The following is a 56,424-nucleotide window of genomic DNA, read 5'->3' as shown; positions in this document are numbered from 1 at the left end:
GGCCCGCGGGCGGGGCGCCGGGACGAGCGGACCCGCGACCGGGAGGCGACCGAGGAGTCGCTGCGGGCGGCGGCGATCGCGCTGCTGCGCCGCGGCGGCGTCCTCGCGGGCCTCAACCTGCGGCAGGTCGCCGACGAGGCCGGCGTCAACCGCGGGCTGGTCTACCAGTACTTCGGGTCGCGGCGGGCGCTGCTGCGCTCGGCGCTGTTCCACCGGTCCCGGCCCAACGCCGAGGACGCGGCGGGCGCCGCCGGGCTGCCGCTGCGCAAGCGGCTGTCGCGGCTGTTCTGGACGAGCCTGCGCCACCCGGAGCCGGTGCTGCTGGCGACGCTGCTGGTGCTCGACGGCGACGACCGGCCCCGGGTGCTGCTCAACCGCGGCGAGGGCCGCAAGGACCTCGCCGCGGAGGCCGCCCGGGGCGAGCTGCCGATCGACGACGTGGAGGCCGTGCAGGCGGCGATCGCGTCCACGATCTACGGGTACACGCTGCTGCGCGAGCACCTGGCGCGGGAGATCGACGTCCCGGCAGAGGAGCTGGACGGGCGGATGGCGCGCTGCGTGGAGGCGATGTTCACCCGGCGCCCGCCCGGCGGCGAGGAGCCCTCCCCGTAGGTCCGGTCTGTGGGTCCGGTCTGTGGGGCCGGTCAGTAGGTCCGGGCCGCTGCGAGCCGCTCCCGCAGCTCGGCGGGCGCCCGCACCAGCGACGGGCCGTACCAGGTGAGGTGCCGCCCGCCGACCAAGGCGACCTCGATGCCGGGGAACGACTCGGGGCCGTCGTCCTCGGTGAAGCGGTACGGCTCGTCCGGCAGGACGACCAGGTCGGCGCCGGACGCGTTCAGCTCGTCCAGCGGGATCTTCGGGTACCGCTCGGGGTGGCCGGCGTAGACGTTGGCCACCCCGAGGCGGGACAGGACGTCGCCGGTGAAGGTGTCGCGGCCGACGACCATCCACGGGCGCCGCCAGACCGGGACGACGGCGGCGCGCGGTTCGCCGGGCGTCACGGCGGCCCAGACGCGGGCCGCCTCGTCCAGCCAGCCCGGGACGGGGACACGGCACGCCGTCGTGAGCATCCGCCGCAGCGACGCCAGCGCCTCGTCCACGGTGCGGATCTCAGTCATCCACACCGCGACGCCGGCGGCGCGCAGCGCCTCGACGTCGGCGGGGCGGTTCTCCTCGGTGTTGCCGAGGACGACGTCGGGCCGCAGCTCCCTGATGCGCTCCAGGTCCGGGTTCTTGGTACCGCGCACCCGCGGGACGTCGAGGCCCTCGGGATGCGTGCACCAGTCGGTGGCGCCGGCGAGGAGTCCGGGGGCGGTCACCGCGACCGTCTCGGTCAGCGACGGCACGATCGACACGACGCGGCGCACCCGCTCCGGAACGGGAACGGGCGCGCCGGTGTCGTCGCGGGCGGCCATGCGTCGCGGCGCTCAGACGTTGCGGCGGTACTGGCCGCCGACCTCGAAGAACGCGTCGGTGATCTGCTGGAGGCTGCACACCCGCGCCGCGTCCATCAGCACCGCGAACACGTTCCCGCCCGACCGCGCGGCCTCCTTGAGCTCGGCGAGGGCCGTCTCCGCGTCGCCGCGGTGCGCGGCCTGGTAGGACCGGACCCGCTCCAGCTGCGAGCGCTTCTCGTCCTCGGTGGCGCGGGCCAGCTCGATGGTGTCCGGCGTCCCGTCGCCCGCGTCGGGGAGGCGGAAGGTGTTGACGCCGACGATCGGCAGCGACCCGTCGTGCTTGCGCTGCTCGTACAGCATCGACTCGTCCTGGATGCGGCCGCGCTGGTAGCCGGTCTCCATCGCGCCGAGGACGCCGCCGCGCTCGCTGATCCGGTCGAACTCGGCGAGGACGGCCTCCTCGACCAGGTCGGTCAGCTCGTCGATGATGAACGACCCCTGCAGCGGGTTCTCGTTCATCGCCAGGCCCCACTCGCGGTTGATGATGAGCTGGATCGCGAGCGCGCGCCGGACCGACTCGGCCGTGGGCGTGGTGACGGCCTCGTCGTAGGCGTTGGTGTGCAGGCTGTTGCAGTTGTCGTAGATGGCGATGAGCGCCTGGAGCGTCGTGCGGATGTCGTTGAAGTGCATCTCCTGCGCGTGCAGGGAGCGCCCCGAGGTCTGCACGTGGTACTTCAGCTTCTGGCTGCGCTCGTTGGCGCCGTAGCGGTCCCGCATGGCGACGGCCCAGATGCGGCGGGCGACGCGGCCGAGCACGTTGTACTCGGGGTCCATGCCGTTGGAGAAGAAGAACGACAGGTTCGGCGCGAAGTCGTCGATGTCCATGCCGCGCGCCAGGTACGACTCGACGTAGGTGAACCCGTTGGCGAGCGTGAACGCGAGCTGGCTGATGGGGTTCGCGCCGGCCTCGGCGATGTGGTAGCCGGAGATGGACACCGAGTAGAAGTTGCGGACCTTGTTGGCGATGAACCACTCCTGGATGTCGCCCATCATCCGCAGCGAGAACTCGGTGGAGAAGATGCAGGTGTTCTGGCCCTGGTCCTCCTTGAGGATGTCGGCCTGGACGGTGCCGCGCACGGTGGACAGCACCCGGGCGCGGACCCGCGCGGCCTCCTCGGCGGACGGCTCGCGCCCGTGCTCCGCGCGGAACGCGTCGATGCCCTGGTCGATCGCGGTGTTGAGAAAGAACGCGAGGATCGTCGGCGCGGGCCCGTTGATGGTCATCGACACCGACGTGGTCGGCGACGACAGGTCGAACCCGTCGTAGAGCGCCTTCATGTCGTCGAGCGTCGCGATCGAGACGCCGGACGTGCCGACCTTGCCGTACACGTCGGGACGCTCGTCGGGGTCGCGGCCGTACAGGGTGACCGAGTCGAACGCGGTGGACAGCCGGGTGGCGGGCTGGCCCTCCGACAGCAGCTTGAAGCGGCGGTTGGTGCGGAACGGGTCGCCCTCGCCCGCGAACATCCGCGCCGGGTCCTCGTTGTCGCGCTTGAACGGGAACACCCCGGCGGTGAACGGGAACCTCCCGGGCAGGTTCTCCGAGCGCAGGAACCGCAGCAGCTCGCCGTGGTCGGTGTAGCGGGGCAGCGCGACGCGCGGGATCCGGCTGCCCGACAGCGACTCGCGGGTCAGCCTGGTGTGCAGCTCCTTGTCGCGGATCCTCACGACCTGCTCGTCGCCGGAGTAGGACTCGACCACGGCCGGCCAGCCCTCGATCAGCGCCGCGTTCTCCGGGGCGACGTCGCGGCGGGCCTTCTCCAGCAGCCCCTCGACCTCGGACGCGTCGGTCAGCTCGGCGCGGACCTCGTCGAGGCGCTGCACCCGCCGGACCGCCTCGGCCTGCGCGGCCGTGTCGGCGTGGTAGCCGCGGACGGTCTCGGCGATGTCGGACAGGTACCGGACGCGGCCCGGCGGGATGATCGTCGCCGCGCCGGTCGACACCCTGGTGTCGACGTGCGGCAGGGCGCCGTCCCGCAGGGTCAGGCCGTGCTCGGCGAGCATGCCGCCGAGGTGCTGGTAGAGCGCGGTGACGCCGTCGTCGTTGAAGGTGGCGGCGCTGGTGCCGAACACCGGCATGTCCTCGGGCCGCTGCCCGAACGCCTCCCGGTTGCGGACGAGCTGCCGGGACACGTCGCGGCGGGCGTCCTCGGCGCCGCGCCGCTCGAACTTGTTGATCGCCACGACGTCGGCGAAGTCGAGCATGTCGATCTTCTCGAGCTGGGACGCGGCGCCGAACTCCGGCGTCATCACGTACAGTGAGACGTCCACCAGCGGGACGATCGCGGCGTCGCCCTGCCCGATCCCCGGCGTCTCCAGGATGATCAGGTCGTATCCCGCGGCCTTCACCGCGGTGAGGACGTCCTCGATGCCCTCGGGCAGCTCGCGGGCGCCGCGGGTGGCCAGCGACCGGAAGAAGACCTTGTCGCCGTCCAGGGAGTTCATCCGGATGCGGTCGCCGAGCAGGGCGCCGCCGCCGCGCCGCCGGGTCGGGTCGACGGCCAGCACCGCGACGCGCAGCCGGTCGCCCTGGTCGACGCGCAGCCGGCGGACCAGCTCGTCGGTGAGCGACGACTTGCCGGAGCCGCCCGTGCCGGTGATGCCGAGCACCGGGACGCGCCGGCCGGACGCCGCGTCGGCGAGGGCGGCGCGGTCGGCGTCCGCCAGCTTCCCGGCCTGCAGGCAGGTGATGGTGCGGGCGAGGGCGCGCCGGTCGCCCGCCACGACCGCTTCGGCCGGGACGGGCTCGTCCGCCAGGTCGACGTCGCAGTCCCGGACCAGCTCGTTGATCATGCCGGGCAGGCCGAGCCGCTGCCCGTCCTCCGGGGAGAAGATCCGCACGCCCGCGTCCGCCAGCCGGGCGATCTCCTCGTGCACGATCACGCCGCCACCGCCGCCGAACACCCGCACCTGCTCGGCGCCCGCCTCCTTGAGGCTGCGCGACAGGTACTCGAAGTACTCGACGTGGCCGCCCTGGTAGGAGCTGATGGCGACGCCCTGCGCGTCCTCCTCCAGCACGGCGTCGACGACCTCGCGGACGGACCGGTCGTGGCCCAGGTGCACCACCTCGGCGCCCTGCGACTGCAGGATCCGCCGCATGATGTTGATCGCCGCGTCGTGCCCGTCGAACAGCGCGGCGGCCGTCACGAAGCGCACCGGGTGCACCGGCTTGTGGAGCGGTCCGGTCACGTCCCCCACCTCAACCTTTGGACATCCAATATTTGGAAGTTAAAATAGTTTCCGTGCGCGACGAGGTCAAGACGCCTTACGGTGGGGCGGTGCCCGACACCCCCGACCCCATCTCCGAGGCCCACCGGCAGTGGAGCGCCCGCTGGCCCGAGCACGCCGACCACATGGCGGCCGTGACCTCGGTGATGCGGGCGCAGCAGCTGCTGCTCAGCCGGATCGAGGCGGTGCTGAAGCCGCACGGGCTCACCTTCGCCGCCTACGAGGCGCTCCGGCTCCTCGCCTTCACCCGCAGGGGCACCCTTCCCATGGGAAAGATGGGCACTCGCCTCATGGTGCATCCGGCGTCGGTCACCAACGTGATCGGGCGGCTGGAGCGGCGCGGTCTCGTCGGCCGCGCCCCCTCCCCCGACGACCGCCGCGTCGTGCTCGCCACGATCACCCCGGCGGGCCGCGACCTCGCCGAGGAGGCCACCGCCGCGCTCAACGAGGCCGGCTTCGGCATCGCCGCGCTGCCCGCCGAGCGCGCCGCCGAGATCACCGCGGCGCTGCGCGCCGTCCGCGTCTCGGTGGGCGAGCTGCCCGACGAATAACCGGTCCGCGCCGGGGCGCCCCGGCCCCGCCTTGCCCGGCCCGTCCGGGCGGTGACACGGTGGGAACGATCAGCGGTACCGGCATCGAGGGGGCGGGCATGGCGCACGAGACGGTCTTCACCTACGGCGCGCCGCAGCTGAAGTTCGGCACGGGCGCGTCCGACGAGATCGGCCACGACCTCGCGCAGTACGGCGCGCGGCGGGTCCTCGTGGTGACCGACCCGGGCGTCGCCGCGACCGGCGGGCCGCAGCGGGTCGCCGACGCGATGAAGGCGTACGGGATCGATGCGGCGGTGTTCGACCGCGTCCGCGTCGAGCCGACGGACGCGAGCATGCGCGAGGCGGTCGAGCACGCGCGGGAGACGGGGCCGTACGACGCGTACGTCGCGGTGGGCGGCGGGTCGAGCATCGACACCGCCAAGGCGGTCAACCTGCTCACCACGAACGACGGCGACCTCGCCGAGTACCTGAACCCGCCGGTCGGCGCGGGACGGGCGCCGGAGCGGCCGCTGCTGCCGCTCGTCGCCGTCCCCACCACGACCGGAACCGGAGCAGAGAGCACGACCGTCTGCGTCCTGGACGTCCTGGACCTGCGGGTCAAGACGGGCATCAGCCATCCGCGCATGCGCCCGACGCTCGCCGTCGTCGACCCCGACCTGATGGTGACGCAGCCGTCGGGGGTGACCGCGTCGTCCGGGATGGACATCGTGTGCCACGCGCTGGAGAGCTATACCGCCAAGCCGTACGACGCGTACGAGCGCAAGCGGCCCGAGCAGCGCGTCCCGTACTGCGGCGCGAACCCGGTGTCGGACATGTGGTCCGAGCGGGCGCTCGGCCTGATCGCGCATTCGTTCCGCGCGGCCGTCCGGGACGGCGAGGACCGCCGGGCCCGCGCCGACATGGCGCTGGCGGCCACGTTCGCGGGGCTCGGGTTCGGGAACGCGGGCGTGCACATCCCGCACGCCAACGCCTATCCGATCGCCGGGCAGGTCAGGGACTTCCGTCCGGACGGGTACCCGGACGGCGAGCCGATGGTCCCGCACGGGATGTCGGTGTCGCTCACCGCGCCCGAGGCGTTCCGGTTCACCTTCCAGGCGCGTCCGGAGCGCCACGTCCGCGCGGCCGAGCTGCTCGCCCCGGAGATGGACCGCCCGGACGACCCGGCCGAGTACCTGCCGCGCGCGCTGCTCGGCCTGATGCGCGACATCGGCATCCCGGACGGGATCGCGGGCGTGGGCTACGGGGAGGCGGACATCCCCGACCTGGTCGAGGGGACGATGCGGCAGCAGCGGCTGCTGGTGGCGTCGCCCCGCCCGGTCACCGAGGACGACATCGCGGGCATCTTCCGGCGGTCGATCCGCTCCTGGTGAGCCACGCCGGAGGCGCCGCCCGGCCACCCGTGGGCGGATTGCCGGATATGTACGTCGCGTGCGCACCCAGCGGTCGAATGGGCGGAACGATCCAATATGCTGCGGGTCACATCCGTTGTGTCGCAAGGAGGCGGTGATGGCGGATTCGCCGACGATGACGTACGGCGGTTACCTGCGGCTGGATCGGCTCCTGTCCTGCCAGGAGCCCGAGACCGACGCGCACGACGAGCTGCTGTTCGTGATCATCCATCAGGTCTACGAGCTGTGGTTCAAGCAGATCCTGCACGAGTCCGCGCTGCTGCAGCGCCGGCTGGAGGCGGGCGGCAGCGCGGGCGCGCTGCACACCGCGCGCCGGATCGCCAAGATCCTCAAGACGGTGGTCGGGCAGCTGGACGTGCTGGAGACGATGACGCCCCGGCAGTTCGCCGCGTTCCGGGACGCGCTCGGCACCTCCAGCGGGTTCCAGAGCGACCAGTTCCGCGAGATCGAGGCCGTCCTCGGCCGGCGCGAGTTCCCGGCGTCGGTGCTGCGCGGCGACGAGCGGCTGCGCGACGCGGTGTCCCGGCCGTCCATGTTCGACTCGCTGCTGCGCTACCTCGCCGTGCAGGGCCACCCCGTCCCCCGCGAGGCGCTGGAGCGCGACACGTCCCTGCCGTGGGAGCCGGACGAGGCCGTCCAGCAGGTGCTGCTGGCGGTCTACGCCGACGAGAACGGGCCCGCCGCCGAGGTGTGCGAGGCGCTCGTGGACGTCGACGAGGGCGTCCAGGAGTGGCGGTACCGGCACCTGAAGATGGTCGAGCGGACCATCGGCGCCAAGATCGGCACGGGCGGCTCCGCCGGGGCCGACTACCTGCGCTCGACGCTGTTCGCGCCCGCGTTCCCCGACCTGTGGGAGGTCCGCTCGCAGACCGAGCAGCCCACCGCCGGAGAGGAGCCCGCCCATGGCGGCTGAGCGGCGCGGTGAGCGGGTCGCGATCGTCGGCGCGGGGCTCGCGGGCTGCCTGCTCGCGGTGCTGCTCGGCCGCCGCGGCATCGAGGTGACGGTCTACGAGCGGCGGCCCGACCCGCGGATCGCGGGCGCCGAGCGGGGCCGGTCGATCAACCTGGCGATCTCCGCGCGCGGGCTCGCCGCCCTTGAGCAGGTGGGGCTGCGGGACCGGTCGCTGAAGCAGGCGCTGCCGATGCACGGGCGGATGGTGCACCCGCTGGGCCGGGAGCAGAACTTCCAGCCCTACAGCGCCGACGGCCGGCGCGCGATCAACTCCATCAGCCGCGCCCAGCTCAACGAATCGCTGCTGGACACCGCGGAGGCCACGCCCGGCGTGACGCTGCGCTTCTCCCAGCGCGTCACCGGCGTGGACGTCCAGGCCGGGGCGCTGCTGTTCGAGGACGGCGGCACCGAGGCGGCGGACGTCGTCCTCGCCGGGGACGGCGCGTACAGCGCGGTGCGCCGGTCCCTCGGGCTGAACGAGGACGCCGACTTCCTGGAGCACGGGTACAAGGAGCTGACCGTCCCGCCGCGCGACGGCGACTTCGCGCTCGATCCGGACGCGCTGCACGTCTGGCCGCGCGGCACCTCGATGATGATCGCGCTGCCGAACCTGGACCGCTCGTTCACCTGCACGCTGTTCTGGCCCAAGTCCGACCTCGCGGCGCTCGACTCCCCCGAGAAGGTCACGGCGTACTTCGCCGAGCACTACCCGGACGTCGCGGACCTGATCCCCGACCTGGTGGACGACTACGAGCGCAACCCGGTCGGGTCGCTGGTGACCGTCCGGTGCCGGCCGTGGACGCGGCGGGGCGACGGCGCGATCGTCGCGCTGCTCGGCGACGCCGCGCACGCGATCGTCCCGTTCTTCGGGCAGGGCGCCAACTGCGCGTTCGAGGACTGCATCGAGATCGACCGGTGCCTGACGGAGACCGGCGGTGACTGGGCGCGCGCGCTGGCGCTCTACGAGGAGCGCCGCAAGCCCAACACCGACGCGATCGCCGAGATGGCGCTGGACAACTTCATCGAGATGCGCGACCGCGTGTCGTCCCCCGTCTACCGGGCGAAGCAGGCGGCGACGCACGCCCTGGAGCGGCGGCTCGCGGGCCGGTACGTCTCGCGGTACGAGCTGGTGTCGTTCTCGACGATGCCGTACGCGCGGATCCCGGCCCGCATCCGGCGGCAGAACCTGGCGCTGGCGGGCGCGGCGTCAGCAGCCCTCGCGGGCCTGGCCGTGCTCCTGCGCCTCGCGCTGCGCGACCGCCGCTGACCGGGCGCGGCGGCCGGCCGCCAGGTCGGCGACGGCCGCCGCCAGCGCCAGCACGACGAACACCAGGATGACGATGAGGCCGCGGCGGAACGCCCCGGGCCAGTCGCCGTGCGTGCTCGCGAGGGCCGAGAAGAACACCGACCCGACCGCCGCGATCCCCATCGCGGTGCCGACCCGCTGCCCGGTCTGCAGCACGCCGGCGGCGCTGCCGCCCTGCGTGTAGTGCACCTCCGACAGCGTGATGGTCTGGTTCGGGGCGATGACGAGGCCGCTGCCGCAGCCGGCGAACAGCAGCGGCAGCGCGGTCGCGATCCCCACGCCCCGTCCCGGCTCCAGCTCGACCGCGACCCACGCGGCGGCCAGCCCCACCGCCACCACCGCGAGGCCGGCGGCGACGAGCGGGCGCCCGTACTTCGCCACGATGCGCCCGCCGACGGCCGCCGCCACACCCGACCCGACCGCGAACGGGGTGATGGCCAGGCCCGCTTCCAGCGCGCTGTAGGACAGGCCGTTCTGCAGGTACAGCGTGAAGATGAAGAAGATCGCGGTGAACCCCGCGAAGTACAGCAGCGCGATCGCCGACCCCAGCGCGTACGAGCGGAGCCGGAACAGCCCGAGGTCCACCATCGGCGCGCCTGCCCGCCGCTCCCACCAGACAAACGCCGCGATCAGCAGCACGCCCGCCAGGACGAGCAGCCATTTGAGGTTCCCGTGCCACTGCTGCTCCTGGACGAGCGGGAGCAGCACGCACACCACGCCCGCGCCGAGCAGCAGCACGCCGGGCGGATCGAGGCCCTGCTTCTCGCCGCGCACCGGCGGCGGCAGCAGCCGCCACGCCAGGAACAGCGCCGCCACGCCGACCGGGATGTTGACGTAGAACACCCACCGCCAGCCCTCCGCGTGACCGGCGAGCGCGATGATGCCGCCGCCCAGCAGCGGCCCGGCGGCCGTCGCGATCCCGATGACCGCGCCGAGCGCGCCGAACGCCCGGCCCCGGTCGCCGCCCTGGAACAGCTGCTGGATGAGGCCGGCGACCTGCGGGTTGAGGATGCCGCCCGCGACGCCCTGGAGGAGGCGGGCCAGCACGAGCCACGTCATGGTCGGCGCGATGCCGGCCAGCGCGCTGGCCGCGGTGAACAGCGCCAGGCCCGTCATGAACACCGCGCGGCGGCTGCGCGCGTCGCCGAGCCGCCCGGCCGGGACGAGCACCAGCCCGAAGGTCAGCGCGTACCCCGACAGGATCCACTGCAGGCCCGCCTCCGAGGCGTGCAGCCCCTGCTTGATCGACGGGAGCGCGACGTTGACGATGCTGACGTCCAGCAGCGTCATGAACGCGGCGACGAGGCAGACCGACAGCGCCCGCCAGGGACGCTGCACCCCGCCCTCCTGGTCGGCCCCCGCCGTGGCCTCCGTCCGCACGAGCGATCTCCTTTCCGAAGATCACCGCACCAAACCCGGCGCACCGGGCGCACCGGCCGCTGTGCCACAGTTGCGTAGTGACCGCATCCCCACCGGGCCCCGGCCCCGACGAACTGCAGTGCTCCGCCAAGGGCTGCCGCGCCGCGGCGGTCTGGGCGCTGCGCTGGAACAACCCGAAGATCCACACCCCGGACCGGCGGAAGATCTGGCTCGCCTGCGACGAGCACCGCGAGAGCCTGTCGGCGTTCCTCGACCGCCGCGACTTCCTCAAGGACGTGGTGCCGGTCGAGGACCGCGACGCCTGAGGCCCGGAGCGGGCGGCCGGCGAGGCTCCTAGGCCTCGTCGAGGACGCGTTCGCCGGCCTGCTCGGGCACGTCGCCCTGCCCCGCCGGCGCCCCGGCGTCCGCGGAGGGCTCGGCGGGTTCGGCGGGTTCGGCGGGTTCGGCGCCCCAGGCCTCGGCCAGCTCCGTCAGCCGGGCGGCGGCGTCCCGGGCGGGGGCGCCGCGGCCGACCGCGAGGCCGAGGAGGTAGGCGGTGAGCGGCGCGCCCGGGCGCGCCACCCCGTGCGCGACGTCGCGGGCCAGGTCGAGCACGAGATCGCGGTCGATGTCGCCCCGTTCCAGGCCGAGTTCATCGCAGACCGCGGTCATCCAGTCCTCCAGTACGGACATGGGCGTCCCCCTTCAACGCGTCGACGTACGATGCCCACTCTCGCACGGTCAAAGCACGTCCGGCCGGGCGAGGCCGTCGGCGCGGGCGAGGTCCTCGGGCGTGTCGCAGTCGTACCACGGGGGCCGCTCCCCGGCGGGGAGCGCGACCTCCGCCGGGCCGAGCGGGCCGAGGACGCCGCGCAGCGAGGCACCGGTGTAGGCGGCGAGCGCGTCGCGCAGGCGGGCGGTGCGCCAGCATCCGGCGAGCCACTGCTCGCGGCCCTCGCCGTCCACCAGCACGGCCCCGTCGCGCTCCCCCGCCGCGTGGAGAAGCGCGGCGATGTGGACGGGACGCAGGAACGGCAGGTCGGCGGCGAGCAGCGCGACCCAGGGCGCGCGCACCTCGGCCAGGCCCGCCCTCAGCGCGGGCACCGGCCCGGCGGCGGGCGGGTCCTCGCGGACCCGGACGGCGCCCGGCAGCACGTCCCGCGGCGGCCCGACGACGATCGTCCGGGACGCGCCGGACGCCGCGGCGGCGACCCACTCGATCAGGGCGCGGCCGCCGACCTTCGCGGCGGGCTTGTCGGCGCCGCCGAGCCGCCGGGCGCGGCCGCCCGCGAGCAGCACCGCGTCGAAGGACGCCGGATCGGAGGGCACCGGATCGGAGGGCACCCCGCCGACGGGCACCGCGCCGGAGGGCACGGGGGTCAGCCGCCGATGGCGGACATCGGCCGGGCCGGCTGCAGGAACGCCGGGTCGTCGATGCCGTGCCCGGCCCGCTTGGCCCGAACCGCCTTCCGCCAGCGGTCGGCGATCTCCTCGTCGGCCGCGCCGGCCCGCATCGCGTCGCGCAGGTTGGACTCCTCTGTCGCGAACAGGCAGTTGCGGACCTGGCCGTCCGCGGTCAGCCGGACGCGGTCGCACGCGCCGCAGAACGGCCGGGTCACCGACCCGATGACGCCGACCGTCTCGGGGCCGCCGCCGATCGCGAACGTCTCGGCGGGCGCGCTGCCGCGGTCGTGGCCGGCGTCCGGCGCCAGGTCGAACTCCGCGGACAGCCGCTCGAGGATCTCGTCCGCGGTGATCATGTCCTGCCGGGTCCAGCCGTGCTGGGCGTCCAGCGGCATCTGCTCGATGAACCGCAGCCGGTAGCCGTTCTCCAGGCAGAAGCGCAGCAGCGCGGGGGCCTCGTGGTCGTTGATCCCCCGCATCAGCACCGCGTTGATCTTGACGGGTTCGAGGCCCGCGGCGCGCGCCGCCTCCAGCCCGGCGAGGACGTCCGCGAACCGGTCGCGGTGCGCGAGCCGCTTGAAGGTCGCCGGGTCGAGGGTGTCCAGCGACACGTTCACCCGGTCGAGGCCGGCGGCGGCGAGCGGCCCCGCCAGCCGCGCGAGCCCGATCCCGTTGGTGGTCAGGGAGATCTCCGGGCGCGGCTCCAGCGCGGCCGTGCGCCGCACGATGTCCGGCAGCCCGCGCCGCAGCAGCGGCTCGCCGCCGGTGTAGCGGACCTCGGTGACGCCCAGCTCGCCGACCGCGAGGCCGACGAGCCGCACCACCTCGTCGTCGGTGAGCAGCTCCGGCTTGGGCAGCCAGTCCAGGCCCTCGGGCGGCATGCAGTACGAGCACCGGAGGTTGCACCGGTCGGTGAGCGAGACCCGCAGGTCCGTCGCGGTACGACCGAAGGTGTCGACCAGCACGGGCGCCCCTTCCTGCCGGGCGGACGGCCCGGTGGGCGGGCCGTCCGGGTTACGGTCGATCGGTCCAGCCTATTGCGGCGATCGCCGATCCGTCGCATCACGGGCTGCGGGCATGGCCGGTTCGGACGAGGAGGTACGGGTGACGGCGGCACGGGAGTGGGAGTTCGCGGGCACGCGGGGCGCGATCACGGCACGGATCTGGTCGGACGGCGAGCCCCGTTACGTCGCGGTCCTGGCGCACGGCTACGGCGAGCACCTCGGACGCTACGAGCACGTCGCGGACGCGCTGGTCCGGCACGGCGCGACCGTGTGCGGGCCCGACCACATGGGGCACGGCCGGTCGGCGGGCGACCGGGTGCTCATCGAGGACTTCGAGGACGTCGTCGCCGACCTGCACACCGTCGTCGAGGCGGCCCGCGGCGACCACCCCGGCCTGCCCGTCGTGCTGATCGGGCACTCCATGGGCGGGCTCATCGCCGCCCGCTACGCGCAGGTCCACGGCGACGCGCTGGCCACGTTGGTGCTGTCGGGTCCCGTCCTGGGCCGCTGGTTCGTCGTGGACGACCTGCTCCCCCTCGACGAGATGCCCGACGAGCCGATCGACACCGCGACGCTGTCGCGGGACCCGGCCGTCGGGAAGGCCTACACCGAGGACCCGCTGGTGTGGCACGGCCCGTTCAAGAAGCCGACCGTCCGGGCCCTGGACGCCTGCCTCCGCGCCATCAACGAGCACGGCTCGCTCGGCGCGCTCCCCACCCTGCATGTGCACGGCGGCGACGACCGGCTCGTCCCGCTGGACGGCACCCTCGCCGGGATCGAGGCGATCCGGGGCGCCGACCTGACCCAGCGGATCTATCCCGGCGCCCGCCACGAGGTGTTCAACGAGACGAACCGCGACGAGGTGCTCGCCGACGTCACCGCGTTCATCGACCGCGTGCTGGGCTGATCAGCGACGCCCCGGCGGGCGGCGGCGGCCCGCCCGCCGGCGGCGCGCCGCCTCGTCCTCCGCCCACGTGATCTCGCCGTGCCGGTCCCAGACGAGCGGCCGCAGCTCCGCCGGGTCGGCGGGGACGTCCGGGCGCGCGAGCACGTCGGCGCGGGCGCGGCGGGCGACGCTCACCCGCCGCCGGAAGTCGCGGAAGACCTGGATCTCGCCGGCGGCGGAGCGGCACTGCCCGCCGAGGTGGTCGTAGTCCATCCCGTGGGGATTCCGGACGTCGAGCCATCCCGCCTGCACCGCCCACTCCCGCGCCTCGGCAGGACGGGCCGGAAGGAGCGCGACGAGCCCGTGCGTCCGCTTCACCCGTCCGCGCTCGGGTCCGGGCGGCGGGTGCTCGCGGAACCAGCCGCGCGGGTCGGCGAGAGCGGCGTCGAGGCCGTGCGTCCGCCACCGGACGGTGCCGTCCGGCGGGCGCCGCAGCGGAAGGCGCCGCGCCAGCTCGCGGGCGGTCGCGGCGGTGAAGGGAGTGTGCCAGGCCGGGACCAGGACGATCGGGTCCGCAGGGTCCGCGTCGAACGGCGTCGGCGTGAGGAACGGCCGGTCGATCACGAGCAGCGTGCCGGGCCGCGACTGGTAGGCCAGCCCCCACAGCAGCCGCGCGAGGACGCGGGCGCCGTGCTGGTCGGACAGCACGTGCCAGGTCTCATGGAACAGGTTGGTGCTGAAGCCCGCCTTCGTGGCCGGCCGCAGCCCGATGACCGTGTGCTCCCGCCCGCCGAGCCGGAGCGTCCGGCGGTGCAGCTTCATGCCGTCGCGCGCGCCGCGCGCGTTCGCCGGCCGCTGCACCGCCGTCACGCCCTCAGCCCTTCACGCAGACGAGCTGCCGCAGGTGCGCGACGACCTCGACGAGGTCGGACTGCGACTCCATCACCGTCTCCAGGTCCTTGTAGGCGCCCGGGATCTCGTCGATGACGCCGCTGTCCTTGCGGCACTCGACGCCCCTGGTCTGCTCGACCAGGTCCTCGACGGTGAAGTTCTTGCGCGCCTTGTTCCGGCTCATCCGGCGGCCCGCGCCGTGCGACGCCGAGTTGAACGCCGTCTCGTTGCCGAGGCCGCGGACGATGTAGGTGCCGGTCGCCATCGACCCCGGGATGATGCCGAGGTCGCCGGCGCCAGCGCGGATCGCGCCCTTGCGGGTGACGAGCAACTCCTCGCCGCCGTACTCCTCCTCCGCCACGTAGTTGTGGTGGCAGGAGATGACCTGGTTCCACCGGCAGCGCTTCTCGCCGAACTGCCTGGTCACGACGTTCTGCGCGAGCGCCATCATGACCGCGCGGTTGCGGCGCGCGTACTCCTGCGCCCAGAACAGGTCGTGCCGGTAGGCGTCCATCTTCGCGGTTCCGCTGAGGAACACGGCGAGGTCGGTGTCCGGAAGGTCCTGGTTGTGCGGGAGCTTGCGGGCCGCCTCGATGTGGTGCTCGGCGAGCACGTTCCCGATGTTGCGCGACCCCGAGTGCAGGACGAGCCAGATCCCGCCTTCGTCGTCCGCGCACAGCTCCAGGAAGTGGTTGCCGCCGCCGAGCGTGCCCATCTGCGAGCGCGCGCGGCCGAGGCCGGAGCGGACCGCCGGGTGCAGGTCCTCGAACTCCTTCCAGAACTCGTACCAGCCGCGCTCCTTCAGGTTCGGCAGCGCGGACGGGTCGACGGCGCTCTTGTGCGAACCGCGCCCGACGGGGATCGCCTTCTCCAGCCGGTGCCGGATACCCGACAGGTCGTCCGGCATGTCCTCCACGGTGAGCGTGGACTTGGCGGCGGTCATCCCGCAGCCGATGTCGACGCCGACCGCCGCCGGGGACACCGCGTTCTTCATCGCGATGACCGAGCCGACGGTCGCGCCCTTGCCGTAGTGGACGTCCGGCATGACCGCGAGCCCCTCCACCCAGGGCAGCGCGGACACGTTGCGGAGCTGGTCGAGCGCCTGGTCCTCGACGGTGTCGGGGTCGGTCCACATCCGGATGGGAACGCGGCCGCCCTTCAGGGTCTGGTACGGCATGCCTTCTCCTTCTCGACGGGATCCGAACCGTGATCTATGACGCCAGAGCCGCACGCCGCGGTTCAACCGGTTTTCCCGCCATGGCCGGGGTCATCCCGGCGGGCGTCAGCGGCGCCGCTCCGTGAGGCCCAGGCCGTCGAGGTGCTCCAGCAGCGCGACGGCGACGCGGCGGCTGGTGGACAGCGCGTCGCCCGCCTGCCGCGGCGTGAACGGCTGCGGCAGCGCGGACAGGATGCGCAGCGCCTCGCGGTCGGCGCCGGGCAGCAGGACGATGCCGTCGCGCAGCCGCAGCACCGCCCCCGCCCGTTCGGCGGCGGCGAGGGCGCCGCCGGTGAGGCCGAGTTCGGCGAGACGCTCCTCGGCGGGCGCGTCGAACGGGGCGCGGGCGAGGTCGGCGCGGAGCCGCTCCACGGCGGCGGCCAGCCCGGGCGGCATCGCCGCCTCCCCCGAGGGACGCGCCGCGGCCCCGTCCGCCCCCGTACTCTGCGCCGAACCAGCTTCCCGCCCCGGATCCGCCACCGTAGCCGGAGACTCGGCCGCGCTCTGGGACGGCGCCGCGCTGGAAGGCGGCCCCGCGTCGGGAGACGGAACCGCACTAGAAGCCGGAGCCGCACTGGATGCCGGGGACGCGCTCGAGGGCGGGGCCGCACTAGAAGCCGGGGACACGCTTGAATCCGGAGCCGGACTCGCCGCCGGAGCCGCGCTCGAGGGCGGAGCTGCATTCGAAGCCGGGACCGCGCGCGAAGGCGGGACCGCGCTCGAAGGCGGGGCCGCACTGGACGCCGGGGACTCGCTCGAAGGCGGGGACACGCTCGGGGCCGGAGCCGGGCTGGCCGCCGGAGCCGCGTTGGAGGGGCGGACTGCGCTCGGTGGCGTCGCCGCGCTCGGTGGCTTGGCGGCAGGCGCGGGGATGGCCGAGGTCGGGGGCGCGGTCGCGGCTGCGGGTGGGGCCGGGTCCGTGGACGGGGGGACGGGCGCAACCGGTGGCGTGTCGGCGTCCGGGGGCACGGCCGGTCGGGGTGGGGCCGCGTTAGGAGGTGCGGGAGGGGCGGGCTCGGGGGTCGGGGGGTGGACTCGGCCGCCGTCCAGCCGGAGCGGCGGGCGGACGAGCGCGGCGACGAGGCTCCGCGCGGGCAGCCCGAGCCGCAGCCGGGCGGTCTCCAGCGGGAGGCCGGGCGCGTGCGGGGTCTCGGCGGCGTGCCGCGCCGCCACCTCGGCGAGGCGCTCGCGCAGCGCCTCCCAGTGCGCCGGGTCGGCGAGCCAGCCGCCGTCCAGGGCGACGGCGGCGTCCGGCGGCACGCAGCCCATCAGCTCCAGCTCGGACGCGCGGAGCACGCCGTGCCGGCGCAGCACCAGCGCGCCGTCCGGCCGGTCGGGCCAGCCGGCCAGCTCGCGGGCGCGGGCCGCGCCGGCGTCGCGCCGCACCAGGGTCGGCGGCCGGACGTCCAGGACGCTGACCCCGGCGACGGCGCGCCGCTCGGGGTCGCGCAGCAGGGCGGTGTCGCCGATGTGCAGGGCCAGCCGGGCGTTCAGGGTGAGGCGGGCGGTGTCGGGGCCGAGCGGGCGCAGCCGCACCGGGACGGCGGCGGCGCCGATGTGCAGGGTCATCCGCCGCGCCAGCCGCCCGGACGCCTCGCCGAACCGGGTCCGCACGTCCACGCAGGTGGTGAGCGACCAGCGGTCCGGGGTGACGAGGGCCATGCCCGCGCCGACCCGTCCGGCGTCGCGCAGCGTGAGGACGACGCGGGAGACGCCGGTGGCGCTCTCCCGGGGCGCGCCGGTGCTGCCGATCGTGCGGACGCGGACGCGGCGGCCCGCGGGCATGAGGAGCAGCTCGTCGCCGACGGCGATCGTCCCGGCGGCGAGGGTGCCGGCGACGACGCTCTGCCGCCCGGCGGTGAAGGCGTGCTCCAGCCACAGCCGCACCGGCGCCTCGGGGTCGGGCACGGGCAGCCGTCCGGCGAGCCGGTCCAGCGCGGCGGCCAGCTCGTCCATCCCCGCGCCGGTGACGGTGCTGACGGCGACGGCCTCGACGCCGCGCAGCGCGGTCCCGGCGAGCCGGTCGCGCGCCTGGCGCAGCGCGAGCTTGGGGTCGGCGACGTCCGCGCGGGTCACCGCGAGGACGCCGGCCTGGACGCCGAGCGCGGCGAGCACGTCGAGGTGCTCCTGCGACTGGGGCATCCAGCCCTCGTCGGCGGCGACGGCGAACAGCACGGCGGGGACCGCCCCCACGCCCGCGAGCATCGCCGGGACGGACCGCTCGTCGCCGGGGACGTCGACGAACGCCAGCCTGGCGCCGGAGGGCAGCTCCGTCCAGGCGCCGGGCTCCTCGGGCTCCATACCGGTGAGGGCGCGCACCAGGGCGGACTTGCCGTGCCCGTGGTGGCCGGCGGTGGCGACGACCTGCATCAGCGCCCTTCCCGGGTCGCGGCGCGCGGGGCCGCGGGGAAGGGTGCGGGCACGGCGCGGGCGCCGGCGGGGACGGCATAGCGGGGGTTTTGCAGACGTAGGTCCACGGAAGGCAACCCTAAGGACGCCGGGCCCGGAAGCGAAACCCGATCCGGCCCACACCGCGCGATCATAAATCTCACTAACTTCGCGTAAACCTCAACTGGCGATGAATCGTCACGCCGAGGGCGCGGCTAATCGGCGGATCGGCCCTCGCAGCGCGCGAGACGCTCGGAATGCGCGAGGAAGTCGTCGACCATCCGGTGCACCAGCCCGGCCAGCTGCGCCCGCTCGCCCGGCGACCAGCCGGCGAGGGCGTCGGCCATCCACTGCCGGCCGGCGGCGCGGACCCGCTCGACGGCCTCCAGCCCGGCGTCGGTGATCCGCACGCGCTGGGCGCGGCCGTCGTCGGGGTCGGGGACGCGCTCGACGTAGCCGGCCCGCTCCAGCCGCTGCACCTGGCGGGTGACGTGCGGCGCCTCCACCGCGAGCCGGACGGCCAGCTCCCCCGGCCGCAGCGGGTCGGGGGCGTCGGCGAGGGCGCCGAGCAGCGGCACGGCGGCCCGGTCGACCGCCACGCCCGCCACCGCCACCGTCCGGTCGTGCTGCTTGGCGCGGGTGAGCATGTGCGACACGCGGCTGATCGCGCGCTCGATCTCCACGATGTCGCGCGGCGCCGCGGCGCCGGTGTCGGGGTGGGCGGCGGACCGCGGCGGGGTGGACATGTGATCCATTGTACGATGCATTTACTTAACTTAAGTAAGTAGAGTGTCCGAGCACGCCCCCGCTCCCACCGACCGGGACCGTCCCCCCAGGAGGCTTCATGACCGGCGCCCAGACGGCGGCCGCCGCCACGACCGGGCGGCGCGCCGCCGGCCCCCCGCGCACCGGCCTCACCCTGTTCGCGCTGGCGATCGCCGGCATGGTGGTGTCCGTCCAGCAGACCCTCGTGATCCCGCTGCTGCCGGAGCTGATGACCCGCTTCCACGTCTCGGTCACCGCCGTGACCTGGGTGTTCACCGCCTCCCTGCTGGCCGGCGCCGTCGCCACGCCGCTGCTGTCGCGGTTCGGCGACATGTACGGCAAGAAGAGGATGATCCTGCTGGTGCTGGCACTGCTGCTGATCGGCTCGGTGGTCTGCGCGGTGTCCGGCTCGCTCGGCGTGCTCATCGCCGGACGGACCCTGCAGGGCGTGTCGTCCGCGATGATCCCGCTGGCCATCGGGATGATCCGGGACACCTTCCCGCGCGAGCGGATCACCACCGCGATCGGCATCGTCAGCGCCACCATGGGCGTCGGCGGCAGCGCCGGCATGATCGTGACGGGCCTGATCGCGGACCGCACCACCAGCCACCACCCGGTGTTCTGGATCACCGCCGCGCTCGCCGCGGCGGGCCTCGTGCTGGTCGCGGTCACCGCGCACGACGCCGGGGCGCGCGCGGGCGGACGCCCCGACCTGGCCGGCGCGCTCGTGCTGGCCGGATGGCTGGTCTGCCTGCTGCTGGCGATCAGCGAGGGCAACGACTGGGGCTGGACGTCCGGCGGGGTGATCGCCCTGTTCGGCGCCGCCGTCGTGCTGTGCGGGCTGTGGGTCGTGATCGAGCAGCGGGTGCGCGAGCCGCTGGTGCGGCTGAGCCTGCTGGTCGGGCCGAAGTCGCTGTCGGCGAACCTGTCCTCGGCGCTGCTCGGCTTCGCCATGTTCGCCGCGTTCACCCTGATCTCCGGCTTCGTCCAGTCCCCGTCCGACAAGGTGGGGTACGGGCTGGGCGGCTCGGTGCTGGACGTCGGCCTCTACATGCTGCCCAGCACCGTCACGATGCTCGTCGCGTCCGCGATGTCGGGCAACGTCGCCCGGCGCATCGGCCCGGCCTACACGCTCGCGCTCGGCTCGGTCTTCGCGGGGCTCAGCTACACCTGGCTCGCCGTGTCGAACTCGCACGGCTACGACATGCTGGCGTTCAGCGCCATCCAGGGCATCGGCTTCGGCGTCGCCTACGCGGCGCTCGGCACGCTCGCCGTGCAGCACGTCCCGATGGACCAGAGCGGCATCGCCAGCGGCATCAACTCGCTCGTCCGCACCACCGGCGGAAGCGTCGCGGGCGCCGTCACCGCCTCGATCCTCGCCGGGAAGGTGATCGCCGGGACGGAGGTGCCGACGCTCGGCGCGTACGAACTGTGCTTCTGGATCGTCGCGGCCGGCGCGGTCCTGGCGGCCGCCGTCGCCGTCGTGCACGGCGTCCGGCACCCGCACGAGCGTCCCGCCTGACCGGGGCGTCCAGGGGCCGCCCGCACGGGCGCGGGCGCGGCGGCCCCGGGCGGGACGGTGACCCTCCGCGACCGGGAGGTGGCGGCGCGGGGCCTTGACGAACGGTACCCGCGCCGTGCCCTATAGGGGTGCGCCCCGAAACGCGGATTCGGGGCCGGACCCGACCGCCACCGGGAGGACGAAATGGGCGCCTACGCGGCCGCGTACGAACGCAGCATCGCCGATCCGACCCGGTTCTGGGGGCTGGCGGCGCGGGACGTGCGCTGGCTCGTCCCGCCGGACCGCGTGCTGGACGACGGCGCCCCGCCGTTCTACCGCTGGTTCACCGGCGGCGAGCTGAACACCTGCGACAACGCCCTGGACCGGCACGTCGACGAGGGGCGCGGCGACCAGGCGGCGCTCATCTACGACAGCCCCGTCACCGGGACGGTCCGCAGCTACACCTACCGCGAGCTGACCGACCTGGTCGCGCGGTTCGCCGGGGCCCTGCGCGCGCAGGGCGTCGACCGCGGCGACCGGGTCGTCATCTACCTGCCGATGATCCCCGAGGCCGTGATCGCGATGCTGGCGTGCGCGCGGCTCGGCGCGGTGCACTCGGTGGTGTTCGGCGGGTTCGCGGCGCGGGAGCTGGCGGTCCGCATCGACGACGCCCGCCCGAAGGCGGTCGTGTCGGCGTCCTGCGGGATCGAGGCCGGCCGGATCGTCGCCTACAAGCCGCTGCTCGACCAGGCGCTCGAGCTGGCGAAGCACAAGGTCGAGCGGTGCGTGATCCGGCAGCGCGAGCAGCTGCACGCCGACCTCGTCCGGCCGCGGGACGTGGAGTGGGACGAGGCGGTCGAGGCCGCCCGTCCCGTGGAGTGCGTGCCGGTCGCCGCCACCGACCCGCTGTACATCCTCTACACCTCCGGCACGACCGGGCGGCCGAAGGGCGTCGTCCGCGACAACGGCGGCCACGCGGTGGCGCTGCGCTGGTCGATGGAGAACGTGTTCGGCGTGGGCCCGGGCGACGTGTTCTGGGCCGCGTCCGACGTGGGCTGGGTCGTCGGGCACTCCTACATCGTGTACGCGCCGCTGCTGACCGGCTGCACGACCGTCCTGTACGAGGGCAAGCCGGTGGGGACGCCGGACGCGGGCGCGTTCTGGCGCGTCGCCGCGCAGCACCGCGTCAAGGTGCTGTTCACGGCGCCGACCGCGATCCGAGCCGTCAAGAAGGAGGACCCGGAGGGCGCGCTGCTCGCCGGGCACGACCTGTCGGCGCTGGACGCGCTGTTCCTGGCCGGGGAGCGGCTCGACCCCGACACCTACCACTGGGCGTCGCGGGTGCTGGACCGGCCGGTCATCGACCACTGGTGGCAGACCGAGACGGGCTGGCCGATCGTGGCGAACCTGCGGGGCCTGGAGCCGATGCCGGTCAAGCCGGGGTCGCCGTCGGTGCCGGTGCCGGGGTACGACGTGCGGGTCCTCGGCCCGGACGGAGCGCCCGTCCCGCCGGGGACCGACGGGGACATCGCGATCCGGCTGCCGCTGCCGCCCGGCACGCTGCCGACGCTGTGGCAGGACGACGAGCGGTTCGTGGAGTCGTACCTGACCCGCCATCCGGGCCACTACCTGACCGGTGACGGCGGCCACCTGGACGAGGACGGCTACGTGTGGGTGATGGGCCGCACCGACGACGTGATCAACGTGGCCGGGCACCGGCTGTCGACCGGGACGATGGAGGAGGTCATCGCCGCGCACCCGGCGGTCGCCGAGTGCGCGGTGATCGGCGTGGAGGACGCGCTGAAGGGCCAGGTCCCGCGCGGCTTCGTCGTGCTGAAGAGCGGCGTGGCGGCCGACCCGGGCGAGCTCGGCGCGGAGCTGGTGCGGATGGTGCGCGAGCAGGTCGGCCCGGTCGCGGCGCTGAAGGAGGTCGCGGTCGTCCCGGCGCTGCCGAAGACCCGGTCCGGCAAGATCCTGCGCGGGGTGATGCGGGGCATCGCCGACGGCAAGAACGTGGCGGTGCCGTCGACGATCGAGGACACGGCCGTGCTGGAGGATCTGCGGCCCGTCCTGCGCCCGCCGGCGCCCTGACGGCGTGGGCGGGAAGCGGCGTGGCCCCTAGATGTCGCTCCTCGTCGGCCACAGCACCGCGACCGCCCACACGCCCGCCGCGGCGACGCCGATCTGGAAGATCGTCTCCCAGAAGTTCCAGCCGGACGTGCGGAAGCCGACCATCGCGCACAGTCCCGTCCCGGCGAAGGCGGCGACGACGCCGACCGCCGCGGCGACCCAGCCCGGCATGCTCCGCCGTCCCGGCACGACCAGCCGGCCGAGGATCCCCACGACGGCGCCCAGCACGATGGCGGAGACGATCCCCCCGATGGTCATGCCCGCTCCTTCGCTCACCCCCGCCCTACCCGCCCTCGCCGCCGCGTATCTCGCGGGCTAGCGGACGACGAGGTGGCGCCGGCCGAGCGGGGCCAGCTCACCGATCACCGGGGCGCCGGGGATCTCGCCGGCCACCAGCAGCCCGCCGGAGGTCTGCGCGTCGGCGAGCAGCAGCCGCTCCTCCTCGGCGATCCGGCGGAACTCGGTGTGCGGGGAGACCCAGGCGAGGTTGCGGCGGGTGCCGCCCGGCACGAAGCCGTCGCGGACGGCGGCGCGCGCCCCCTCCAGGTACGGGACGGCGGCGGCGTCCACGATGGCGGTGACGCCGCTCGCGCGGGCCAGCTTGTACAGGTGGCCGAGCAGCCCGAAGCCGGACACGTCGGTGGCGCAGGCGGCGCCGCGTTCCAGGGCGGCCGCCCCGGCCGCCGCGTTCAGCGCCGTCATCGTCTCGACGGCCTCGGCGAACACCTCGCCGGTCGCCTGGTGCCGGGCGTTGAGGACGCCGAGGCCGAGCGGCTTGGACAGCGAGAGCGGGACGCCGGGCCGCCCGGCGTCCAGCCGCAGCAGCCGGTCGGGGTCGGCGACGCCGGTCACCGCGAGGCCGTACTTGGGCTCGGGGTCGTCGATGCTGTGCCCGCCGGCGATCGGGCAGCCGGCGAGGTCCGCGACGTCCCGGCCGCCGCGCAGCACCTCGCGGGCCAGTTCGGCGGGCAGCGCGTCGCGGGGCCAGCCGAGCAGGTTCAGCGCCATGAGCGGCTCGCCGCCGACGGCGTAGACGTCGGACAGGGCGTTGGCGGCGGCGATCCGCCCCCAGTCGTAGGCGTCGTCGACGACGGGGGTGAAGAAGTCGGCGGTGGACACCACCGCGCGGCCGCCCGCGATGCGCAGCACGGCCGCGTCGTCGCCGTCCCCGCCGCCGATCAGCAGGGCGTCGCCGCCGCCGGTGAGGCCGGCCACGACGCTCTCCAGCTCGCCGGGCGGGATCTTGCACGCGGAGCCGCCGCCGTGGGCGTATTGGGTGAGACGGGCGGCTCGGGCGAGACGGTTCACCAGGAAATTTAACGCACAACTACCCCAAATGATCAAGAAACGGACGGTACGGGTCCGGTCACCCAGGGGTCGCCCTCGCCCCCGACCAGCGGAAGATGGCAGAAGGGGTTGTCCGAACCACGTTCGGCATGGTGCGATCCTGTTCTGCAAGTCATCACTTACTCAAGGGGCGCCTTATGGGGATCCAGGAGCAGCGGGACGAGCTGGACCGGGCCGTCGAGGGGCAGACGGTCTGCACCGGCCTCGCCGCCACCGCCGCCGAACACGGGGACGAGCCGGCCTACTCGGACCGGATCGACGGCCAATGGCGGACCCTGACCTGGGCCGAGACGCGGACCCGGGCCCTGGAGACCGCCGCCGGGTTCGCCGCCCTCGGCCTCGAGCCGGGCGACGTGGTCGCGCTGATGATGCCCAACCGGTCCGAGCACGTGCTCGCCGACCTCGGCGCGGTGCACGCCGGCGGCGTGCCGACGACCGTCTACGCGACGCTCGCGCCCGACCAGATCGCCTACGTGGCGGGCCACTGCGAGGCCAAGTACGCGGTCCTGGACGGCGCCGACCAGCTCGCCCGCTGGCAGCCCGTCCTCGACCGGCTCCCCCACCTCCGCAAGATCATCGTGGTGGACGGCGCCGCCTGCCCGGACGGCGACGACCGGTACCTCGGCTGGGACACCTTCTCCGCGCTCGGCCGCGGCGCCCTCGCCGCCGACCCGGACGCGATCGACCGCCGCTGGCGGGCCGTCGCCCCCGAGGACACCGTCACCCTGCTCTACACCTCCGGCACCACCGGCGACCCCAAGGGCGTCCTCATCACCCACTCGATGGTGCTGCACGAGGCCGCCATGGTGCAGCGCAGCTCGGTGCTGCCCGACCACCCGTCCGGCGTCTCCTACCTGCCGTTCGCGCACATCGCCGACCGCGTCCTCAGCTACTACCTGCCCGTCCGCCTCGCCGCGCACGTCCACTTCTGCCCGGACCCGGCGCAGCTGACCACGGTGCTGGCCGAGGTGCGCCCGCACTCGTTCTTCGGCGTCCCGCGCGTCTGGGAGAAGATCATGGCCGGCATCCAGGCGGTGCTGTCGGCCGAGCAGGACCCGGCGAAGCGGGCCGCCGTCGCCGCGGCCCTGGACGCCGGCCGCGCCTACGTGTCCGGCCAGGAGTTCGGCAACACCCTCACCCCCGAGGTCACCGCCGCGTTCGAGGCCGCCGACGCCGCCGTCCTCACCCCGATGCGGGCGCTGCTCGGCCTGGACCGCGTCCGGCAGGCGTCCAGCGCCGCCGCGCCGCTGCCGGTCGAGGTCGCCCGGTTCTTCGCCGGCCTCGGCCTGAAGATCTTCGACGCCTACGGGATGACCGAGACCACCGGCGCCATCACCGCCAACCTCGCCGACTCCTTCAAGCTCGGCACCGTCGGCCGCCCGTTCGACGGCGTCGAGCTGACGCTCGCCGAGGACGGCGAGATCCTGGTGCGCGGCGCGACCTGCACCCCCGGCTACCTGAACCGGCCCGAGGCGACCGCCGACCTCATCGACGCCGACGGCTGGGTGCACACCGGGGACGTCGGGCGCCTCGACGAGGACGGCTTCCTCACCGTCGTCGACCGCAAGAAGGAGCTGATCATCACCGCCGGCGGCGAGAACATCGCCCCGTCGATGATCGAGAACCACCTCAAGGAGCACCCGCTGGTCGGCCAGGCGCTCGCCTTCGGCGACCGCCGCCCCTACGTCGTCGCGCTCATCACGCTGGACGGCGAGGTCGCGCCGGTCTGGGCCGCCGCGCACGGGATCGAGACCACCGACCTCGCCGCGCTCGCCGAGCACCCGCTCGTGCTGGAGGAGGTGGGGAAGGCCGTCGAGGACGCCAACGCCCGGCTCGCCCGCGTCCAGCAGGTCAAGAAGTGGCGGCTGCTGCCCGCCGAGTGGACGGCCGAGAGCGAGGAGCTGACCCCCACCCTCAAGCTGCGGCGCCGGGTCGTGCACGGCAAGTACGCCGAGGCCCTCGACGCCCTCTACGCGGGGTGATCGACTAGTATCGCGGCGGAGGCGCGTGAGCGCCTGGTGGCCTCCGCGGTCTTCAAAACCGTTGGTCCCGAGGATCTCGGGACGGCGGGTTCGATTCCCGTGCGCCTCCGCGGGCGCGCCCGCGGCCGCCGGCCGAGCCGAAGCGCCGGCGGCCCGGGCGTCAGGGCCGCGGCGACCTGCGACGTACGGTGGGGGTATGAGGCGGCGCAAGCTCGCTTACGGGATCATGATGGGGACGTGCCTCACCTTCATCGTCCTCGCCTGGACGGTCGTCCGGCTGTACTCGACGCCCGCCGCGATCGGGATGTCGGTGTTCGCGATGATCATCCCGCCGTTCGCGGCCGTGGTGGCCAACTGGAACATCGACCGTCCCGACAAGCGCGAGTGAGGCCGGGCGGGGCCGCCCGGGGGCGGCGGCGCGCCCTGCGGGAGCGCGCGTGAAGGGGCCCGACGTCCCCCAGCTGCTGGACCTCGCGGGCATCTTCGTGTTCGCGGTGTCCGGGGCGCTGGCGGCCGTCCGCAAGCGGCTCGACGTCGTCGGCATGGTGGTGCTCGCGGAGATCACCGCGCTCGGCGGCGGGATCCTGCGGGACCTGCTGATCGGCGCGGTCCCGCCGGCGGCGTTCACCAGCCTCGGCTACGTGCTGGTGCCGCTGGCCGCGTCGGCGCTGGTGTTCTTCTGGCATCCGCAGGTCGCGCGGCTGTTCCCCGCGGTGCTGCTGTTCGACGCGGCGGGCCTCGGGCTGTTCTGCGCGACCGGAACGCTGAAGGCGCTCGACTACGGGCTGTCGCCGCTGCACGCGGTGCTGCTCGGCGTGGTCACCGCGGTCGGCGGCGGCGTCCTGCGCGACATGCTGAGCGGGCAGATCCCCGCCGTCCTGTACGACCGGCAGCTGTACGCGCTGCCGGCGATGCTCGGCGCCGCCGTCACGGCGGCCGCCTCGTCGGCGGGGCTGCACGGCGGCGCCGTGACCGCCGGCGCCGCGGTGCTGGCGTTCGCCCTCCGGGTGCTGGCGATGCGCTACGGCTGGCGGACACCCCGCCCCCGCGGGGTGCCCGACTGACGCCGGTGACCTGGACGGACCGAGCAGCGCCGAGAGGCGCGGACGCCGGCACGGCCGGCCCGTCCTCGGGCGGCTACGCCTTCTTCAGGGAGTAGCGGACGTCCCAGCCGTCGACGGAGGTGACCGTGGCGATCACTCGGTGCTTCCGCCCCTTGCTGTCATAGACGGCGCACGTGATCTTCGCGCCGACCTCGCTCCTGAGCCGGCCCGGGCAGAACGCCTGGATGGGGCCGATGCCCGCGGCGTCGTACTCGGGGCCGAGCTGCTTGCGGATCCGGTCCTGCACCATGTCCCCGGGGACGTCCCCACTGAGCCCGCAGCCTGCGGCGCCGAGCAGCAGGCCGCCGAGCAGGGCCGGCACGATCAGCGACGTGCGCACGGGTCCGGCGGCCCTCCGTGTCGACGCCGGGACCGCGGATGCCAGAAGGCGGGCGTCCCGGTGAAGCGGACCTCGCCGCCATCGACCGAACCGATTCCCCGTCGAGGCGGTGCTCTTGTCAGGTGCCACTGTGCTCTTCCCCGTCATGTCGGCGCCCCGGTCCCCTGGGAGCGCCGTCCGGAGGCATCCTCCGTTGCCCGGCGTCTCGGGTGCCAGGGCGCCTCATCCCGAGAAAGAAGGGACGGAGAACGGGACGGCGGGCGCCGAACCTTTCCCTGGTCGTGCCCGTCGAAGTAACGCCATGGCGGGCACCCCGCCCCCGGCAGGGGCGCCCGACCGGACGCGGCCCGGAGGGCTAGGAGGCGGCCCTCATCGAGAAGTGGACCTCGCTCCCCTTGACCGAGGTGACGGTGACGGTGAGCCGGTGGCTGCCGCCCTTGCCGTCGCGCACGGTGCAGTCGAGCGTGGTGCCGACCTTGCCCTTGAGGTCGCCCGGGCAGGACGCCTTCGCCGGGCCGAGGCCGGCCGCCTGGTACATCGGGCCGAACTTGGCGTCGATCTGCTTCTCCACCGTGCCGGAGCCGACGGTCTTCTCCACCTGGCAGCCCGCCGCGGCGAGCGCGAGGCCGCCGGCGAGAACGGGCACGATCAGGAACTTGCGCATGGTTCTGCTCCCCGTGATGCGCGGCGCCCGGGTCCCCGTGGGGCGCCGTCCGCTGGTATGGTCCGCCGCCGCGCGACCCGGCCGCCAGGGCACGCCGTCCCGCCCGACAAAGGACGCGGAACGGGACAGATCGTCGCGAACTTGTTCGTGCGCCGGTGACAACCGGGGTACCGTCGAGCCCATGGGTCGGATCACCGTGCGCAAGCCGGTCCTGCGCGTGAGCACCGGCGGGGCGGCGGGACGCCGGCCCGACACGCTCGCCGTGGAGGAGCCGCTCGAGATCCGGGTGGCGGGCAAGCCGCTGACGATCACGATGCGCACCCCGGGCCACGACTTCGACCTCGTCGCCGGGTTCCTGGCGGCGGAGGGCGTCATCCGCGGCGCGGCCGACCTCACCGCCATGCGGTACTGCGCGGACACCCAGGAGCAGAACACCCTGGACGTGGCGCTCGCCCCCGGGGTGGCGCCGCCCGACGAGGCGATGACGCGCGCGTTCACCACCACGAGCGCGTGCGGGGTGTGCGGGAAGTCGAGCATCGAGGCGCTGCGGACCGACCGGCCGTACGAGGTGTCCGCCGACCCCGTCCGCCTCACCCCGCGGGTGCTGGCCGCCCTGCCGGACCGGCTGCGCGCCGCGCAGCGGGTCTTCGACCGGACGGGCGGGCTGCACGCGGCCGGGCTGTTCGACGCCGAGGGCGGGCTGCTGGCGGTGCGCGAGGACGTCGGGCGGCACAACGCGGTCGACAAGGTCGTCGGGTGGGCCCTGCGGCAGGGCCTGCTGCCCCTCGCCGGCCGGGTCCTCATGGTCAGCGGGCGCGCGTCGTTCGAGCTGACCCAGAAGGCGATGACCGCGGGGATCCCCGTCCTTGCGGCGGTGTCGGCGCCGTCGTCGCTGGCGGTCGAGCTGGCCGAGGACGCCGGGATGACGCTGGTCGGGTTCCTGCGCGGGGACACCATGAACGTCTACGCGGGCGCCGAGCGGCTCGGCGTCTGACGCCCGCCCGGCCCCCTCCCGACACCCGCTAGGGCGGCCGGGCGTTTGTCATCTCGGGCCGAAAACCAAACGGTAACTTGTTGGCCCGTCCTCAAGACACCGGCCCCGCCACAGGAGTTGACTGCTCCCCCTACGCACTGACGCGCGCGTGCACGCACGCCGCGTCCGGCCCCGGGCGCGCGAAGCGGAGGATCACGGAATGACGAGGCCCCTCACCGGCGGCGGAGCGGCGTCCGGCATCGACGAGCGCCACCCCCCGATCAAGCCTCGGCGGGTGTCCTTCGACTGGTCGTCCACTCCCCTGCACTGGGTCCCCGGCGACCCGCTCGCCACCCATGTCATCAACTCGTTCCACATCGTCCTTCCCGAGGGCGAGAAGTGGTTCATCCAGTGCGTCAAGGACGCCCGGCCGTACATCAGGGACCAGCGGCTGCTGGAGGAGATCCGGGGGTTCATCGGCCAGGAGATGGTGCACGCCCGCTCGCACCAGGGCGTCCTCGACCAGATCCTCGAGGCCAACGGGATCGACGTCGCCAAGATCACCGACCAGATGGCCAAGGGGAACGCCGAGCGGCCCGAGCAGATGGCGGCGCTCAAGGAGAAGAGCCCGCGGGCCTGGCGGCGCCGGCTGCGGTTCGAGCTGGCGGCGGTCGCCTCGATCGAGCACTACACCGCCGTGCTCGGCCAGTGGATCATGGACAACGACCGGCTGGAGAAGGCCGGCGTCGACCCGACGATGCTGGACCTGCTGCGCTGGCACGGCGCCGAGGAGGTCGAGCACCGGTCCGTGGTGTTCGACGTCTACAAGGCGATGGGCGGGCGCTACCCGACCCGGGTGGCGGCCTGGGTCGTGTCGCTGTTCTTCCTGTACTGGGCGCTGATCGGCGGCTCGCTCTACCTGATGAAGCAGGACCCGACGGTGACGAAGCGGGTCACGCCGCTGCGGGTGGTGCGCGCGTACCGCCGCTCCGTCCGCCAGGGGCACGTGCCCGGCATCTTCAAGCTGCTGCTCGGCGAGGCGCCCGTCTATCTCAAGCCGAACCACCACCCGTCCAAGGTCTGCTCGACGCCGCGCGCGCTGGAGTACCTCAAGCGGTCCCCCGCCGCGCAGGCCGCGGGCTACGACCCGTACTAGCACGGACATCGCGACCGGAGGCTCCCCGGAGACCTCCCCCTGAGGGCCCGTACCGCCGCGCCGTACGGGCCCTCGCGCGTTCCCGGGTGGCGAGCGTCACGCGCGGCCCCCTTGACCGCGGTCCGGATCGCGCGGTTAATTAACACCGTGTCCAATAAAGTGACGCTCGCCCGCACCCGAGATGAGGCGGAGCTCGAGCGATTCCGCGACGTCCAGCGCCTGTGCTACCAGTGCGCCGACGAGGTCGCCGCCACCCTCGAACCGGGCGTGACCGAGCGGGAGGCGTGCCGCCGGATGCGCCGCTGGCTGCGCGGGCACGGCGTCGACGACTGGCTGCACACCCCGTTCGCCTGGTTCGGCGACCGGTCGGCCTTCCGCGGCTTCAAGGTCCCGACCCAGTTCCTCCCCAGCGCGACGCGCCTGGAGGAGGGCATGCCCTACATCCTCGACATGGCGCCGGTCCGCGGCGGCTACTCCGCCGACATCGGCTACGGCGGCGTCCTCGGCGAGAACCGGATCTGGGAGCGGCTCGACGCCGACCTCGCCGGCTACCGCGACCTCATCCTCCGCCTCGTCCGCGAGCGCCGGACCTTCGCCGACATCTACGCCGAGGTCGACGCCCTGATCGAGCGGCAGGGCTACCAGAACCGGCACGCCAAGTACCCCGGACGGGTCATCGGCCACCAGGTCGGGATCATCGGCGGCATCCTTCCCAAGCGCGTCGGTTTCCCGTTCGGTGTACGGTTCCTGCAGACGATCGGCCGCGAACTGGTGAAGGAACGCCTCGAGGGGCGCTCACCGCTCTGGAACGGGGCCGCGCAGTCCCAGCACCCCCCGACGCCCGGGCTGTGGGCGGTGGAGCCGCACATCGGCTTCCGCGGCGTCGGCGTGAAGTTCGAGGAGATCCTCGTGGTCACCGAGGACGACGCCCACTGGCTCGACGACGACCTGCCCCACGTGCACCGGTGGGCGCGACGGGAGGCGCAATGACGCAGACCATCACCTCCGGCGCCGCCCCCGCGGCGCCCGTGAGGCGCCGCCGGGTCCGCGGCGACGGCGTCGACCTCGCCGTCTACGAGCAGGGCGACCCCTCCCGCCCGACCGTCCTGCTCATGCACGGCTACCCCGACACCCACGCGGTGTGGGACGAGGTCGCCGCGCTGCTCGCCGACCGGTACCACGTCGTCCGCTACGACGTGCGCGGAGCGGGCGCCTCGTCCCGCCCGTTCGGGCGCAAGCGCTACACCTTCGACTACCTGATGTCGGACATGCGGGCGGTGCTGGACGCCACCGCCCCCGAGCGCAAGGTGCACCTCGTCGGGCACGACTGGGGCTCGATCCAGTCGTGGGAGGCCGCCTGCACGATGCCGGAGCGGTTCGCCTCGTTCACCTCCATCTCCGGGCCCTGCCTGGACCACGTGGCGCACTGGACGCGGCGCAACATCGCCCGCCCGACCCCGGCGAACCTGAAGCGCGCCGCCGGGCAGGGCGCCCGGTCCTGGTACATCTACTTCTTCCAGACGCCCGTCCTGCCGGAGCTGATGTGGCGCGCCGGGCTGTCCCGGCCGTTCAGCCGGGCCCTGGAGCTCGGCGAGGGCGTCGCGCCGCGCGACGGCCACCCGGCGCGGACGATGGCGCGGGACGGCGCGTCCGGCGTCGGCCTGTACCGGGCGAACATGGTGCAGCGGCTGCGCCGCCCCCGCGACCGCCGCACCGACGTGCCCACACAGGTCATCGTCCCGACGAAGGACCTGTTCGTGTCGCCGCACCTGGTCGGCGGGCTGAGCGCGCGCGTGCCGAACCTGTCGCTGCGCCCGATCGCGGCCGGCCACTGGGTGCCGCGCAGCCACCCCGGCGTCATCGCGCGCTGGATCACCGAGCACATCACCGGCGTCCAGGGCGGCCCGCTCACCGCCGCCGAGTCCCGCGCGCTCACGCGCGCCCGCGTCCGCCGGGACCGCCGCCCCCTCGACGGCTCGCTGGTCGTCGTCACCGGCGCCGGCAGCGGCATCGGCCGCGCCACCGCGCTCGCGTTCGCCGAGCAGGGCGCGGAGGTCGTCGCCGCCGACCTCGACCTCGCCACCGCGCAGCGCACCGCGGAGCTCGCCGGCCTCGTCGGCCCGGCCGGGCACCCGTACCGGGTGGACGTGTCCGACGCCGCCGCGATGGAGGACTTCGCCAAGTCCGTCCTGCACGACCACGGCGTCCCGGACGTCGTGGTGAACAACGCCGGGATCGGCATGGCCGGGTCGTTCCTCGACCACACGGTGGACGACTGGGACGCGGTCCTCGGCGTGAACCTGTGGGGCGTCGTGCACGGGTCGCGGCTGTTCGCCGCGCAGATGGTGGAGCGCGGGCAGGGCGGCCACATCGTCAACACCTCCTCGGCCGCCGCGTTCACCCCGTCCCGGACGCTGCCCGCCTACGCCACCAGCAAGGCGGCCGTGCTGATGCTGTCGGAGTGCCTGCGCGCCGAACTGAAGGGCAAGGGCATCGGCGTCAGCGCGATCTGCCCAGGCATCGTCAACACCAACATCACCCGGACGTCCCGGTTCGTCGGGCGCGGCTCGCGGGAGCAGGCGCGCAGCCGGGAGCGGGCGGCGCGGGCGTACGCGCTGCGCGGCTTCGGTCCGGAGGGCGTCGCGAAGCAGATCGTCAAGGCGGTCCGCGACGACCGGGCGGTCGTGCCGGTCACCCCGGAGGCGCGGCTGGGCCACCTCGTGTCCCGGCTGTCGCCGGGCGCGATGCGGCTGCTGGCCCGCTTCGACGCGGGCTAGGGCTCCCGCGCCGGGGTAGGACGCACGCACACGCCCTAGGGTGATCATCGGGAGGCGGTGCGGGATGGCGGACGCCGTGGTCGTCGGCGCGGGACCCAACGGGCTCGTGGCGGCCAACATGCTGGCCGACGCGGGCTGGGACGTGCTGGTCCTGGAGGCGCAGCCGGAGCCGGGCGGCGCGGTGCGCAGCGACCGGGGCGTCCACCCCGACTACGTCAGCGACCTGTGCAGCGCGTTCTACCCGCTCGGCGTCGCGTCGCCGGCGATACGGGCGCTCGGGCTGGAACGGCACGGGCTGCGCTGGAAGCACGCCCCGGCGGTGCTGGCCCATCCGCTGCCGGACGGGCGCGCCGCCGTGCTCGAACGCGACCCGGACGCGACCGCCGCGAGCCTCGACGCGCTCGGCGCGGGCGACGGCGACGCCTGGCTGCGGCTGTGGGGCCTGTGGGAGGAGATGGGGGACGCGGTGCTGCGCGCCCTGTTCACCCCGTTCCCGCCCGTCCGGGCCGCGCTGCCGCTGGCCGCGTCGGCGCGCCGCGCGGGCGGGCTGCGCGTCCTGCGCTCGCTGCTGGCGCCCGTCCGGACGCTCGGCGAGCAGGAGTTCGCCGGGCCGGGCGGGCCGCTGCTGCTCGCGGGGGCGGCGCTGCACACCGACATGTTCCCGGAGAGCACGGGCGGCTCGGTCTTCGGCTGGCTGCTCGCCATGATCGGCCAGCGGCACGGGTGGCCGGTGCCGGAGGGCGGCGCGGGCGAGCTGACCGCCGCGCTGGTGCGGCGGCTGGAGGCGCGCGGCGGACGGGTCCGCTGCGGCACGCCCGTGACCTCCGTGATCGTCCGGGACGGGCGCGCGCTCGGCGTCCGGACCGAGGGCGGCGAGGCCGTGCGGGCCGCCAGGGCGGTGCTCGCGGACGTCTCGGCGCCCGCGCTCTACGGCGGGCTGGTCGGCTGGTCCGACCTGCCCGGCTCGCTGCGCGCGGACATGCGGCGCTTCACCTGGGACCACGCCACCTTCAAGGTCGACTGGGCCCTCTCCGGGCCGATCCCGTGGGCCTCGCCGGACGCGGCGCGCGCCGGGACCGTCCACCTGTCCCCCGGCCTGGACGCCATGACCGACTACAGCGGCCACATCGCCACCGGGCGCGTCCCGGCCGAGCCGTTCGCGCTGCTCGGGCAGATGACGACCTCCGACCCGGCCCGCTCCCCCGCCGGAACCGAGTCGGTATGGGCGTACACGCACGTCCCGCACCGCGTGAAGGGCGACGCCGGCCCCGACGGGATCACCGGCGCCTGGGACGAGCGCGAGCGGGACGCCATGGCCCGCCGTGTCGAGGACGTGGTCGAGCGCTTCGCGCCCGGCTTCCGCGACCGCGTCACCGCCCGCCGGGTCACCGCCCCGCCCGCGTTCGCCGAGCACAACGCCAACCTGCCCGGCGGCGCGCTGAACGGCGGCACCGCGATGATCCACCAGCAGCTGGTGTTCCGCCCCGTCCCAGGGCTCGGCCGCGCCGAGACGCCCGTCGCCGGGCTCTACCTCGCGTCGGCGTCCGCGCACCCCGGCGGCGGCGTGCACGGCGCCTGCGGGGCGAACGCCGCCCGCGCCGCCCTCGCCCACGCCTCGCCCGCGGGCCGCCTCCTCACCCCCGCCCTCCGCTCCCTGACCGCCCTCCTCGCCCCCTGAACCGCGTCCCTCGCGGTGACGAAGCGCGGGCCGGGGGCGCGGTCAGACGTGCTCGGTCAGGTTCAGGCCCGTCTCGGGCTCGAAGAGGTGGATGGAGGCCGGGTCGTACTCCAGGTCGAGCATGCGGCCCTCCCGCGCCTCCGACCTCGGGTCCAGGCGCGCGACGATCTGCGCGTGCCGGTGCCCCGGGGAGTGGCCCTGGAACGCGTCCTCGAGGTGCTCGGAGTCGACCACCGTGCCCGGCTCCAGGTCGATGTAGGCGAACTTCTCCGCGCCGAGCGACTCCAGGATCTCGACCCGCCCGCCGAAGCGGAGCTCGCCGACGTCCTGCTCGCGGCGGCGGTCGAGGCTCGCGTCCGCGAACGCCTCCGGCCGCACGCCCATGACCACCCGGTCCGGCGAGTGGTGCGCATCCAGCGCCCGCCGCATCCGGTCCGACAGCGGGATCTCGCCGAGCACCGAGTGCAGCGCGCCGCCGGAGATGTCGGCGGGCAGGAAGTTCATCGACGGCGAGCCGATGAACCCGGCCACGAACAGGTTGTGCGGATGGTCGTACAGCTCCTCGGGCGTGCCGACCTGCTGGACGATCCCGCGCCGCATCAGCACGATCCTGTCGCCGAGCGTCATCGCCTCGGTCTGGTCGTGGGTGACGTACACGGTGGTGGTGCCGAGCTGGTTCTGCAGCCGCGAGATCATCGTGCGCATCTGCACCCGCAGCTTGGCGTCCAGGTTGGACAGCGGCTCGTCCATCAGGAACGCCTTGGGGTTGCGGACGATGGCGCGGCCCATCGCCACCCGCTGCCGCTGCCCGCCCGACAGGTGCGCGGGCCGCCGGTCCAGGAACGGCTCGATCGCCAGGATCCGCGCCGCCTCCTCGATCTTGGCGTTGGCCTCCGCCTTGTTCATCCGGGCGAGCTTCAGCGGGAAGCCGATGTTCTCCCGGACCGTCATGTGCGGGTACAGCGCGTAGGACTGGAACACCATCGCGATGTCGCGCTCGCGGGGCGCCCGGTCGTTGACCCGGCGGCCGTCGATCAGCAGCTCGCCCTCGCTGATGTCCTCCAGCCCCGCGATCATGTTCAGGGTGGTGGACTTCCCGCAGCCGGACGGGCCGACCAGGATGATGAACTCCCGGTCGGCGATCGACAGGTCCAGGTCCTGCACGGCGGTGGTGCCGTCGGGGTAGCGCTTGGTGACCCCGGAGAGGACGATCTCAGCCATCGCGCCGCCTCATCCCTTCACCGCGCCGGACGTCAGCCCGGCCACGATCCGGCGCTGGAACACCAGCACGAACACCACGATCGGCACGGTGATGACGATGGCCGCCGCGGCGATCGACCCGGTCGGGTCCTCGAACTGCGACGACCCCGTGAAGAACGAGATCGTCGCGGGCGCGGTCCGCGCCCGGCTGGAGGACGTCAGCGAGATGGAGAACAGGAAGTCGTTCCAGCACACGATGAACGCCAGGATCGCGGTCGTCACGACGCCGGGCGTGGCCAGCGGGACGATGACCCGCCGGAACGCCTGGAACGGCGTGGCGCCGTCCATCTTGGCGGCCTTCTCCAGGTCCCACGGGATCTCCTTGAAGAACGTCGACAGCGTGTAGATGGTCAGCGGCAGCGCGAAGGTGATGTACGGCAGGATCAGGCCCGGCCAGGTGTCGAAGAGCCCGAGCGTCCGCTCGATCTCGAACAGCGGCGTGACCAGGGAGATCTGCGGGAACATCGCGATCAGCAGGGACAGCCCGAGCACCAGCGGCTTGCCGGGGAAGTCCAGCCGGGCCACCGCGTACGCGGCCATCGTGCCGATCACGATCGCGACCAGCGTCGACACCAGCCCGATGCCGATCGAGTTGCCGAGCCCGCGGACGAAGTCCGCGTTGTCGAAGATGCCGCTGTAGTTGCGCAGTGTCCACTTGGTCGGGAAGAACGTGCCGTTGGAGAAGGTCGACGGGTCCTTGAACGACAGCGACGCGATCCACACGACCGGGACCAGCGCGTACAGCAGGACCAGCAGGTTGACCAGGCTCCAGCGGGTGATACCGCCCGCGGTGCGGTCCATCAGCGCCTCCCGGCGTCGGGCGCGCTCGTGCCGAGCACCTTGACGAACACGAACGCGATCAGGGCGACGGCCAGGAAGATCAGCACCGACATGGTGGAGCCGATGCCGAGGTTCAGCCCGCCGATCAGGTTGTGGTAGGCGATCAGCGACACCGAACTGGTGTTCTGCGCGCCGTTGGTGAGCACGAAGATGTCGTCGAAGATCCGGAAGGCGTCCAGCGTGCGGAACAGCAGGGCGGCCAGGATCGCCGGCTTCATCAGCGGCAGCGTGATCTGGACGAACCGCTGCCAGGCCGTCGCGCCGTCGGTCGACGCCGCCTTCAGCGCGTCCTCCGGGACCAGCGCCAGCCCCGCCATCAGCAGCAGCGCCATGAACGGGGTCGTCTTCCAGATCTCCGCGAGGATGATGACCCCGATGGCCGGGAAGTGGTCGGTGAGCGGCGCCGACCCCGCGGGCAGCAGCCGCGTGAGGAACCCGGTGCCGGGCGTCCACGCGTACTTCCAGCCGTAGGCGGCGGCGACGGTCACGATCCCGTACGGGATCAGAACGAGGGCCCGCACCAGCCCGCGGCCGACGATCGTCCGGTACATCACCAGCGCGATCACCATGCCGAGGACCAGCTCCACCGCGACGCTGACGACCGTGACGAGCACGGTGACGGCGAACGCGTTCCACCAGAACGAACTGCCCAGCACCGTCGTGTAGTTGTCCACCCCGATCCACGCCTTCCGGGCGGGGAAGCGCAGGTCGAAGCGCTGCAGCGACAGCAGCACCGAGTACACGATCGGCCAGCCGGTGACCGCGAGCATCACCACGGCGGCGGGCGCGCACAGCAGCCAGCCGAGCCGCCGCTCCGACCTGCGGTTCGCGCTCGGCACCGCCACCGCCCGGCCCGCCACCGGGATGGCCTCCGTGCTGCTCAACTCCTCGTTCATGGAAGCACCCCCTTGCTCTGCAACGCGTCCTCGATGAGGCCCCGCAGCGAGCGCAGCGTGCGGGGCGGGTCGATGGCCGACGGCGGCGAGAGCCGTACCGCCGTCACCGTCGACACGTTCTGGTAGGTGGGGGTCATGGGGCGGGCGGCGGCGTTCCGGAGCGAGTCGAGGATCGCCTGCCGCATCGGGTACGCCTTCGCCATCCCGGGCGCCCAGTACACCGACTCGACGGCCGGCGGCAGCCCGTCGCTGATCGCCGCGGCGCGCTGGCTCTCCGGGTCCCGCAGGCACAGCGCGGCCCGGAACGCGGCGTCCGGCTGCGCGCTGTAGCGGCTGACGGCGAAGTTCGCCCCGCCGAGCGGCGCGCGCCCCGGCCCGGTGATGCCGGGATAGGGCGCCCACTTGAACTTCTTCGCCAGCTTGGGCTGGAGGCTGGCCATCGACGCGTACACGAACGGCCAGTTGATCTCGTAGGCGCCGCGGCCCGACTCCACCGCCAGCCGCGCGTCGTCCTCCTTGGTGTTGGAGATCGACGGGTCGGCCGCGGCCTTGGACCGGGCGAACGCCCGGATCGTCCGCAGCGCCGTCTCCGCCGACGGGCCGATCTCGACCCGGCGGCCGTCGGGGCTGAGGATCCGCCCGCCGGCGGACGCGACGAGGCTGTTGAACCAGACGACGAGCCCCTCGAACTGCGCGCCGGTGACCTCGCCGTAGTGCGGCTTGCCCGCGGCCGCGAGCCGCTCCGACTCCTTGATCAGCCCCGCCCAGGTGGACGGCGGGTGGGGGATCAGGTCCGAGCGGTACCACAGCAGCTGGACGTTGGTGTTGTACGGCGCCGCGTACAGCCGGCCCTCCCAGGTCGCGGTGGCGAGCGGTCCGGGCAGGGTGCCCTTGCGGGCCTCCGCGCCGTACCGGCCCGTCCACTCGCGGATCCAGCCGGCCTCCGCCAGCTCTGCGGTCCAGGTCACGTCGAGGCCGAGGACGTCCAGCCCGGAGTCGCGCGCGGCCAGCCGCCGGACCAGCTGCTCGCGCTGGTCGTCGGCGCCGCGCGGCAGCGTGTTGACGACGATCCGGTACCGGCCGTGCGCCTCCCGGTTGCACCGGGAGGCGATCGCGCCGATGCTCTCCTGCGGCGCGTTGTACAGGTTCACGACACGGGTGCCCGAGGCGCCCGACGCGCAGCCGGCCGCCGTCCCGGCCGCCAGTACGGCCATCATCGCCGCGATCGCGCGGCGCCCGGCGGGCGCGCCCGCCGGGGACAGTGCACGCCCCATCGGCAGCGCCCTGGTCACAAGCTGTGTTCGACGTCGACGAGGCTGCTGGTCCGCGGGTCGAGCAGCCCGAGCCGGATCAGGTCGTCGCCGGCCGCGGCGTGGATCAGCCACTGGCCGAGGACCCGCGCCCGCGCCGACACCGACGGGACCGTCACCAGGTGGTAGCCGCGGGTCACGGCCTGCGCGACGATCCCGGTCAGCTCCACCCCGAACGGCCGCGCGACCGCTTGGACGCCGCCGAGGTCGACCACGAGGCCGAGGTCCTTGTGCCGGTACTGGCGGGGCTCGTGGCCGAGCAGCGACGCCGCGATGTTGTGCGCGGCGACGCGGGCCTGCCGGGTGGCGTGCTGCGCCGTCGGCGGGCACACCGCGTCGCCGCCGCGTGTCAGGTCGGGCACGGCGGCCGCGTCCCCGACCGCGTACACGTCGGGGAACTCGGCGAGCCGCAGGTCCGCGCCGACCCGGACCCGGCCGCGGTCGGCGGGCAGGTTCAGCGTGGAGATCACCGGGCTGGGAGTGACGCCGGCCGTCCAGATCGCGGTGCGGCACGGCAGCGTCGTCCCGTCGGTCAGGTGCGCGCAGTGCGGTTCCAGCCGTTCGAGGGTGGTGCCGAGCCTGATGTCGACGCCGCGGCGGCTGAGCAGCCGCATCGCCTCCCGGCCGAGCCGCTCGCCGAGCTCCGGCAGCAGCTTCGGGGCGATGTCGATCAGCGTCCAGGTCAGCAGCGCCGGATCCAGGCGCGGGAACCGGCGCAGCGCCTTGGTGGTGAGCAGCTGCAGGTTCGCGCAGGTCTCCACCCCCGAGTAGCCGCCGCCGACGACCAGGAACCCCAGCCGCGCGGCCCGCTCCGCCGGGTCCATGCTGGCGTTCGCCAGCTCCAGCTGGGCGATCACGTGGTCGCGCAGGTAGACCGCCTCGGCGAGGTTCTTCAGGCCGTGCGCGTGCTCCCGCAGGCCCGGGATGTCGAAGGTGCGGGTCACGCTGCCCGCCGCGAGGACGAGCCGGTCGTAGCGCACCGTCACCTTCGTCCCGTCGATCTTCTCGACGTCGATGGTCCGCTCGTGCAGGTCGGCGCCGCGCACCTTGCCCGGCAGCAGCTGGGTGCGGCGCAGCAGCCGGTGCAGCGGCCCGGCGATGGCGCGCGGGTCCAGCACGCCGCCCGCGACCTGCGGCAGCAGCGGCTGGTACAGCGTGTAGCCGAACGGCGCCACCATCACGATCTCGGCCTTGGCTGGCCGGAGCAGGCGCTCCAGCGCGCGGGCTGTGTTGTAGCCGGCGAAGCCGGCGCCCATGATCACAATTCGCGGTACGGGCACGGCGGGCTCCCTGGTCACCTAGGACGGCCTTCACTGAGTGATCAAGAGACCACATTACGTGACCTGTGATCGGCGTCCACGGACCGGGGTCGGGTGAACACGACCTGTCAGGACGCGCCGGGCATCCCCCGGCGCGTCGCCGGGCCGGTGCCCGTCCGCCACCGGTCCGGAAATGATGTACCGTGCCGGGGTTTTCCCGGACGCCGAACCATGCGACCTTGTCAGGAACAGCCCCCCGGCGGACGCCCGCCACGGGTCCGATACCGGCACCGGAGCGTGAGCCATGCGGATTCGCGAGATCCTGCGGAGGAAGGGAGACACGGTGGCGACGGTGACGCCGGACGCCACCGTGCGCCGGCTGCTCGCCGTCCTCGCCGAGCACAACATCGGGGCGGCGGTGGTCTCGCCGGACGGCGCGGCCATCGCCGGCATCGTCACCGAACGCGACGTCGTGCGGCGCATGCACGACCGCGGCGCGGCGCTGCTCGACCACCCCGTGTCCGAGATCATGACCACCGAGGTGCGCACCTGCGGTCCCGCCGACGACGTCGACGACCTGCGCCGCACCATGACCGAGAACCGGTTCCGGCACGTCCCCGTCGTCGACGGCGGGCGCCTCGCCGGCATCGTCAGCATCGGCGACGTCGTCAAGAGCGCCATCGACGAGCTGGAGAGCGAGCGCGAGCACCTCGTCGACTACATCCAGCGGGCGCCGTGACCGTCCCCCCGCCCTAGGCGCCCGTCAGACGTAGGCGGGCAGGGGGCGGGGCGCCGGGGCCGCCTGAACCTCGCGGTAGGCGTGCGCGAGCCGCTCCACCGCGTCGCGCAGGGTGTCGGGCGGCAGCACGTAGGGCAGGCGGACGTAGTCCTCCAGGACGCCGTCCACCCCGAACACCGGGCCCGCGACGACCCGCACGCCGAGCCGCTCGGCGGTCTCGGCGAGGACGGTGGCGACGGGCGCGCCCAGCCGCACCCACAGGGACATGCCGCCGTCGGGCAGGCGGAACTCCCAGCCGGGCAGCAGCTCCCGCAGCGCCGCGGCGAGCGCGTCCCGGTTGCGCAGCAGCGTCGCCGCGCGCTCGGCCCGCACGTCCTCGATCCGCAGCAGCAGCTCGCGGACGATCAGCTGGTCGAGCACCGGGCTCGCCATGTCGAACGGCTCGCGGGCGAGCACCAGCCGCCGGGCGAGCGGCCCGGTGGTGCGGATCCAGCCGATGCGCAGCCCGCCCCACATCAGCTTGGACGCCGACCCGATGGTGGCGACGCGCCCACCGGTGTCGTAGGCGGCGACCGGCGGCATGCGCGGCGCGTCCGGGTCGTGCGCGAGGTCGGCGAAGGTCTCGTCGGCGACGACGAACGCGTCCGCGCGGCGCGCCGCGTCGACCAGCGCGGCCCGGTCGTCGGCGGACATCAGCCGGCCGGTCGGGTTGTGGAAGTCGGCGATCGTGTAGGCCATCCGGACGGCGGCCTGCCGCATGCTGCCCGCGACCAGCTCCATGTCCCAGCCCTCGTTCACCCCGACCGGGACGAGCCGGGCGCCGCGCCGCCGCAGCGCGCCCAGCGCGTGCGGGTAGGTCGGGCGCTCCACCATCACCGGGTCGCCGGGCTCCACGAGCGTCTGCGTCAGCAGCGTGAACGCGTGCTGCGCGCCGGTCGTGACGACGATCTGGTCCGGGCGGGTCGGCACGCCGCGCGCCTCGTAGCCCGCGGCGATCACCTCGCGCAGCCCGGCCAGCCCGGCGGGCTCGTAACCGGGGCCGCCGCTGTAGCGGGGCAGCTCCTCCACGGCGGCGGCGACCGCCTCGTTGAAGATCTCCGGGGCGCCGGGCGTCGCGCAGCCGAGGTCGACGAACGCCGGGTCGTCGGGCACCGGGTGCGCCATCCCGTACCGCCCGCCGGGCGCCGGCTCGGCGGACGACATGCGGACCGGCGGCAGCGCCGTCCAGCTCCCGGCGCCCTGCCGGCTCTCGATGTAGCCCTCCTCGCGCAGCCGGTCGTAGGCGGCGGTCACGGTGGTGCGGCTGACGCCGAGCGCGGCGGCGAGGTCCCGCTCGGCGGGCAGCCGGGTCCGCAGCGCGAGCCGGCCGTCGAGGACGAGGGTCCGGACGGCGCGGGCGAGCGCGGCGTAGACGGGACGCTCGCGCGGGACGTCGCCCAGCAGCCGGGCCAGTTGGGTGCCGCTGACGTAACGCATGCTCACACAGACCACTTTCACATATTGGCCCTGCTATTACCAGGCCACTCTCCGGAAGAATAGGGCAGGAATCGGACCTGACACCCATCTGGAGTAAGAAATGGCCTTGAGGACTCGGCGCCTCGTGCAGCTCTACGCGGGATTGGCCTTGTACGGCTTCGGGATCGCGCTGCAGGTGTCCTCCCGGCTCGGGAACGACCCGTGGGACGTCTTCCACCAGGGCCTGTCCCGCCGGTTCGGGCTGTCGATCGGCACGTGGATCATCATCGCGGGGGCGGTGGTGATGCTCGCGTGGATCCCGCTGCGGCAGCGGCCCGGCCTCGGCACGATCAGCAACGTCCTGCTCATCGGCGCGTTCGCCGACCTGTTCCTGTGGCTGCTGCCGAGCCCGGACGCGCTCGCCGCCCGTTGGGCGTTCCTGCTCCTCGGCGTGGTGGCCGGCGGGTTCGCGACCGGCTGCTACATCGGCGCGGGCCTCGGACCGGGCCCGCGCGACGGCCTGATGACCGGCCTGGCCGCGCGGGGGCACTCGATCCGGGTCGTGCGCACCGGGATCGAGCTGAGCGTCCTCGCCGTCGGCTGGCTGCTCGGCGGCACCGTCGGCGTCGGCACCGTCCTGTACGCCGTGGCGATCGGGCCGCTCTCGCACGTCTTCCTGCCGGCCTTGCAGATCAAGACCCCGGACACCCCGGTACCCACCGAGGACCCGCAACCGATCGCCGCCTGACCGGCACACGCCGGGGGTGTGGGGCTGGCCCTCACCCCGCAGCGGGGGGTGTGGGAGGTCGCCCCACATAGACACGCACGGCCTGCTCCGCGAGAGCGCTCAGCAGCGGCGCGGCCTCGGCCTTGAGGGCGTCCAGCGTGCGGGGCCCGTCGGCGATGCTGAAGGCGGCGGTGAGGCCGAGGGCGTGCAGCTCGTCGAGCGGGCCGGTGACGCCGCCGGCGAGCGCGACGGCGGGGATCGCGCGGCCCCTGGCCAGAGCGGCGACGGCGGAGACCACCTTCCCGCCGGCGCTCTGGCCGTCCACCCGCCCCTCGCCCGTGATCACGAGGTCGGCGCCGTCCAGCGCGCCGTCCAGGCCGACGGCCTCGGCGACGAGTCGCGCGCCGGGGGACGGCTCGGCGCCGAGCACGCCGACCAGGCCGCCGCAGGTGCCGCCGGCCGCGCCGGCGCCGGGCAGGTCGTGGACGCGGACGCCGAACCGCCCGGCGACCACGTCGGCGAACCGGGCGAGCGCCGCGTCCAGCTCGCGGACCTGCGCGGGGTCGGCGCCCTTCTGCGGCCCGAACACCGCGGCGGCGCCCTCCGGGCCGACGAGCGGGTTGGTGACGTCGCAGGCGACCCGGAACCGGACGTCGCGCACCGCGTCCGGGACGCCGGAGTCGTCGATCGCGGCGAGGCGCGCCAGCGCGGCGCCGCCGGGCGGCAGCTCCGCGCCGGCCGCGTCCAGGAAGCGGACGCCGAGCGCGCGCAGCAGCCCGGTGCCGCCGTCGGTGCTGGCGCTGCCGCCGATGCAGACCAGCACGTCCCGCGCGCCGCGCCGGACGGCGTCGGCGATCAGCTCGCCGGTGCCGGCCGTGCCGGCGCCCATCGGGTCGGCCGGGATGTCCTCCACCAGCGGGAGCCCGGACGCGGCGGCCAGCTCGACGACGGCCGACCGGCCGTCGCCCGACAGCGCGTAGGCCGCCTTCACCGGCCGGCCCACCGGGTCGGTCGCGGCGACCTCGACCAGGTCGCCGCCGCGTGCGGCCACGAAGCAGTCGAGGGTGCCCTCGCCGCCGTCGGCCATCGGCACGCGGACCACCTCGGCGCCTGGCACGGCGCGCAGCGCCCCGGCCTCCACCGCCGCGCAGACCTCCGCCGCGGACAGGCTCCCCTTGAACGAGTCGGGAGCGATGACGATCTTCACGTTCAGTACTCCGCGGTCGTCGTGGCCAGCACGGACGTGAAGTCGCGCGGCAGGACGAGCGAGTCGCCCTCGTAACGGGTCTCCAGGTAGGTCAGCTCGCCGGCGCGCCACCAGTACAGGTGCGGGCTGAGCGAGCCCGGCCCCTCCTCGTAGGCGCGGTGCGCCTGCGCCTGCAACTCGTTCGCGGCCGCCACGGCGGCGCGGTAGCGGGCCCGCGGGTGGACCTCCGACATCCGCAGCGCGTGCGCGACGATCAGGCTCCGGTTCGGCGCGATGACCAGCGCGCCGTGCGGGCCGATCGGCAGGTACTCCTCCAGCCACGCCAGGTGGGTGACGGCGTAGAACGTCCAGCCGTGCAGCACCGACACCCGGACGCCGCCGAGGTCCTGCTCGTCGAGCTGGAGCGGTCCGTCGGCGCGCACGTTGGCGCGGCCGAGCATGAACAGCGCGTCGCCGGAGACCGGCCAGCCGTTCATCTCGTCGGTGGTGACCGTCCGGACGGTGGTGGGGGTGTCGACCACGACCGCCTCGATCAGCCCGGGCGCGAACGGCCGGGCCGCGAGCACGCCGTTGTCGGCCTCGGCCGGGTAGATCCGGGTGCGCAGCAGGTGCTGGGCGAGGTCGAAGTCGCTGAGGTCGAGGGGCTCCTCGATCGCGGTGACGATCGTGGTGACGTGGTCGGACACCAGCGCCGGCCAGTCGTCGCGCGGCACCATCCGGGCGAGCTGCCGCAGGTCGCGCATGCTGACGTGCAGCCGGTTGGCGCCCTCCAGCAGCATCACCTCGCCGGGCGCCCGATGGCAGGCGTAACCGAGGCTCTCGGCCACCAGTACCAGCAGCGAGTCCAGTGTTCCGTCGTCCCACGGGTCGGGACGGGCGTGCCGGCCGCTCATCGCACACCTCCCGGCGCTTCCAGGGTCAGTACGCCGCCGTCCGGCCCGGGGTTCAGATCGCCGGACGCGTCGAGCACCGCGGGCGCGCCGAGCTCGAGCGTGAACTGCCGGGCGCCGTGCCCGGCGGGCAGGCCGGCGAGGACGGGGACGCCGAGCGGCCCGAGCCGCGCGGCGAACACGGCGTCCAGCTCGGCGGGGTCGCCGGAGCGTTCCCACGAGCCGAGCGCGACGCCCGCCGCGCCGTCGAACCAGCCGGCCTGGAGCAGCTGGACGAGCATCCGGTCGATCCGGTACGGCGCCTCCGTGACGTCCTCCAGGAAAACGATGCGGCCCTTCGCGGGCGGCGGGGCGTACGGGGTGCCGAGCAGTGCGGTGATCAGGGTGAGGGTGCCGCCGGTGAGCGGGCCCTCGGCGCGTCCGGGGCGCAGGGCGTGCGTGCCGGGCAGCGCGACGGGGCCGCCGAACAGCGCGGCGCGCAGGCCGTCCAGGGTGGCGGCCAGGTCGCCGTGCGGGTCCGGGCCGCCGAAATCGGCGATCAGGCCGGCGGGCATCGGGCCGAACGACGTGGTGACGCCGAGGCGCGCGCCGAACGCCGCGTGCAGCGCGGTGATGTCGCTGGAGCCGTGCAGGATCTTCGGGGCGGCGGCTGCCTCCGCGGCGGCCGCGAGGGCGTCCCAGTCGAGGTGGTCGAGGACGCGGGTGGCGCCGTAGCCGCCGCGCGCGCAGATCACCGCGCGGACGCGCGGGTCGCACCAGGCGGCCTGGAGGTCGGCGGCGCGGTCGGCGTCGGCGCCGGCGAGCCGGTGCCAGTCGTCCCGGACGGGCCCCGGGGCGCCGAGGTTGACACGGTCGAGGGCGTGCTTGCCGACCACGACGTCAAGGCCGAGGTCGCGCAGCACCGCGCAGCCCGCCTCGAGCCGCGCCGGCTCGGCGGGACCGCTGGGCGCGACGACCGCGACCCGGTCCCCCGGGCGCAGACGTCCGTACCTGCGGGTCCTCCCCCGTGCCGGCCGTTCGCCGGGCAAGCCTGCGGCGGGCGCGTCGGACGGCCCCTCGACCCCCTCCGCGCGGGCGCCCCCGCTCATCAACCCGATCCCTCCTCGCACCGCAACGGATAGAGCTTGTCAGGATCCGGCCGCCAGCGGAAGGGGCGCCCGGTCACGACCCGCCAACGGATCAACGCCCGCCGCCGAGGGCGATGCGGGCCAGCCGCGGCAGCGCCTCGCCGATCGGCGTGCGCAGCACCGCGTCCGCCAGCCCATCGTAGGGGGTCGGCTCGGCGTTCATGATCACCAGCCGGGCGCCGTGGTCGGCGGCCTCCAGGCACAGCCCGGCGGCGGGCTGCACGGTGAGCGAGGTGCCGACGGCGAGGAACAGGTCGCAGGAGCGCGCCGCGGTGATCGCCGCGTCGAGGACGTCCTGCTCCAGCGCCTGCCCGAAGGAGATCGTCGCGGATTTCTGGATGCCGCCGCAGGCGGTGCAGGGCGGGTCGTCCTCGCCCGCGTCGACCCGGGCGAGGACCTCCGGCATCGGGGTGCGCAGGCCGCAGGACAGGCACACCGCGTCGCGCATGGTGCCGTGGATCTCGATCACGGTCTCCGGGCCGGACCCGGCCCGCTGGTGCAGCCCGTCGATGTTCTGGGTGATCAGCGCGCGCAGGCGGCCGGCCCGCTCCAGCTCGACGAGGGCGGCGTGCGCGGCGTTCGGCTCGGCGTGCCAGGCCGGATGGTCGCGGCGGGCGCGCCAGGAGCGCCGGCGCACCTCGGGGTCGGCGATGTAGGCGCCGATCGTGGACATGGCCTCGGCGGAGGGGTCCTTGGTCCAGACGCCCTGGGGGCCGCGGAAGTCGGGGATGCCGCTGTCGGTGGAGATCCCGGCGCCGGTGAGGACGGTGATCGACGCCGCCTGCGGCAGCAGCCCGGCGAGCGTGAGGGGTGCGTCCATTCCTCAAGGTTAGGGGCCGAACGATCCCGCGCGTCCCGGTTTCGGATGCCCGCTACGGTGCGTCACGGCCCGCCCGGCTCTCAAAAGGTGACAAACTTGTCCGGGTATGAGGTCGACGCCGCACATCCTGGTGATCAACGGCACCAAGGTCCACCGCCCGGTCTTCATCCTGGGCGCGCCGCACTCGGGTGCCGATCTCCTCGCGCGCGCCGTCAAGCGGTCCGCCGGGTTCCACCTCACCACCGGGCGTCCCGGCGTGCTCCGCGTGATCTACGCCTTCGCCCGCCGGCCCGCCATCGCCACCGAGCGCGGCACGGGGGCGGCCCGGGTGATCCGTGACGCCTACGCCGAGGCCTGGCAGATCTCCGCGCGGGCCTGCGCGGAGTGCCCGGACGACTGCCGGGAGCTGGCCGGGCTGCCGCCGCGCCCGGCGGTGCTGCGCGACCGGCCGGTGCACGACGGCGACGTGGAGGGGCCGTGCGTGCAGCCGCGTGGCATCGCCCGGTACGCCGACGCCTCCCCCGACCTGATCTACAGCGCCGACGTGCTGCTGGACGCGTTCCCCGACGCCCAACTCGTCCAGGTGATCCGGGACGGCCGGGACGCGGTCGCCGACATGCTCGCCGACGACCGGTGCCTGGCGTGGTTCAAGCCGGGGCTGGCCAACCTCGACACGGTCTTCCCGAACCCGTTCCTCGGGGTCGAGGACCACACCGACCGCAACCGCTGGCCGCGCGCGGCGACGGCGGTGAAGTGCGCGCTGCGCTGGCGCGGTTCGGTGCGCCTCAGCGCGAAGCTGCGGCTGCAGGTGCCCGAGGAGCAGCTGTTCACCGTCCGCTACGAGGACCTGGTCGCCCGGCCGCGCCGGGTCGCCGCCGAGATGTCGCGGTACCTGGACGCGGACCTGTCGAAGACGACCCTGTCCGGCCTCGTCCGGGCCGGGGGGCGCGGCGGGCCGGACGAGGCCGGCGCCGAGCACGCCGTCGGCGCCTGGCGGGACCGCCTGACGCCCCGACAGCTCGCGCAGGTCGAGAAGGTCGCGGGCACCGAGCTGCAGCGCCTCGGCTACCAGCTCAGCACGGACGCCTGAGCCCGGCGTCCCGCTACCCCGCGTCCCGCTACCCGGCGTCCCGCTACTCGGCGCCCAGCGGCTCGGCGCCCAGCGGCTCGGCGCCCAGCGGCTCGGTCGCCCGCTCCTCGTCCTTCTGGTGGGAGAACTGGGTCCGGTACAGCTCGGCGTACAGCCCGCCCTCCAGCAGCAGCTCCTCGTGGCGGCCGCGCTCGGCGACGCGGCCCTCCTCGATCACCAGGATCTGGTCGGCCTCCCGGATCGTGGACAGCCGGTGCGCGATCACCAGCGAGGTCCGTCCGGCCAGGGCCGTCCGCAGCGCCTCCTGGACGGCGGCCTCCGACTCGGAGTCCAGGTGCGCGGTCGCCTCGTCCAGCACCACCACCGAGGGCGCCTTCAGCAGCAGCCGCGCGATGGCCAGCCGCTGCTTCTCGCCGCCCGACAGCCGGTAGCCGCGGTCCCCGACGACGGTGTCGAGGCCCTCCGGCATGCCCGCGACGAGCCCGCCGATCTGCGCGGCGTCCAGCGCGGCGAGGATCTGCTCGTCGGTGGCGTCCGGGCGGGCATAGCGCATGTTCTCGCGGATCGTGTCGTGGAACAGGTGCGCGTCCTGGCTGACCACGCCGACCTCGGCGCGCAGCGAGTCGAGAGTGATGTCGCGGACGTCCACGCCGCCGATCCGCACCGCGCCGTCCGACACGTCGTACAGCCGCGACACCAGATGCGTGATGGTCGACTTGCCGGCGCCGGACGGGCCGACCAGCGCGACGAGCTGCCCGGGCTCGGCGGTGAAGTCGACGTCGTGCAGCACCTCCTTGCCGGGGGCGTGGTCGGCGCGGGCGATCGACTCCAGCGACGCCAGCGACACCTCGTCGGCGGACGGGTAGGCGAACCTGACGTGCTCGAACCGGATCGCCGGGGCGCCTCGCCGGGCGGCGCCGTTGCCGTTGGACCTGGCCGGCTCCGCCGCCCCGGCCTCGCGCGCCTCCGCCAGCGTCCGGGCCCCCTCGCGGTCGCGGATCAGCGGCTTGAGGTCGAGCACCTCGAAGACCCGGTCGAAGCTGACGAGCGCCGTCATGACGTCCACGTGGACGTTGGACAGCGCGGTGAGCGGGCCGTACATCCGGGTGAGCAGGGTGGCGAGGGCGACGAGCGTGCCGAGCTGGAAGCTGCCGTCGACGACCAGGTAGCCGCCGACGCCGTAGACCATCGCGGTGGCGAGCGCGGCGACGAGGGTCAGGCCGGTGAAGAACACCCGCCCGTACATGGCGGAGACGACCCCGATGTCGCGGACCCGCGCGGCGCGCCCGGAGAAGTTCTCCTCCTCCTCGGCGGGACGGCCGTAGAGCTTGGCGAGCATGGCGCCGGCGACGTTGAACCGCTCGGTCATGAGCGAGCTCATCTCGGCGTCCAGCACCATCTGCTCGCGACTGATCCGCGACAGCCGCTTGCCGACCCACTTGGCCGGCAGGATGAACACCGGGAGCAGCAGCAGGGCGATCACCGTCACCTGCCAGGACAGGATCATCATCGTGACCAGCACCAGGATCAGGCTGATCACGTTGGAGACCACCGACGACAGCGTGGTGGTGAGCGCCCGCTGCGCCCCGATGACGTCGTTGTTGAGCCGGCTGACGAGGGACCCGGTCTGCGCCCGCATGAAGAACGCGACGGGCTGGCGCTGGACGTGCCCGAACACCTCGCTGCGCAGGTCGTAGATCAGGCCCTCGCCGATGCGCGCGGAGTACCAGCGCTGCGCGAGCCCGAGCACCGCGTCCATCAGGGCGAGCCCGGCCACCGCGACGGCGAGCCAGATCACCAGGTCCTGCCGGTGGTGCAGGATGCCGCGGTCGATGATCGACTTCAGCAGCAGCGGGTTGGCGACGACGACCAGCGCGGCGAGCGCGTTCAGGCCGAGGAACAGGACCAGGTCGCGGCTGTAGGGGCGGGCGTAGCCCGCGATCCGCTTGATCGTGCCGGGCTTGAGCCGCTGCTGCGTGACCGACTCGTCCCGCCGGAACGAGGCCATCACCTGCCAGCCGTTGCCCGGCATTCCCGGCATGCCCACTACTGCCTCCGAGGGGTCGCCGCGCGCCCGGCGGGAGCGAGGGCGCGCTGGAACGTAATCAAGTAAGCATCTCAGTATCCGCCGGGACAACGCGCGCCCGGCCGCCGCGCTTCCCCGCTCCGCTCACGGCGTAACGGCTCTGGACTTCCCGCCCGAACCGGTGGTTAATGTGATCAACAACTTCAGGCTCTCACCCCCCAGGAGCCCCTGTGTCCCAGCGCTCACCACAGCGCACGCGCATGCGCCCGTCACGAGCGGGCGCGGCCGCCGCCGCACTGGCCGCCGCCGCCGCGCTGCTCGCCGCCGCACTGCCCGCCGCGTCCGCGTCCGCGAGATCCGCGCCCGCCGCGCCGCCGCACCGGCTGACCGTCGCCGACGGCGAGACCCAGCCGGTGTTCTCGCGCGCCGACGCCGTCACGCAGACCGTGAACATCGAGACCACCGCCGACAGCGACCACGACGGCGTGCGCGACCGCGTCCAGCTGCGGATCATGCGGCCGAAGGAGACCGACACCGCCGGCCTCAAGGTCCCGACGATCATGGAGCCGAGCCCGTACTGGGCCGGCATCAACGACGTCCCGAACCACCCGGTGGACATCGGCGACGCGCGGGCCCGCGCGCTGACGACCACCCAGCGGAACCTCGCGGAGATGTTCCCCGGCTACTACGACAACTACTTCCTGCCGCGCGGGTACGCCGTCGCCGACCTCGACAGCATCGGGACGGGCGGCTCCACCGGCTGCCCGACGTCCGGGGACCGCAGCGAGCAGGCGGGCGCCAAGGCCGCCGTCGACTGGCTGAACGGCCGCGCCCGCGGCTGGGCGCCGGACGGCACGCCCGTCACGGCCACCTGGTCCACCGGGAACGTCGGCATGATCGGCCAGTCCTACGACGGGACGCTGCCGAACATGGCCGCGGCGTCCGGCGTCGAGGGCCTGAAGGCCATCGTCCCGATCGCCGGGATCAGCAGCTGGTACGACTACTACCGCGCGGGCGGCGGCGTCGTCGCGCCGGGCGGCTACCAGGGCGAGGACCTGGACGTGCTGGCGAAGGCCGTGCTGACCCGCAAGGACCCCGAGGTCTGCCAGAGGGTCATCGATCAGATCGAGGCGACCCAGGACCGCGAGACCGGCGACTACGGCAAGGTCTGGGCCGAGCGCGACTACGTCGGCCAGGCGCGGAACGTGCACGCGGCCGTCATGGTGGTGCACGGGCTCAACGACTGGAACGTGAAGCTCAAGAACTCCGTCCAGTGGTGGGACGCGCTGAAGAAGGCGGGTGTGCCGCGCAAGCTGTGGCTGCACCAGGGCAACCACTCCACGCCGTTCCGCTGGCGCGTGGAGGAGTGGCTGCGGCAGACGCTCCACTGGTTCGACCGCTACCTGTACGGGATCCGCAACGGGATCGACAGGGAGCCGCGCGTCGACATCGAGCACGCGGACGGGACCTGGGAGACCGCCAAGGACTGGCCCGTTCCGGGGACCCGCACCGTCCCCGTCCACCTGGACGCGGGCCCGGCCGGCCAGCCCGGCACGCTCGATCTGAGGGCCGGAGCGGGCGCCACGCAGTCGTTCACCGACGCGGGCAGGACCCGCACCGCCGAGGACCTGCTCGCGAACGAGGGCCAGGCCGATCCGAACCGGCTCGCCTACCTCACCGGGACGCTGGACCGCCCCGTCCGGATCGACGGCACCCCGTCGATGTCGCTGCGCGCGTCCCTGGACGGCCGCTCGCCCTACCTGACGGCGCTGCTGGTCGACTACGGCACCGACAGCCGGCCGACCGGCGCCCGCGTCGACACCGGGCAGAGGGTCTGCTACGGGCAGAGCGTCCCGGGCGACGAGGGCTGCACCACCCGGCAGGCCCTCGCCATGCAGACCGCCCCGTACAAGATCATCACGCGGGGCTGGCTGGACGCGCGGAACCGGAAGAGCTTCAGCCGCACCGACCCGATCGCGCCGGGACGCGCCTACGCGTTCCGGTGGGACCTCCAGCCGACCGACTACACCGTCAAGGCCGGTCACCGGCTCGGCGTGATCCTGCTGTCCACCGACCACGACTACACGCTGCGCTACCCCGCCGGAACCGTCGTCACGGCGAGGACGGGCGTCAGCGGCATCGACCTCCCGCTCGCCCGCGGCGGCCGCGAGGCCCTCGGCTGACCTGCGTTGCCTCGCGGCGAGCCGCCGTCATGGACGCACCCATGACGGCGGCTCGCCGCACGTCAACGATGGCGGGAGCGGGGCGCGTGCGCAGAAGGCGGGAGGGTCACTTGCCGAAGAGCTCGCGGAGGCGGCCGATCTGCTCGCGGCGCTCGGCGGCGCACTGCTGCTCCAGGCTGTTCTGCGGCGCCTCCCACAGCAGCCGCTTGGTGGCCACGGCGGCACCGGGGTTCACGGCGAGGAGGGACGCGACGAGCTCGGCGACGGCGGCGTCCAGGCCGTCGCGCGGCACGACGATCTCGGCGAGGCCGAGCCGGGCCGCCTCCTCGGCGTGCACGGTCCGGGCCGTCAGGCACAGCTCCAGGGCGCGCCCGATCCCGACGATCTCCACCAGCGGCTTGGTGCCTGTGAGGTCGGGGACGAGCCCGAGCGCGGGCTCCTTCATGCAGAACTTGACGTCGTCGGCGGCGACGCGGATGTCGCAGGCCAGGGCGAGCTGGAACCCGCCGCCGATGGCGTGCCCGTGCACCGCCGCGACGGTGACGATCTCGGGGCGCCGCAGCCAGGTGTACCCCTCCTGCAGCTCGGCGATGAAGCGGTCGGTCGCCGCGGCGTCGGAGCCGTCGGCGAAGCCCTCGCCGCCCTCGCCGGAGAACATCGACAGGTCGATGCCCGCCGAGAACGAGGGACCGGCGCCGCGCAGCACGACCACCCGCACGCCCTCCGGCAGCGACCGCCCGATCGCCGCCAGGCCGCGCCAGGTGGCGAACGTCATGGCGTTGCGCCGCTCCGGCCGGTTCAGCGTGACGGTCGCGACCGCCCCGTCGACCTCCAGCCGCAGCCCGGCCTCGGCCAGTGCCTCCTCCGCCGGCCCGGCCGCGGTGGCCGTCTCCACCCCGGCGTTCGCGTCCGCCATCGACACTTCCCCTTCCGACGAGCACGGCGGGCCCGCCCCGCCGTCCACGAGGCGGGACCCGTCCTGCCCGCCGCCGCGACCGAACCCTACTCGGTGGGCCGCGGCGACGGATCAGGCGGTGCGCTCATCCGGGGGAAGTCGTCCGTCCCGGACCTCGGGCCGTGGTGGACCCGCGTCCGTTCGGAACGTTCGTCCGGTCAGGACTTCTTGCCCCGGGTCGCGCCGCCGCGACCGCGCAGGTTGACTCCCGACTCCGTCAGGATCCGGTGGATGAAGCCGTACGAGCGGCCGGTGGCGGCTGCCAGGGCGCGGATGCTCTCGCCGGAGTCGTACCTCTTCTTGAGGTCCGCCGCCAGCTTGTCGCGCTCGGCACCGGTCACGCGGGTGCCCTTCTTGAGGGTGTCGGCCACGAGTACCTCCCGTAGTGATGTGGTGACCGCTGCGTTATCCCCCGCCATGATCAGTCATTCCCGCGCGTTCGGCTACCCACTCGGCCAGAAAAGATCTGCGGAAGGCACCCTGCAGGTCACGCAAGTGCCACCAGATCGGCAAACTCGTCACTCCAGATGTCTTCGACACCATCGGGCAGCAAAATCACTCTTTCCGGCCGCAGCGCGTCCACCGCACCCTCATCGTGGGTCACCAGGACGATGGCCCCGGCGAAGGTGCGCAGCGCCCCGAGGATCTCCTCGCGGCTGGCCGGATCGAGGTTGTTGGTGGGCTCGTCCAGCAGCAGGACGTTGGCGCTGGACACCACCAGCATCGCCAGTGCCAGCCGGGTCTTCTCGCCGCCGGACAGCACGCCCGCGGGCTTGTCGACGTCGTCGCCGGAGAACAGGAACGAGCCCAGGATCTTGCGGACCTCGACGGGTGCGAGGCCGGGCGCGGCCGACTGCATGTTCTCCAGCACCGAGCGCTCCACGTCGAGCGTCTCGTGCTCCTGGGCGTAGTAGCCGATCCGCAGCCCGTGCCCGGCCACGACGGTCCCGGTGTCGGGCTTGTCGACCCCCGCCAGCATGCGCAGAAGGGTGGTCTTCCCCGCCCCGTTCAGGCCCAGCACGACGACGCGGCTGCCCCGGTCGATGGCCAGGTCCACGTCGGTGAAAATCTCCAAAGATCCGTACGATTTCGACAAACCCTCGGCGGTAAGGGGGGTTTTGCCACAAGGTGCCGGGTCCGGGAAGCGAATTTTGGCCACCTTGTCGGCCTGCCGCTCCCCCTCGACGCCGGCGAGCAGCTGCCGGGCCCGCCGGTCCATCTGCTGCGCCGCCTTGGCCTTGGTCGCCTTCGCGCGCATCTTGTCGGCCTGCGACAGCAGCGCCGACGCCTGCCGCTGCGCGTTGGCCGTCTCGCGCCTGCGCCGCCGCTCGTCGGTCTCCCGCTGGTCGAGGTACTTCTTCCAGCCGACGTTGTAGATGTCGATCACGCTGCGGTTGGCGTCCAGGTGGAAGACCCGGTTCACCACCACGCCGAGCAGGTCGACGTCGTGGCTGATCACGACCAGGCCGCCCTGGTGCGACTTCAGGAAGTCGCGCAGCCAGACGATCGAGTCGGCGTCCAGGTGGTTGGTCGGCTCGTCCAGCAGCAGCGTGTCGGCGCCGGAGAACAGGATGCGGGCCAGCTCGACGCGGCGCCGCTGCCCGCCCGACAGGGTGCCGAGCGGCTGCCCCAGCACCCGGTCGGGGAGCCCGAGGCTGGAGGCGATCGAGGCGGCCTCGGCCTCGGCGGAGTAGCCGCCGAGCACGTGCAGCCGCTCCTCGAGCCGCCCGTACCGGCGGACGGCCTTGTCGCGCTCCTCGCCGGTCGCGGTGGCCATCGCCTCCTCGGCGGCGCGCAGCTTGCGGACGACCTCGTCCAGCCCGCGGGCCGACAGGATGCGGTCGCGGGCCAGCTCGTCGAGGTCGACGCCGCGCGGGTCCTGCGGGAGGTAGCCGATGGTGCCCGACGACGTGACGCCGCCCTGCGCGGGGATCGACTCCCCGGCCAGCACCTTGGTGAGGGTGGTCTTGCCCGCGCCGTTGCGGCCGACCAGGCCGACCCGGTCGCCGGGGTTGACCCGGAACGAGGCGGACTCGATCAGCAGCCGGGACCCGGCGCGCAGCTCGATGTCTTTCGCGATGATCACTGTGACAGGGCTCCCCTGACGGACGGCTCGATGGACAGGCGCACGAAACAGCGCGCCGCGCGGTCCATCCGACCGGGGCGCGCTGGGCGGCCTGTCAACTCGGGAGCGAAACCATCACCACAGTGTACGTGACACGCGGGCCGCTCCCGGCCATGCCGATCGGGCCGGGCGGATGTGTGAACGCCGCGCCGCGGGCCAGGATGGGAGTACGGCGGGCGACGGCGGACGCCCGGGGCCGGACGCCCCGGCACGAAGGAGTGTGAGTCGGATGACCCAGGTCACGGGCAACCTGCCGGACGGGACGCCCAACTGGCTGGACATCGGCGTGCCCGACATCGAGCGGGCCAGGACGTTCTACGGGACGCTCCTCGGCTGGCAGTTCGAGGACGCGGGGCCGGAGGCGGGCCACTACAACCAGTGCAAGCTGCGCGGAGCGCCGGTCGCGGGGATGATGCAGAACCCGGACGACGCGCCGGACGAGTACTGGTGGACCGTCTACTTCGCCGCGGACGACTGCGACGGCCTCGCCAAGCGGGCCGCGGACGCGGGGGGCGCGGTGGTCGTGCCGCCCATGGACGTGATGTCGATCGGCCGCATGGCGATCGTCAGGGACCCGCAGGGCGGGCAGTTCGGGCTGTGGCAGGGGCGGGAGCACCACGGCTCGGCGATCGTGAACGAGCCGGGCTCGTTCGTCTGGAACGAGCTGGTCACACCCGACGCCAAGGCGGCGGGCGACTTCTACCAGGCGGTGTTCGGCTACGAGCTCGAGCCGATGCCGGGCGACATGGACTACACCGTCCTGCGGCGCGCCTCCGACGGGCGCTACGTCGGCGGGATGCTCGGCGGCGCGGACATGGTGCTCGGTAATGGCCGGACCGCCGTGCCGACGTGGATGACCTACTTCGCGGTCGACGACGCGGACGAGGCGGTCCGGAAGGTCACCGCGGGCGGCGGCACGGTCGACTCGGGGCCCGCCGACAGCCCGTACGGCCGGTCCGCGGCCGTACGGGACCCGTTCGGGGTGCCGTTCCACGTGATGAAGCCCGCGCCCGAGCAGGGATGACCGCCCGCGGGGGCCCGGGGCGCC

At 74.0% G+C, this 56,424-nt stretch carries 50 protein-coding genes and 1 tRNA gene (1 of these 51 only partly in view); 23 read left to right on the top strand and 28 right to left on the bottom strand.

The features are described from left to right. A protein-coding gene (locus tag ABT299_RS33320) for a TetR family transcriptional regulator (RefSeq protein ID WP_206699938.1) crosses the window boundary here: on the top strand, positions 1-612 show its 3' portion. It extends 6 nt beyond the left edge of the window; 612 of the gene's 618 nt are visible here — the last part of the coding sequence; its start codon lies off the left edge, out of view; the stop codon is at positions 610-612. Positions 613-644: 32 nt separating this feature from the next. Here ABT299_RS33320 and ABT299_RS33315 read toward each other — a convergent pair whose 3' ends face one another. Both ABT299_RS33315 and icmF read right to left on the bottom strand, forming a co-directional pair. After that, positions 645-1,415, bottom strand: coding sequence for a helical backbone metal receptor (locus ABT299_RS33315; RefSeq protein WP_500253163.1), 771 nt, complete (start codon positions 1,413-1,415; stop codon positions 645-647). Positions 1,416-1,427: 12 nt separating this feature from the next. After that, positions 1,428-4,646 (bottom strand): fused isobutyryl-CoA mutase/GTPase IcmF, encoded by a 3,219-nt coding sequence (icmF, locus tag ABT299_RS33310; RefSeq protein ID WP_500253162.1) that lies wholly within the window; start codon positions 4,644-4,646, stop codon positions 1,428-1,430. Between the two features lie 53 nt (positions 4,647-4,699). Between icmF and ABT299_RS33305 the strand changes: the two genes are divergently transcribed. The 4 genes from ABT299_RS33305 to ABT299_RS33290 all read left to right on the top strand — a co-directional run bounded on the left by ABT299_RS33305 (position 4,700) and on the right by ABT299_RS33290 (position 8,864). After that, positions 4,700-5,236, top strand: a complete 537-nt coding sequence (locus ABT299_RS33305) for a MarR family winged helix-turn-helix transcriptional regulator (protein ID WP_500198053.1) — start codon at positions 4,700-4,702, stop codon at positions 5,234-5,236. A 59-nt stretch (positions 5,237-5,295) separates the two neighbouring features. Further along, entirely contained in the window at positions 5,296-6,606 is a 1,311-nt protein-coding gene (locus tag ABT299_RS33300) for a hydroxyacid-oxoacid transhydrogenase (RefSeq protein ID WP_500253161.1), read from the top strand. 136 nt (positions 6,607-6,742) lie between these two features. Further along, entirely contained in the window at positions 6,743-7,558 is an 816-nt protein-coding gene (locus ABT299_RS33295) for a tryptophan 2,3-dioxygenase (protein WP_206699937.1), read from the top strand. Further along, positions 7,548-8,864 (top strand): FAD-dependent oxidoreductase, encoded by a 1,317-nt coding sequence (locus ABT299_RS33290; protein WP_500253160.1) that lies wholly within the window; start codon positions 7,548-7,550, stop codon positions 8,862-8,864. Before ABT299_RS33295 ends, ABT299_RS33290 begins: the two co-directional genes overlap by 11 nt. On the opposite strand, the gene ABT299_RS33285 is transcribed toward ABT299_RS33290, so the two are convergent. Then, on the bottom strand, positions 8,805-10,283 hold the full coding sequence (locus tag ABT299_RS33285) for an MFS transporter (RefSeq protein ID WP_500253159.1): 1,479 nt from the start codon (positions 10,281-10,283) through the stop codon (positions 8,805-8,807). The two genes, ABT299_RS33290 and ABT299_RS33285, sit on opposite strands and share 60 nt — an antisense overlap. A 77-nt stretch (positions 10,284-10,360) precedes the next feature. On the opposite strand from ABT299_RS33285, the gene ABT299_RS33280 reads away from it, so the two are divergent. Then, the gene (locus ABT299_RS33280) at positions 10,361-10,588 is read left to right on the top strand and encodes a hypothetical protein (protein ID WP_433154289.1); all 228 of its coding nucleotides are present in this window, start codon (positions 10,361-10,363) and stop codon (positions 10,586-10,588) included. 28 nt (positions 10,589-10,616) lie between these two features. Here the strand turns inward: ABT299_RS33280 and ABT299_RS33275 are convergent, their stop codons facing one another. From ABT299_RS33275 to moaA, 3 genes are read right to left on the bottom strand one after another with little or no spacing between them, the layout of a single operon-like run. Continuing rightward, a complete protein-coding gene (locus ABT299_RS33275; protein ID WP_500253158.1) occupies positions 10,617-10,955 on the bottom strand; it encodes a DUF6457 domain-containing protein in 339 nt (112 codons plus the stop codon). A gap of 48 nt (positions 10,956-11,003) precedes the next feature. Beyond that, the gene (gene mobA, locus ABT299_RS33270; RefSeq protein WP_500253157.1) at positions 11,004-11,591 is read right to left on the bottom strand and encodes a molybdenum cofactor guanylyltransferase; all 588 of its coding nucleotides are present in this window, start codon (positions 11,589-11,591) and stop codon (positions 11,004-11,006) included. 50 nt (positions 11,592-11,641) lie between these two features. After that, positions 11,642-12,631 carry a GTP 3',8-cyclase MoaA gene (moaA, locus tag ABT299_RS33265; protein ID WP_500253156.1) on the bottom strand — a complete coding sequence of 330 codons (990 nt, stop codon included), beginning with the start codon at positions 12,629-12,631 and terminating at the stop codon, positions 11,642-11,644. Between the two features lie 139 nt (positions 12,632-12,770). Here moaA and ABT299_RS33260 point away from each other — a divergent pair, with 139 nt between their 5' ends. Beyond that, entirely contained in the window at positions 12,771-13,577 is an 807-nt protein-coding gene (locus ABT299_RS33260) for an alpha/beta hydrolase (protein WP_500253155.1), read from the top strand. Here ABT299_RS33260 and ABT299_RS33255 read toward each other — a convergent pair whose 3' ends face one another. The 4 genes from ABT299_RS33255 to ABT299_RS33240 all read right to left on the bottom strand — a co-directional run bounded on the left by ABT299_RS33255 (position 13,578) and on the right by ABT299_RS33240 (position 18,797). Further along, the gene (locus ABT299_RS33255) at positions 13,578-14,426 is read right to left on the bottom strand and encodes a hypothetical protein (protein ID WP_500253154.1); all 849 of its coding nucleotides are present in this window, start codon (positions 14,424-14,426) and stop codon (positions 13,578-13,580) included. Positions 14,427-14,430: 4 nt separating this feature from the next. Further along, the gene (locus ABT299_RS33250; protein ID WP_190856422.1) at positions 14,431-15,624 is read right to left on the bottom strand and encodes an RtcB family protein; all 1,194 of its coding nucleotides are present in this window, start codon (positions 15,622-15,624) and stop codon (positions 14,431-14,433) included. 105 nt (positions 15,625-15,729) lie between these two features. Then, positions 15,730-18,033, bottom strand: a complete 2,304-nt coding sequence (locus tag ABT299_RS33245; protein WP_500253153.1) for a selenocysteine-specific translation elongation factor — start codon at positions 18,031-18,033, stop codon at positions 15,730-15,732. A 233-nt stretch (positions 18,034-18,266) separates the two neighbouring features. After that, entirely contained in the window at positions 18,267-18,797 is a 531-nt protein-coding gene (locus ABT299_RS33240) for a MarR family winged helix-turn-helix transcriptional regulator (protein WP_190856421.1), read from the bottom strand. 98 nt (positions 18,798-18,895) lie between these two features. Between ABT299_RS33240 and ABT299_RS33235 the strand changes: the two genes are divergently transcribed. Together ABT299_RS33235 and ABT299_RS33230 are read left to right on the top strand one after the other, a co-directional pair. Continuing rightward, the gene (locus ABT299_RS33235; protein WP_190856420.1) at positions 18,896-20,338 is read left to right on the top strand and encodes an MFS transporter; all 1,443 of its coding nucleotides are present in this window, start codon (positions 18,896-18,898) and stop codon (positions 20,336-20,338) included. Positions 20,339-20,521: 183 nt separating this feature from the next. Further along, positions 20,522-22,408, top strand: a complete 1,887-nt coding sequence (locus ABT299_RS33230) for a propionyl-CoA synthetase (RefSeq protein ID WP_500253152.1) — start codon at positions 20,522-20,524, stop codon at positions 22,406-22,408. A 27-nt stretch (positions 22,409-22,435) separates the two neighbouring features. Here the strand turns inward: ABT299_RS33230 and ABT299_RS33225 are convergent, their stop codons facing one another. Both ABT299_RS33225 and selD read right to left on the bottom strand, forming a co-directional pair. Then, positions 22,436-22,705, bottom strand: coding sequence for a GlsB/YeaQ/YmgE family stress response membrane protein (locus ABT299_RS33225; RefSeq protein WP_500253151.1), 270 nt, complete (start codon positions 22,703-22,705; stop codon positions 22,436-22,438). A 57-nt stretch (positions 22,706-22,762) separates the two neighbouring features. Then, positions 22,763-23,755, bottom strand: coding sequence for a selenide, water dikinase SelD (gene selD, locus ABT299_RS33220; RefSeq protein ID WP_387018032.1), 993 nt, complete (start codon positions 23,753-23,755; stop codon positions 22,763-22,765). Between the two features lie 176 nt (positions 23,756-23,931). On the opposite strand from selD, the gene ABT299_RS33215 reads away from it, so the two are divergent. From ABT299_RS33215 to ABT299_RS33200, 4 genes are all read left to right on the top strand, one after another. Continuing rightward, positions 23,932-25,776 carry an AMP-dependent synthetase/ligase gene (locus ABT299_RS33215; RefSeq protein ID WP_500253150.1) on the top strand — a complete coding sequence of 615 codons (1,845 nt, stop codon included), beginning with the start codon at positions 23,932-23,934 and terminating at the stop codon, positions 25,774-25,776. A gap of 17 nt (positions 25,777-25,793) precedes the next feature. Further along, positions 25,794-25,887: transfer RNA gene (locus tag ABT299_RS33210), tRNA-Sec, on the top strand. An 85-nt stretch (positions 25,888-25,972) separates the two neighbouring features. Beyond that, positions 25,973-26,164, top strand: a complete 192-nt coding sequence (locus ABT299_RS33205) for a DUF3099 domain-containing protein (protein WP_190856415.1) — start codon at positions 25,973-25,975, stop codon at positions 26,162-26,164. Positions 26,165-26,213: 49 nt separating this feature from the next. After that, the gene (locus tag ABT299_RS33200; RefSeq protein ID WP_433251499.1) at positions 26,214-26,840 is read left to right on the top strand and encodes a trimeric intracellular cation channel family protein; all 627 of its coding nucleotides are present in this window, start codon (positions 26,214-26,216) and stop codon (positions 26,838-26,840) included. 73 nt (positions 26,841-26,913) lie between these two features. On the opposite strand, the gene ABT299_RS33195 is transcribed toward ABT299_RS33200, so the two are convergent. Continuing rightward, a complete protein-coding gene (locus ABT299_RS33195; protein WP_387018020.1) occupies positions 26,914-27,219 on the bottom strand; it encodes a DUF4333 domain-containing protein in 306 nt (101 codons plus the stop codon). A gap of 355 nt (positions 27,220-27,574) precedes the next feature. After that, entirely contained in the window at positions 27,575-27,883 is a 309-nt protein-coding gene (locus ABT299_RS33190) for a DUF4333 domain-containing protein (protein WP_190856412.1), read from the bottom strand. 181 nt (positions 27,884-28,064) lie between these two features. Between ABT299_RS33190 and fdhD the strand changes: the two genes are divergently transcribed. From fdhD to ABT299_RS33165, 5 genes are all read left to right on the top strand, one after another. Next, positions 28,065-28,877, top strand: coding sequence for a formate dehydrogenase accessory sulfurtransferase FdhD (gene fdhD / locus ABT299_RS33185; RefSeq protein ID WP_500253149.1), 813 nt, complete (start codon positions 28,065-28,067; stop codon positions 28,875-28,877). Between the two features lie 199 nt (positions 28,878-29,076). Then, entirely contained in the window at positions 29,077-30,012 is a 936-nt protein-coding gene (locus tag ABT299_RS33180; protein WP_387018015.1) for a metal-dependent hydrolase, read from the top strand. A gap of 147 nt (positions 30,013-30,159) precedes the next feature. Then, on the top strand, positions 30,160-31,002 hold the full coding sequence (locus ABT299_RS33175) for a M24 family metallopeptidase (protein WP_387018012.1): 843 nt from the start codon (positions 30,160-30,162) through the stop codon (positions 31,000-31,002). After that, complete coding sequence (locus ABT299_RS33170) at positions 30,999-32,789, top strand: SDR family oxidoreductase (RefSeq protein ID WP_500253148.1); 1,791 nt, start codon at positions 30,999-31,001, stop codon at positions 32,787-32,789. The genes ABT299_RS33175 and ABT299_RS33170 overlap by 4 nt, the downstream gene beginning before the upstream one ends. Positions 32,790-32,853: 64 nt before the next feature. Further along, positions 32,854-34,467 (top strand): phytoene desaturase family protein, encoded by a 1,614-nt coding sequence (locus ABT299_RS33165; protein ID WP_500253147.1) that lies wholly within the window; start codon positions 32,854-32,856, stop codon positions 34,465-34,467. A 42-nt stretch (positions 34,468-34,509) separates the two neighbouring features. On the opposite strand, the gene ABT299_RS33160 is transcribed toward ABT299_RS33165, so the two are convergent. Genes ABT299_RS33160 through ABT299_RS33140 form a run of 5 tightly spaced genes read right to left on the bottom strand, consistent with a single transcriptional unit; the run spans position 34,510 to position 40,053 of the window. After that, a complete protein-coding gene (locus ABT299_RS33160) occupies positions 34,510-35,688 on the bottom strand; it encodes an ABC transporter ATP-binding protein (RefSeq protein WP_190856407.1) in 1,179 nt (392 codons plus the stop codon). 9 nt (positions 35,689-35,697) lie between these two features. Beyond that, the gene (locus tag ABT299_RS33155) at positions 35,698-36,528 is read right to left on the bottom strand and encodes a carbohydrate ABC transporter permease (RefSeq protein ID WP_190856406.1); all 831 of its coding nucleotides are present in this window, start codon (positions 36,526-36,528) and stop codon (positions 35,698-35,700) included. Next, on the bottom strand, positions 36,528-37,463 hold the full coding sequence (locus ABT299_RS33150; protein ID WP_190856405.1) for a carbohydrate ABC transporter permease: 936 nt from the start codon (positions 37,461-37,463) through the stop codon (positions 36,528-36,530). Before ABT299_RS33150 ends, ABT299_RS33155 begins: the two co-directional genes overlap by 1 nt. After that, the gene (locus ABT299_RS33145; protein WP_500253146.1) at positions 37,460-38,737 is read right to left on the bottom strand and encodes an ABC transporter substrate-binding protein; all 1,278 of its coding nucleotides are present in this window, start codon (positions 38,735-38,737) and stop codon (positions 37,460-37,462) included. The genes ABT299_RS33150 and ABT299_RS33145 overlap by 4 nt, the downstream gene beginning before the upstream one ends. A 14-nt stretch (positions 38,738-38,751) precedes the next feature. Then, positions 38,752-40,053, bottom strand: a complete 1,302-nt coding sequence (locus ABT299_RS33140) for an FAD-dependent oxidoreductase (protein ID WP_190856403.1) — start codon at positions 40,051-40,053, stop codon at positions 38,752-38,754. Positions 40,054-40,336: 283 nt separating this feature from the next. Between ABT299_RS33140 and ABT299_RS33135 the strand changes: the two genes are divergently transcribed. After that, positions 40,337-40,771: a CBS domain-containing protein gene (locus ABT299_RS33135; protein WP_190856402.1), complete on the top strand. Its 435-nt coding sequence runs from the start codon at positions 40,337-40,339 to the stop codon at positions 40,769-40,771. A 24-nt stretch (positions 40,772-40,795) separates the two neighbouring features. Here the strand turns inward: ABT299_RS33135 and yczR are convergent, their stop codons facing one another. Further along, a complete protein-coding gene (gene yczR, locus ABT299_RS33130; RefSeq protein WP_190856451.1) occupies positions 40,796-42,247 on the bottom strand; it encodes a MocR-like transcription factor YczR in 1,452 nt (483 codons plus the stop codon). Between the two features lie 100 nt (positions 42,248-42,347). Between yczR and yczE the strand changes: the two genes are divergently transcribed. After that, entirely contained in the window at positions 42,348-42,974 is a 627-nt protein-coding gene (yczE, locus tag ABT299_RS33125) for a membrane protein YczE (RefSeq protein ID WP_500253145.1), read from the top strand. Between the two features lie 31 nt (positions 42,975-43,005). Here the strand turns inward: yczE and ABT299_RS33120 are convergent, their stop codons facing one another. The 4 genes from ABT299_RS33120 to ABT299_RS33105 all read right to left on the bottom strand — a co-directional run bounded on the left by ABT299_RS33120 (position 43,006) and on the right by ABT299_RS33105 (position 46,997). Further along, positions 43,006-44,160, bottom strand: coding sequence for a glycerate kinase (locus ABT299_RS33120; RefSeq protein ID WP_500253144.1), 1,155 nt, complete (start codon positions 44,158-44,160; stop codon positions 43,006-43,008). A 2-nt stretch (positions 44,161-44,162) separates the two neighbouring features. Further along, on the bottom strand, positions 44,163-45,053 hold the full coding sequence (locus ABT299_RS33115; RefSeq protein WP_190856400.1) for a hypothetical protein: 891 nt from the start codon (positions 45,051-45,053) through the stop codon (positions 44,163-44,165). Continuing rightward, positions 45,050-46,138 carry a S66 peptidase family protein gene (locus tag ABT299_RS33110; protein ID WP_500253143.1) on the bottom strand — a complete coding sequence of 363 codons (1,089 nt, stop codon included), beginning with the start codon at positions 46,136-46,138 and terminating at the stop codon, positions 45,050-45,052. Before ABT299_RS33110 ends, ABT299_RS33115 begins: the two co-directional genes overlap by 4 nt. 91 nt (positions 46,139-46,229) lie before the next feature. Further along, a complete protein-coding gene (locus tag ABT299_RS33105; protein ID WP_190856398.1) occupies positions 46,230-46,997 on the bottom strand; it encodes an SIR2 family NAD-dependent protein deacylase in 768 nt (255 codons plus the stop codon). Between the two features lie 106 nt (positions 46,998-47,103). Between ABT299_RS33105 and ABT299_RS33100 the strand changes: the two genes are divergently transcribed. Then, positions 47,104-48,087 (top strand): sulfotransferase family protein, encoded by a 984-nt coding sequence (locus tag ABT299_RS33100; protein ID WP_500253142.1) that lies wholly within the window; start codon positions 47,104-47,106, stop codon positions 48,085-48,087. 43 nt (positions 48,088-48,130) lie between these two features. On the opposite strand, the gene ABT299_RS33095 is transcribed toward ABT299_RS33100, so the two are convergent. Then, on the bottom strand, positions 48,131-50,119 hold the full coding sequence (locus ABT299_RS33095) for an ABC transporter ATP-binding protein (RefSeq protein WP_500253168.1): 1,989 nt from the start codon (positions 50,117-50,119) through the stop codon (positions 48,131-48,133). A gap of 254 nt (positions 50,120-50,373) precedes the next feature. On the opposite strand from ABT299_RS33095, the gene ABT299_RS33090 reads away from it, so the two are divergent. Then, on the top strand, positions 50,374-52,296 hold the full coding sequence (locus tag ABT299_RS33090) for a Xaa-Pro dipeptidyl-peptidase (RefSeq protein WP_500253141.1): 1,923 nt from the start codon (positions 50,374-50,376) through the stop codon (positions 52,294-52,296). 106 nt (positions 52,297-52,402) lie between these two features. Here ABT299_RS33090 and ABT299_RS33085 read toward each other — a convergent pair whose 3' ends face one another. The 3 genes from ABT299_RS33085 to ABT299_RS33075 all read right to left on the bottom strand — a co-directional run bounded on the left by ABT299_RS33085 (position 52,403) and on the right by ABT299_RS33075 (position 55,337). Further along, positions 52,403-53,212, bottom strand: coding sequence for an enoyl-CoA hydratase/isomerase family protein (locus ABT299_RS33085; RefSeq protein ID WP_387017985.1), 810 nt, complete (start codon positions 53,210-53,212; stop codon positions 52,403-52,405). Positions 53,213-53,409: 197 nt separating this feature from the next. Next, positions 53,410-53,622 (bottom strand): helix-turn-helix domain-containing protein, encoded by a 213-nt coding sequence (locus ABT299_RS33080; protein ID WP_500253140.1) that lies wholly within the window; start codon positions 53,620-53,622, stop codon positions 53,410-53,412. A 116-nt stretch (positions 53,623-53,738) separates the two neighbouring features. Further along, on the bottom strand, positions 53,739-55,337 hold the full coding sequence (locus tag ABT299_RS33075) for an ATP-binding cassette domain-containing protein (RefSeq protein ID WP_190856394.1): 1,599 nt from the start codon (positions 55,335-55,337) through the stop codon (positions 53,739-53,741). 268 nt (positions 55,338-55,605) lie between these two features. On the opposite strand from ABT299_RS33075, the gene ABT299_RS33070 reads away from it, so the two are divergent. Further along, positions 55,606-56,400, top strand: a complete 795-nt coding sequence (locus tag ABT299_RS33070) for a VOC family protein (RefSeq protein WP_500253139.1) — start codon at positions 55,606-55,608, stop codon at positions 56,398-56,400. Positions 56,401-56,424 lie beyond the last annotated feature (24 nt).

Source organism: Spirillospora sp. NPDC000708, assembly GCF_040299565.1.
In the GTDB taxonomy this organism is placed as follows: Bacteria; Actinomycetota; Actinomycetes; order Streptosporangiales; family Streptosporangiaceae; genus Spirillospora.
Note: the sequence above shows the minus strand (reverse complement) of the source record. Positions and strands in the feature narration are given on the sequence as shown.

Bases quoted from the DNA above. Each gene is read 5' to 3' on its own strand.
- ABT299_RS33230 (WP_500253152.1), top strand. From the start codon at position 20,522: ATGGGCGCCTACGCGGCCGCGTACGAACGCAGCATCGCCGATCCGACC.
- ABT299_RS33295 (WP_206699937.1), top strand. From the start codon at position 6,743: ATGGCGGATTCGCCGACGATGACGTACGGCGGTTACCTGCGGCTGGAT.
- ABT299_RS33315 (WP_500253163.1), bottom strand. From the start codon at position 1,415: ATGGCCGCCCGCGACGACACCGGCGCGCCCGTTCCCGTTCCGGAGCGG.
- ABT299_RS33235 (WP_190856420.1), top strand. From the start codon at position 18,896: ATGACCGGCGCCCAGACGGCGGCCGCCGCCACGACCGGGCGGCGCGCC.
- ABT299_RS33150 (WP_190856405.1), bottom strand. From the start codon at position 37,463: ATGAACGAGGAGTTGAGCAGCACGGAGGCCATCCCGGTGGCGGGCCGG.
- ABT299_RS33215 (WP_500253150.1), top strand. From the start codon at position 23,932: ATGGGGATCCAGGAGCAGCGGGACGAGCTGGACCGGGCCGTCGAGGGG.
- ABT299_RS33290 (WP_500253160.1), top strand. From the start codon at position 7,548: ATGGCGGCTGAGCGGCGCGGTGAGCGGGTCGCGATCGTCGGCGCGGGG.
- ABT299_RS33165 (WP_500253147.1), top strand. From the start codon at position 32,854: ATGGCGGACGCCGTGGTCGTCGGCGCGGGACCCAACGGGCTCGTGGCG.
- ABT299_RS33240 (WP_190856421.1), bottom strand. From the start codon at position 18,797: ATGTCCACCCCGCCGCGGTCCGCCGCCCACCCCGACACCGGCGCCGCG.
- ABT299_RS33085 (WP_387017985.1), bottom strand. From the start codon at position 53,212: ATGGCGGACGCGAACGCCGGGGTGGAGACGGCCACCGCGGCCGGGCCG.
- ABT299_RS33100 (WP_500253142.1), top strand. From the start codon at position 47,104: ATGAGGTCGACGCCGCACATCCTGGTGATCAACGGCACCAAGGTCCAC.
- yczR (WP_190856451.1), bottom strand. From the start codon at position 42,247: ATGCGTTACGTCAGCGGCACCCAACTGGCCCGGCTGCTGGGCGACGTC.
- ABT299_RS33225 (WP_500253151.1), bottom strand. From the start codon at position 22,705: ATGACCATCGGGGGGATCGTCTCCGCCATCGTGCTGGGCGCCGTCGTG.
- ABT299_RS33105 (WP_190856398.1), bottom strand. From the start codon at position 46,997: ATGGACGCACCCCTCACGCTCGCCGGGCTGCTGCCGCAGGCGGCGTCG.
- ABT299_RS33180 (WP_387018015.1), top strand. From the start codon at position 29,077: ATGACGAGGCCCCTCACCGGCGGCGGAGCGGCGTCCGGCATCGACGAG.
- fdhD (WP_500253149.1), top strand. From the start codon at position 28,065: ATGGGTCGGATCACCGTGCGCAAGCCGGTCCTGCGCGTGAGCACCGGC.
- yczE (WP_500253145.1), top strand. From the start codon at position 42,348: ATGGCCTTGAGGACTCGGCGCCTCGTGCAGCTCTACGCGGGATTGGCC.
- ABT299_RS33155 (WP_190856406.1), bottom strand. From the start codon at position 36,528: ATGGACCGCACCGCGGGCGGTATCACCCGCTGGAGCCTGGTCAACCTG.
- ABT299_RS33160 (WP_190856407.1), bottom strand. From the start codon at position 35,688: ATGGCTGAGATCGTCCTCTCCGGGGTCACCAAGCGCTACCCCGACGGC.
- ABT299_RS33145 (WP_500253146.1), bottom strand. From the start codon at position 38,737: ATGGGGCGTGCACTGTCCCCGGCGGGCGCGCCCGCCGGGCGCCGCGCG.
- ABT299_RS33250 (WP_190856422.1), bottom strand. From the start codon at position 15,624: ATGCCGTACCAGACCCTGAAGGGCGGCCGCGTTCCCATCCGGATGTGG.
- ABT299_RS33115 (WP_190856400.1), bottom strand. From the start codon at position 45,053: ATGAGCGGCCGGCACGCCCGTCCCGACCCGTGGGACGACGGAACACTG.
- ABT299_RS33245 (WP_500253153.1), bottom strand. From the start codon at position 18,033: ATGCAGGTCGTCGCCACCGCCGGCCACCACGGGCACGGCAAGTCCGCC.
- ABT299_RS33275 (WP_500253158.1), bottom strand. From the start codon at position 10,955: ATGTCCGTACTGGAGGACTGGATGACCGCGGTCTGCGATGAACTCGGC.
- ABT299_RS33090 (WP_500253141.1), top strand. From the start codon at position 50,374: ATGCGCCCGTCACGAGCGGGCGCGGCCGCCGCCGCACTGGCCGCCGCC.
- ABT299_RS33190 (WP_190856412.1), bottom strand. From the start codon at position 27,883: ATGCGCAAGTTCCTGATCGTGCCCGTTCTCGCCGGCGGCCTCGCGCTC.
- ABT299_RS33095 (WP_500253168.1), bottom strand. From the start codon at position 50,119: ATGCCGGGCAACGGCTGGCAGGTGATGGCCTCGTTCCGGCGGGACGAG.
- ABT299_RS33170 (WP_500253148.1), top strand. From the start codon at position 30,999: ATGACGCAGACCATCACCTCCGGCGCCGCCCCCGCGGCGCCCGTGAGG.
- ABT299_RS33135 (WP_190856402.1), top strand. From the start codon at position 40,337: ATGCGGATTCGCGAGATCCTGCGGAGGAAGGGAGACACGGTGGCGACG.
- ABT299_RS33110 (WP_500253143.1), bottom strand. From the start codon at position 46,138: ATGAGCGGGGGCGCCCGCGCGGAGGGGGTCGAGGGGCCGTCCGACGCG.
- ABT299_RS33205 (WP_190856415.1), top strand. From the start codon at position 25,973: ATGAGGCGGCGCAAGCTCGCTTACGGGATCATGATGGGGACGTGCCTC.
- ABT299_RS33070 (WP_500253139.1), top strand. From the start codon at position 55,606: ATGACCCAGGTCACGGGCAACCTGCCGGACGGGACGCCCAACTGGCTG.